The sequence below is a fragment of the Alteraurantiacibacter lauratis genome (genome assembly GCF_037154155.1).
Classification (GTDB): Bacteria; Pseudomonadota; Alphaproteobacteria; order Sphingomonadales; family Sphingomonadaceae; genus Alteraurantiacibacter; species Alteraurantiacibacter lauratis.
In genome coordinates this window covers 1-54,542 of the sequence record NZ_JBANRN010000013.1, presented here as the reverse complement: position 1 = coordinate 54,542, position 54,542 = coordinate 1, and the positions used below count along the sequence as shown (strand labels likewise).

Here is a 54,542-nt window from a genome sequence, read left to right as displayed (position 1 = left end):
AGCGCACGGCAGGATCAGGCCGTCTGCTGCAGCCCGGCAAGGACTGGATGAACGACCTGATCGCTCTCGCTGCGCGCCCCTTGGTATGGCTCCAACGGCTGTTTCCCAATCGCGGTGTCGGGCTGGTCGCAAGGGCACGCAAGCCGGGCTGACCGGGCAAGCTGAACCTGATGCACAAATCTCGGCCCCGATCCTTGGCGCAAACCGCCTTTCTGGTCCTCTCGATTGCGGCGGCTGGCTGGCTTGTTGCCAAAGAGGGGGCGGCGATTTTACGCGCACTGGAACGGGCCGACTTCCTTCTTCTGGGCTTTGCCTTGCTTGCCGCTTGCGCGAATCTGGTCCTGGCCGCTTGGTCATGGCGCTGTGTCGTACCGATCGGATCAGACAGGTTTCCGATATCCGCCGCTGCACGCCTTTTTCTGCTGTCGCAGCTGGGCAAATATCTCCCCGGCGGAATCTGGAACTTCGTTGCCGCTGCAGACCTTGCCCGCACGGCCGGGTTGCCGCGGGCGGCAATCGTCGGCAGTTTTTTGCTGGCATTGATAATCGGCCTCGGTTCAGGCGCGGTTCTGGCACTGCTGCTGATCCCGCAAGCGGCCGAGCAATTGGGATTGCCAACCTGGTGGATCGGGGCCGCATTTACTGCAAGCGTGCTTGGGCTGGCAATCTTCCACCGGATATGGCCGCTGCTCCGCGCTCGCTTGCCCATCGTTGACCGACGCAGCCTCCTTCTTGCGACAGCTCTCGCCACTGCCGGCTGGATATGCGCCGGGGCCATGATCTGGGCACTTGCCTTGGCATTTGGCGGTGAAGATTCAGGGCATGTGTCCCTCGCTCTTGCCATTGGTGCCTATGCGTTTGCATGGGTGGCGGGTTTTGTGGCGTTCGTCGCACCAGCCGGACTTGTCGTGCGCGAAGGCGCGTTGATTGCAGGCCTTGCCACAGCCATGCCGCTTGCCGAAGCGAGCGCCGTGGCGCTGATGGCCCGCGTTATTGTGACGCTGATTGATATCCTCGGCGCGGTTATCGCCGGCGCGGTGACCAGTCGTCCAGCAGAGCACCCAACTGGCGGATACCCCGATCAGGCGTGAGGCCGGCAAGAACTTTGGCAGGCAAGGGCTCTGGCTGGCCGGGTGAGGCCAGTTCCTGCGCCACCGCATTGGCCAGGGCTTGCGGATTACCGGGCGGCACGGTGATCACTGCCTGCGGATATGTTTGCGCGAGCGTGTCGACAGCGGGACTGGAGCGCGTGATGACCGGTTTGCCCATCGCCAATTGCTGGAACAGCTTGTTGGGGATTACGCGGCCCGCCTTGTCCGACATTCCGAAAACACCCAGGCAGAGCCGCGCCCGCGCGATGACGGCTGGAAGCCTTGCGTAATCGACCCATGGTATCCAGTCGATCCTTGCCTCGTCATTCGTCTCCAGCCAGTCCCGTAAATGGGCTTCCATCTGGCCGCGCCCGATGATGACCCACCGCGCGTTCAGCCTCGATGAGAGGTGCGCGGCGGACAGAATCGTCTCAAGCCCGTGTAGCGGGATCAATTGCCCGTAGAACAGCACGATCGGCGGGCCACCTGGTGGCCCGAGCAGATCAGCCGCATCCTCCTGCACCTGATCGGGCGCAAATTGCGGCTCTGCCCCCACTAGCACGGTGACCATCCGGTCGCGCGGCAGTCCGAACTCGGCGGCGAAATAATCGCCATGGCAATCGGTATCGACCAGAATCACGTCGGCCAAACGGAGCACTTGCCGCTCGAACAGCCAAATTGCGCGGGCGGCAATGGGAGTTTTGACCATGCCGCGATCCGCAACGATCATGTCATGAAGGGGCAGGAAAGCATCAAAAACCAGCGGACGTCGCATCATCCGCGCGAGCGGCGCAATCAGGAACATTTCCGCAAAGCCCGGATAGGGCAGCAGGATCGCCGCATTGCGAGGACTACGCCACAGCCGCCATAACGCACCCGGAAGGCCGAGCAGCAGCCGCACCACGACAATCGCCACGTTTGCCTTGGACGGAATATTGGTCTGCGCGACACCCTCCCAGCCGGGGATCAGGATATCCTCCGCGAGGCGCCCGCTCCGGCGCAAGGCCGCAAGCAAGAGGCGCACACGCGGCTTGCGCGTATCATAGGCACCGAAAACGACAATTGGACGCGGCATTGCCCGCTTGTGGCAAAGCCCGCAGCGCTTGTCAGCGGCCAATTCCGGCCCGCCCACAGCCCTGTCCCGGCGCACCAGATTTAGGAAAATAATAAGGTTTCCCATCTATTCACCCTTTTTCGAGACGAGGCCTTCGCAAGATTGCGGCGAAGTCCGGATGATGATGGCAACTCTCAGGGGCTGGGCATGAGCGCTTTTGGACGCAGGAATGGGACACTCGGACAGCAGGGCGCGCGCCCTGCCTTCGGCGTGGCCAAGCCGATGCGCAGTGGCGCGGTTGCCCCTCCTGTTTCTGCCCCGATCGGCGGTGAGCAATTCCCGCCCCTTCCGGGTGAAAGCCTTGATCCCGAAGTGCTTGGCGGCGCCAGCCTGCGCGACGACGCGATGAGCCGACTGGCCGATCGCGCCAATGCCGTGCATGCAGCGGACGAAGGGCCGCAAGGCTTTGAAGCATCGGTGCACAAGATCAAGGAACAGGTGCTGCCGCGCCTGCTCGAACGCGTTGATCCCGAAGCGGCAGCCACGCTTTCGAAGGAAGAGCTTTCCGAAGAATTTCGCCCCATCATCATGGAAGTGCTGGCGGAATTGAAGATCACCCTCAACCGGCGCGAGCAATTCGCGCTGGAAAAGGTGCTGATCGACGAACTGCTGGGCTTCGGCCCGTTGGAGGAGCTGCTCAACGATCCCGACATTTCCGACATCATGGTCAACGGTCCCGAACAGACCTATGTCGAAAAGAAGGGCAAGCTGCAGATCGCGCCGATCAAGTTCCGCGACGAAAGCCACCTGTTCCAGATTGCCCAGCGCATCGTGAACCAGGTGGGCCGCCGCGTCGACCAGACCACGCCGCTGGCCGACGCCCGCCTCAAGGACGGCAGCCGCGTCAACGTGATCGTGCCGCCGCTCTCATTGCGCGGCACCGCGATTTCGATTCGTAAGTTTTCCGAAAAGCCCATCACGCTCGACATGCTCAAGAACTTCGGTTCGATGAGCGAGAAGATGTGCACCGCGCTCAAGATCGCGGGCGCAAGCCGGATGAACATCGTCATTTCAGGCGGCACGGGTTCGGGCAAGACCACCATGCTCAACGCGCTGTCGAAGATGATCGATCCGGGTGAACGCGTGCTGACGATCGAGGACGCAGCCGAACTTCGCCTGCAACAGCCGCATTGGTTGCCGCTGGAAACGCGCCCGCCGAACCTCGAAGGGCAAGGCGCGATCACCATCGGCGACCTTGTGAAGAACGCCCTGCGCATGCGTCCGGACCGCATCATTCTGGGCGAAATTCGCGGCGCGGAATGTTTCGACCTGCTGGCCGCGATGAACACCGGCCATGACGGTTCGATGTGTACGCTGCACGCCAACAGCCCGCGCGAGTGCCTGGGCCGTATGGAAAACATGATCCTGATGGGCGACATCAAGATCCCCAAGGAAGCCATCAGCCGCCAGATCGCCGAGTCGGTCGACCTGATCGTTCAGGTGAAGCGCCTGCGGGATGGTTCGCGCCGCACCACCAACATCACCGAGGTGATCGGGATGGAAGGCGATGTGATCGTGACGCAGGAATTGTTCAAGTTCGAATATCTGGACGAGAGCGAGGACGGCAAGATCATCGGCGAATTCCGCAGCACGGGCCTGCGCCCCTACACGCTGGAAAAGGCGCGCCAGTTCGGTTTTGATCAGGCCTATCTGGAAGCCTGCCTGTAACGGGGGCCTCTACCCCCCTAACCAGCCCTTTATCGCCACCAGCAACAGGCCTGCACCAATCGTGGCGCTGGCAAGGAAGACCAGCGTCCACGGTACGCAACCTACGCGGTCGATGTCCTTGCGCCGTGCGCGCCGCCAATCGGCCAGCAGGGCGATGACCGCCAGCAGCAGGAACCCGCCTGCCCACAGGCCCACTTCGGTCGCCTCGCTGGCGAAAAGGATGAAGGCGGGCAGGTTAAGCATTGATCGCGCATATGTGCGCGGTTTTGCGGATCGGCAACTGCTTGAACAATGCCGCCCGCCCTCTATGGGGAAGGCATGACTTCTGCCCGCCATGACCGTCCGCTGCTGGCGCTTGCCATCAGGCTGGGGGGCGTGATGGGCCTTTCGATAATGGCGGCGCTGATCAAGCTGGCGTCCACGCGCGGCATCCATCTGGCCGAGATCATCTTCTGGCGGCAGTTCATTACCGTGCCCATCCTGCTTGTCTGGGCGTGGTTTGCCGGACAGGGCGTGGGCCGCGAGAGGCTGAGGCTGCTCGCCACCAAACGCCCGCGCGACCACGCCATGCGCGGCGTGTACGGCATGATCGGCATGGTCTTCAACTTCGGCGCTGTGATCCTGCTGCCGCTGGCCGAAGCGACGACGATCAACTTCTCGGCGCCGATCTGGGCGGTGATCCTGTCGATCGTGTTCCTGAAGGAAAAGGTCGGCATCTGGCGCTGGGGCGCGGTGTTGGCGGGATTTGCCGGCATTCTGGTGATCGCACAGCCGGGTGACGGGCATATCCCCCTTTTCGGCGCGGCAGTGGCGATGGCGGGCGCTTTCATGATCGCGCTCATCTCGATCCAGATCCGCGACCTGTCGCGCACCGAAAACCCCATGGCGATCGTGTTCTGGTTCGCGATGATGAGCTCGGTCTGCTCGCTGCCCTTCATGCTGTTCGTGGCAAAGGCGCACGCGCCGCTGGATTGGCTGATCCTGCTGGGCACCGGACTTGCGGGCACGTGGGGCCAGTTGATGATCACCGCGGCGCTTCGCTACGGCAAGGTGTCGAGCGTAATCGTGATGGATTATTCGGCGATTGTCTGGGCCACGTTGTTCGGCTGGCTGCTGTTCGCGGTGCTGCCGCCGATCACCACGCTGTTCGGCGCGCCATTGGTGATTGCGGCGGGCATCATCATCGCCTGGCGCGAACGGGTAGTTCGGCGCGCACCCTTTACCGATCAACGCGGCACCGCCGGAACCTGATGCCGGGCTGTCCGTTTAGCTGACCAGTATTGAGAAAGGGACCGAAACTATGGCACGCAAAATCGCATTGACCTTCGCCGCAGGGATTCTGGCGCTGACAGCCACTGCCTGCAATACGGTGCGGGGTGCTGGGGCCGATTTGCAATCGGCGGCAAATACTGTGGACGAAGCTATCTGACGGGCGGGCGCTTCAGCGCTTGCGGTAAACCAGCATGATGTTGTTGGCGGGCATGGCCACGCGCCGTGTCCGTCCAAAGCCGTTGCCGCTTGCCAGTTCGTCCATCCACGCGGTGGTGCGCAGACCCCATGCGGGATTGCGGCTCTTGAGGCTGGCATCGAAAGCGAGGTTGGATTCCGCCGTTTCCACGCCGTCCTCCAGCCATGGGCCGTAAAAGATCAGCGGCGCACCTTGAGGCAGGATGCGGCCCGCTTGCCGCAGCAAACCCTCGCTGGCGGCAAGCGGACTGATATGCACCATGTTGATGCACACTATGGCGTCAGCGGCTTGAACCGGCCATTCGGGCGATGCAGCATCCAGCGCCAGCGGCGGCGCTATATTGCGCAGGCCCGCCTCAGCGGTCCATGCGGCGATGGACGCACGCGCATCGGCATCGGGATCGCTCGGTTGCCAGAACAGATGCGGCAATCGCGCGGCGAAATGAATCACATGCTCGCCCGTTCCGCTGGCAATTTCCAGCACGGTGCCGCTGGCGGGCAGTTCGCCTGCCAGCACATCGGCGATAGGCTCGCGGTTGCGCGCGGCGGCGGGGGCTTCCTGCTTCACCGGCGGCCTCCGCTGCGTATGCCTGAACGCGGATTGGCGCGGCGCGCGGCGGGTTCGCGGATGACCAGCCAGATCAGAAGGCCCAGCGGCCCGGCAAGAAAGGTGAGCAGCAGCACCAGCGCCTGCCACAGCCGCGCAAAGCCCTTCGCATCGGCATCGCGGGCGATCCACATGCCTGCAAACAGATCGAGCGCCAGATAATGAATCCACCCCACAGTCACCCCCGCATCGCTGGCAAAGATGCTGCGCACGCCTTCAATGCTGGTGAAATCCGCGCCGCTCGCCCCGTCAACCGCGCCGGTTAGCAGCGCCAGCAGCAGCACGGCATAGGCAAGACACAGCAGCCCCACCCCGCCATAGAAAAGTGCTGCGCGCGAAATCTCGCCGCGCGGGGCGAGGATCAACGCCGCCCAACAGATGAGCGCCAGCAGGTTGGCCGCACCGAAAATCCACTCCCAGTTCATAGCTTCTCTGCCTTTTCGCGGCTCCATATCCCGGCCAGGATCGACCCGATCACCACGTGATAAACCGAGGAAATGGCACTGGGAACCGGGGCCAGCGCCGCCTGCATCGGATTGGTGAACTGCGCGGCGAAACTGGGCGCGCTCGCCAGGCTGGCGCCCAGCCCGCTGTTCTGCATCCCCACCTCGATGCTGATCGTGCGCGCATCAGCGCGGGCAAAACCCATCAGGCGCGGGAGCCACAGGCCGAGCGCAAAACCGGTGGCGTGCAACAGGAAGATCGCCAGCAGCAGCCGGCCGACATGCGCCTCGATCAACTCTTTCGAATTGCCGACAATCCCGCCCACGATCAACACGATGGCAAAGACCGACAGCAGCGGCGATACCACCGCGATCCTGCGCGTGACTGATGGCAGCAGGGTATTGAGTGCGACACCGGCCACCACCGGCACCAGCACGATGGCGACCATCTGGCGCAGCAGGCTCCACCGGTCGATCTGGATAAACACCCCGCCCAGCCAATCGGTCAGAATCGGGGTGAGCAAGATGGCCAGCAGCGTGGAACACATCGTCATGCTGACCGACAGGGCAAGGTTGGCGCGCGCCAGATAGGTCACGACATTGCTGGCCGTGCCGCCGGGGCAACAGGCCACCAGCACCAGACCGACAGCCAGCCCCTGTTCCAGCCCGAACAGCATCGCAAAGGACAGGCCCGCCAGCGGCATAACGGTGAATTGCAGCGCCATCCCCGCCGCGATACCTTTCGGCATTTTCACGACACGCGCGAAATCGGCAAGGCTCAGCGTCAAACCCATGCCCAGCATGATGAGGCCCAGCAGCACGCTGACCAGCCCCTGCCCTGCCACCGATGTCTGCGTGACCCAGGTGAAATGCGCAGGCGCCATCCATGCCCAGCCAACGCCCAGCACGGTCCAGATGGCAAACAGGCTTGTCGCCCGTTCGATCAGTTTTGCCATGTCCCCGGCCCCCTCCTGCCGGCTCTAGCCGCGTTGCCAGCGGGCGGAAAGGCGCAGGATTTCGTCGTGGTGGTGGACGAAGCGGCCCGGCGCCTTTTCGCGGGCGCATTGCAGCGCCGCCATCGCCACATCTGCCCCACGGATCGAACGGTATTTACGGCGTTCCCCGTGCATGGCCAGATCGGCCAGCGGGGCAAGCGCCGCGCCCAGCGCTTCCAGCGGACGGGCATCGTCCACCCTTTTGCCGCGCAGCAGACCGGGGCGGAAGATATCGAGCCGGGCAAAGTCGAGCTTCGCCAGCCCCGCCTCCATCTCGCCCTTCACGCGCAGATAGAACGCCTTGGCGCCCATATCCGCGCCGACCGAGGAGACAACCGCAAAGCCGCGCGCGCCAGCGGCTTTCGCCTGCGCCGCGCTTGCCAGCACCAGATCGCGGTCGATCGCGGCAAAGGCGGCCTTGTCACCACCCTGCTTGGCGATGGTGGTGCCCAGCGCACAGATCACGGCATCGGGCGCGATGGCGGCAATTTCCTGCCCCCAGCCTTCAACCGGGGCGAGATGCAGTTCCATCCGCGCCCCCTGCGGCAAGAGAACCTCGCGCCGCGCCAGCCCAACGAGCCGCACATCCCGGTGTCCCATCGCGGCGGAGAGCACCTGCTGTCCCACAAGGCCCGATACCCCCAGCACAAGGATGCGCGCAGGATCAGACATTGGTCACATCACACATTGGAAAGCCCTTCCGGCACCTCGCCAAATATGCGGCGGTAGCAATCCATGGCATAGCGATCCGTCATGCCAGCGAGAAAATCGGCAATGTGCCGCGCACGGCCGGGGGGATCTTCGGGCAGGCCTTCATGCCAGCCGGGGTTCATCAAGGCGGGGTTTTCATCAAACGCCGCGTAAAGCCGGGCGATCACCTGATTGGCGACACGCGCGGTGCGCAGCTGTTCGGGATGGTAATACAGCCGTTCGTAGAGGAACGCTTTCAGCCGCCGCTCCCGCGCTGCCCATTCGGGCGAGAAAGCTACCAGCGCGCGGCCTGCCTGCCGCACATCCTCCACCGAGGCAATGCCCTCCAGATTGGTCTGCGTGGTTTCGAGCAGGTCGTTGACCATCGCGCCAATCTGGTCGCGCACCAGTTCGCGCAAGAGCAGGCTGGCCGGTGCGCCGGGATGGCGGGCGCACACCGCATCCCATTGGTCGCGCAGGAAATCGAGTTCCATAAGGTCCTCGATCCTCAGAAACCCGGCGCGCACCCCGTCGTCGATGTCGTGATTATCATAGGCGATATCGTCCGCCAGCGCGGCCACTTGCGCCTCCAGCGAGGCGTGGCTGGCCAGATCGAGCGGAAAGGCCGCGTCCAGTTCCGCCAGCGCCCAGCCGGGGGAGACGACCGGGCCGTTATGCTTCGCCAGACCTTCCAACACTTCCCAGCTCAGGTTCAGGCCAGCCATGTCGCAATAGGGCCGTTCCAGCCGCATCAGCACGCGCAGGCAATGTTCGTTATGGTCCCACCCGCCATAAGGGGCGAGCGCGGCGGCCAGCGCATCTTCGCCCGAATGGCCGAAAGGCGGATGGCCGATATCATGCGCCAGGCACAGCGCCTCGGTCAGGTCCTCGTCCAGCCCCAGCGAGCGGGCGATGACCCGCCCGATCTGCGCCACCTCCAAACTGTGCGTCAGGCGGACGCGGTAATGGTCGCCATCGGGCGCGACAAAGACCTGCGCCTTGCCCGCCAGCCTGCGAAAGGCGATCGAATGGATGATCCGGTCACGGTCGCGCTGGAACGCGCTGCGGGGCCCGCGCGCACCTTCGGCCCCTTGCGCAAATTCGCGCCCGCGCGTGGCAGCAGGATCGGCGGCATAGGGGGCCTTGGCAAAAGGGCTGAACATGGCCGACGCGCTATAGCCCCATCCCCAGGCTGGCAACGGGAACAGGATGCGAACGCCCGCTTACACCGCGCCCAGCAACCAGCGCACCGCATGGGCGGCATGAATGCGCGTGCTCGAATAGATCGGCAGGACATTGGCATCCACATCCACCACCCGTTCAAGTTCGGTCGCGCCCAGCACGATCGCCTCGGCCCCCTGCTGCGCCTTGCTGGTGATGATGGTTCTCAGCGCCCGTTCGGCATCGCGCGTCACGCGCCCGGCCACCAGTTCCTCGTAAACGATCTTGTCGATCTCGGCCGTCACTTCCGGATCGGGCGGCAGCAGGTCGATGCCGTGGCCCACCAACCGGCGGCGGTAAAAGCTGCCAAAGGCGACATTGTGCGTGGCAACGACAGCCGCCTTGTTCACGCCCGCCAACGCCATATCCCGTCCCACACAATCGGCGATATGCAGCACGGGGATCGAGACGCTGGCCGCCACCGCATCATATACGCGGTGCATCGAATTGGCAGCGATCAGCAGCAGCCCTACCCCCGCCGTTTCCAGCCGCTGTGCCGATGCGGTGAGGCAATCGGCAGCACGCGCCCAGTCCGCGTCACTTTCCAGCCCGGCAAGGCCCGCAAAATCGAGATTTTCGATCAGCATCGGCGCGCTGGACGGGGCGCCGCGTTCCTTTTGCCAGGCGGCGTTGATCTGTTCGTAATAGGCGGCGGTGGCAATCCAGCTCATCCCGCCGATCAAACCCAATTTGCGCAAAACGTGATCCCTGTGTCAGGTTATCAGGCGTCGAGCGCCTTGTTGATGTCTTCGACCATCTTCTTGGCATCGGCCAGCAGCATCATGGTCTGATCCATATAGAACACATCGTTATCCACACCGGCATAGCCGACGCCGCCCATGCTGCGCTTGATGAAGAACACCTGCTTGGCCTTGTCCACATCGAACACGGGCATTCCGTAGATCGGGCTGGCCTTGTCGGTCTTCGCCGCCGGGTTCACCACATCGTTCGCGCCAATGATGAAAGCGACGTCGCACTGCGCAAATTCGCTGTTGATATCCTCCAGCTCGAACACTTCGTCATAGGGCACATTGGCCTCGGCCAGCAGCACATTCATGTGGCCCGGCATACGGCCCGCCACCGGGTGGATGGCGTATTTCACGCTGACGCCTTCCTTTTTCAGATGATCGGCCATCTCGCGAAGCGCATGCTGCGCCTGCGCCACGGCCATGCCGTATCCGGGGATGATGATGACGCTTTCGGCCTGTTTCAGCATGAAGGCGGCATCGTCCGCGCTGCCCTGCTTCCACGGGCGCTGCTCTTTCGCTGCTCCGCCCGCCGCGCTGGCGTCCGCGCCAAATCCGCCCGCAATCACGCTGATGAAGCTGCGATTCATCGCGCGGCACATGATGTAGGACAGGATCGCGCCGGACGAGCCGACCAACGCACCGGTCACGATCATTGCCGTATTGCCGAGGGTAAAACCCATCGCCGCCGCCGCCCAGCCGGAGTAGCTGTTGAGCATCGACACCACCACCGGCATATCCGCCCCGCCGATGGGGATGATGAGCAAAAAGCCGATGACGAAGGCGAGCACGGTGATCGTGGCGATGATCCAGATTGCCTGATCGGTCATGAACCAGCCGGTCAGCCCCAGTATCGCCGCCAGCGTGCCCAGATTGATCAGGTGCCGCGCAGGCAGCAGGATGGGCGCGCCGCTCATCTTGCCCGCCAGCTTCAGGAAGGCGATGACGCTGCCCGAAAAGGTGATCGCGCCGATGGCGATGCCAAGGCCCAGTTCGAGGCGGCTGACCGGGTTGATCGCGCCTGTCGGCAGAAGGATGCCGAACGCCTCCGGGTTGAGATAGGCCGCCCAGCCCACCAGCACGGCGGCAAGGCCGACAAGGCTGTGAAACGCCGCCACGAGCTGCGGCATATCCGTCATCTTGATGCGCCGGGCGATAACGAAACCGATCACACCGCCAATGCCGATGGCGACAAGGATTTCGGGCAGGCTGGCCAAGTCGTGCGTCACCAGCGTGGTCACCACCGCAATTAGCATCCCCGCCATGCCATAACGGTTGCCCGCGCGGCTGGTGGCGGGGTGCGACAGGCCTCGCAGTGCGAGGATGAACAGCACGCCTGCGATCAGATAGGCCAGGCCCACCCAGGGGTTCACGCCCGCACCATCCGCTCCGACAGCAAGGAAGGAGAGCATCACTTCTTCTCCTTCTTCTTGTACATCGCCAGCATCCGCTCGGTCACGGCAAAGCCGCCAAAGATATTGACGGATGCCATCACCACGGCCGCCAAGCCCAGCCATTTCGCCGTCGCACTGCCCGCCTCGGCACTCGCCACCAGCGCGCCCACGATGATGACGGAGGAGATCGCATTGGTCACCGCCATCAGCGGCGTGTGCAGCGCAGGCGTCACTGACCAAACGACGTAGTACCCCACGAAACAGGACAGCACGAAGATCGAGAGGATTGCAATGAAGTCCATTGGCTTACCGATACCTTTCCAATCGTGCCTTCGCAGCCGCAACTACATGGTCATCGAATCTGTCAGGGTACTTGGTCACGACATGCTCCCCTGTCAGGTCGAGCATCCCTCGATCACGCAACGTCTGAAAACCATCTGTTTCCTTAGGATCCAAAGCCCAATCGATCAGACATTGCTCGACACCTGTTTCTTTTACTTTTCGCCTCGTATAACTCGCTCTTTGCTTGCGGCCGTGCTTCTCTTCAAGAAGTTCTTCGTATGCCGCCAAGACTTCAAAAAAATCTCGATGGAGAGGATCATCCTGATTGATTCCTTCGAGCTGGCAACGGCGCTTGAAGGCAGCGTTATAGATCGCTTCATCACCCAGCCGCCTGGCGTTGACCATCAATCTTTTGAGGTCGTCGATGCGGTCATAGCTGGCGACGGGCTTTTTCACCCCTTGAGCCTCTCACTCACCACTATGCCGCCTTGCGTCAGGCGGATGGCGTTGCCGATTTCCTCGTCCAGCACCGGCCGCCCTGCTGCCTTGTCCCAGAAGGCGGAGAGGAAGTTGTAGTGGTTGCGGCTGAACAGCGCGCTCGCATCGGCGGGCAGGTGCGCGGGCGTGTTGGAATAGCCCATGATGAACACTCCGTGGCGCTCCACCACTTCGTCGGCCACGCTGCCTTCCACATTGCCGCCCTGCGCCACGGCGAGATCGAAAATCACGCTGCCGGGCCGCATGGTGGCGATTTGCGCGTCGGTTATCAGGCGCGGGGCGGGCCTGCCGGGGATCAGCGCGGTGGTGATGACGATATCCTGCTTGGCGATGTGGCTGGATACCAGTTCGGCCTGCGCCGCCTGATATTCGGGCGACATTTCCGTGGCATAGCCGCCCGCACCCTCGCCCTCGATCCCGGCCACGCTTTCAACGAAAACGGGCTTTGCGCCCAGCGACTGGATCTGTTCCTTCGTCGCGCTGCGCACATCGGTGGCGGACACCTGCGCGCCCAGCCGCCGTGCGGTGGCAATCGCCTGAAGCCCCGCCACGCCCACGCCCATCACGAACACCTTGGCGGCAGAGACCGTGCCTGCGGCCGTCATCATCATCGGAAAGGCGCGGCCATACTGGTTCGCCGCGGCCAGCACCGCCTTGTAACCGGCAAGGTTCGACTGGCTGGAGAGCACGTCCATGCTTTGTGCGCGGGTAATGCGCGGCATGAATTCCATCGCCAGCGCTTCAAGCCCGGCGGCGGCATAGGCATCCACCCGCGCCCGATCCCGGAACGGATCGAATGTGGCGGCCACCCATGCGCCCGGCTTTGCGCCGGCCAGCAAGGCTGGATCGGGCGCCTGCACGGCCAGCACGATATCCGCGCCCGCCACCGCTGCAGCGGCGTCACCCACCTGCGCCCCGGCGGCGCGGTAATCTTCGTCTGTTATGGAGGCAGAAAGCCCCGCGCCCGCCTCAACCGCCATTTCGGCCCCCAAAGCGATGAATTTCTTCACCGTTTCCGGGGTTGCAGCAGTGCGGGTTTCGCCAGCGGCCCGCTCTTTCAGAACGGCGATGCGGATCCCCCCCACCGCGCCGCTCAGCTGATGATCATGAGAACGATCAGCACCAGCACCGCAATCAGCGGGGTTGCCCATTTCAGCATCGAAATGAAGCTGTCATAGGTCTTCTCGTTCGGTTTGATGTCCTGCGAATTGGCCATGTGCCTGCGTGTCCCTGTCAGAATCTACGAAAATTGCGTGGCTCAAGCTCTATCGCCCCTGCTCTTCGCACTCAAGTGCCTGAAAGCGACCTAGGGGGACATAGCGGGTTGCAGCGCGCGCGATCGACGCCGAAACACCGAAAGCGGCTCCTTAATCGCCTCTTTACCCCCGCCTGCTAATCCCTGCTTTTCACGCCGGGGGTCCGGCCTCAAATCGCCAGGTGGGGACAAATGGCAGAAGCCGAACAGCGGCTGCTGATGCTGATCGATGACGAGCCGGCGCAAAGCCGCCTCATCACCGCGCTGGCCGCGCGCGAGGGCTGGCGCACGCTGGTGGTGGACGAGGCGGAAAAGGCCATCGCCACGCTGGGCACGCGGCAGGGGATGCAGCTGTCCGCCATTATCCTTGATCAATGGGTGCCGGGCGATGCCGCGTGCGAGCTGATCGCCGAACTGAAAGAACGCCGTCCGGCCCTGCCCATATTGATGCTGACGGCCAGCACATCGCCTTTGCTGGCGGTGGAAGCGATGCGCGCGGGCGCGACCGATTACCTCGTCAAACCCGTTGCACCCGAACGGCTGATGCAGGCGCTGCGCAACGCCACATCGCACGAAGCGCCGCGTTATGAACTCACCCCGCTGACCGAGAAAATGCCCGCCCGCCTCGATTTCGACGCGATGGTGGGCACCGCGCCCGGTTTCCGCGATGCGCTGGCCAAGGCGGCGAAGGCGGCGCGCGGCCATGGCAACATCCTGATCGAAGGGGAAAGCGGCACCGGCAAGGAAATGCTGGTGCGCGCCATGCACGCCGCCAGCCCGCGTGCGCGCGCGCCATACCGCGCGATCAATATTGGCGGCGTTCCCACATCAAGCCTCGAATCCGTGCTGTTCGGGCATGAAAAAGGCGCCTTTGCCGGCGCGTTCGACCGGCAGGTGGGCGCGCTGCAGCATTGCGACGGCGGCACGCTGGTTCTCGACGAGGTGGACCGCCTGCCGCCCGAATTGCAGGACCGGCTGGCCGAAGCCCTCACCAATGGCACCGTCCGACCCATCGGCGCGCGGCACAGTTTCAAGGTGGATGTGCGCATTATCTCGGCGAGCAATCTGCCGCTGGCCGACCTTGTGGCAGGCGGCCATTTCCGCGCCGATCTGCTCGATCATCTCAGCCGCACGATCATCACCCTGCCCCCTTTGCGCGAACGCAACGGCGATATTGCCGCACTCACCCGCCATTTCCTTGCCCGTATTGGCGAGCAGCCGGGCCTCAGGCAATTGGGCATTACCGACGGAGCGCTGAAACTGCTCGCCGCGTTCGACTGGCCGGGCAATTTGCGGCAATTGCAGGCGGTCCTGTTTCGCGCGGCGGTGTTCTGCGACGGCGACGCGCTGACCGCTGCCGATTTCCCGCAGCTTCAGCAAATGATCGGGGAGCTGGCCGAGGCTAACCAGCCGGTGATGGAAAGCGCGGGCGTGCAGATCTACACCGCCGACGGCAATCTGCGCCCGCTGGAGGAGATCGAGGCCGACGTCATCCGCCTCGCCATCGGCCATTACCGCGGCCGCATGACCGAAGTGGCCCGGCGGCTGGGCATCGGCCGTTCCACGCTCTACCGCAAGCTTACCGATCTGGGGATTGAAAGCGCGGCCTGAGGGGCGTAATCTCACCCCGTTGAAAGAGGAGTTCCTGCATTGGTCCAGTGACACCGCCCCGGCGGTTTTATCCTGCGTTCGCGGCCTGACGCCGCGCCTGACCAATTGCTTTCAAGGAACATCCCATGCCTGCCACCCAATGCCCGCGCCTGCGCGGCAAAACCGCCCTTGTCACTGGCGCTGCGCGCGGTATCGGCCTTGCCATAGCCGAGGCCTTTGCCCGCGAAGGTGCCGACGTCCTGCTGACCGATATTGCCGTGGCCGAAGGCGAAGCCGCCGCCGCGCGGATCGGCTGCCGTTTCCATAAACTCGATGTCCGGCTTGAAACCGATTGGGACGCCATCGCCCGCGTTCTCCCCTGCGCCGATATCGTGGTGAACAATGCCGGGATAACCGGCTTTGAATCCTCGCCCGGCCCGCACGATCCCGAAAACGCCAGCCTGGCCGATTGGCGCGCGGTTCATGCCACCAATCTGGACGGCACCTTCCTGGGCTGCCGCTATGCCATCCGGGCGATGAAAGAGGCAGGGCGCGGGTCGATCATCAATATCTCGTCGCGTTCAGGGCTGGTCGGCATACCGGGCGCGGCGGCCTATGCCAGTTCCAAGGCGGCGATCCGCAACCACACCAAATCGGTGGCGCTGTGGTGCGCGCAGAACGGCTGGGCGATCCGCTGCAATTCGATCCACCCCGCCGCGATCCTCACGCCGATGTGGGAGCCGCTGCTGGGCACCGGGCCAGAGCGGGAGGTAAACATGGCCGCCTTCGTGGCCGACACCCCGCTCAGGCGTTTCGGCACGGCAGAGGAAGTCGCGGCGCTCGCCGTGCTGCTGGCATCGGACGAGGTGACCTATATCACCGGTGCGGAACTGAATATCGACGGCGGATTGCTGGCCGGGTCTGCGGCTGCGCCGGGATAGAGTTAACCAGGGATTGGCAGCCTAGCTTAACGTTTCGTCTCATCAACTAAGCTTATGACTTCGAGGGAATTCGGATACCTAGGGCACGGGATTCAAGCTGACCCCGCGACCTCGTTGCAAGCTTTCCGAATATGGCGGAAGCCAACATCGTATAGGTGGCCATCGCTGTTACAGGATCGTCCTTAAAATCTTGCCGCAGATCGCTGACCCTCGAAGCCTTTTCGCTGTCATATTCGTTAAGTGCGTCCAAATGCTCTGGAAAATAGAGAGCAACATTCGCTCATAGGCGACCAAGATCGAATGGACTTTGCTGCTCAACTCCCTTTTCCCCATTCGCGATTCTCATCGCAGCAATTCCCGACAAGTTTGCCAAATGTTGAAGGCGGTCGATCTCGCCCAAAGTTTCTTCGAGCTTTCGTCGCAATATTGCTTCGTCTTCGCGAGCATTTGCCAAGGATTGGCGCGTCTTTTCGAGCCGATGCGCAATCAGCGGTGCCAACAGCGTTCTCAGAATGCCTAATGCCGCAATCCCAAACGCGGTCCAGTCCATTTACACCCCCTACCCCGGCAGCCCCGCAAAGTCGGTCAGCGCGGCATCGCGCATCCCGCGCCACACATTCCGTGCCTGCACCGTTTCGAACACGTCGTGCACGCGCAGCAGGTGGTATCCCGCATCCATCCCGCGCAGCGCCAGGGCCAGCGATCCGCCCAGACGCTGGTGCGCGCCCGCTTCGTTGCTCAGCGCGCCGATCATGCGTTTGCGGCTGGCGCCCAGCAGCAGCGGCTGGCCCAGCGCGTGGAACAGCGGCAGCGCGTTCATCAGCGCCAGATTATCGGCCAGCGTCTTGCCAAAGCCCACGCCGGGGTCGAGCACGATGTTCGTCCGCGCCACCCCTGCGGCCAGCGCCGCATCGCGCCTCTCGCGCAGCCAGTCGAACACGTCGAACACCACATTGGCGTAATCGCCATTGGCGTGCAGATCCTGCGCCGCCTCGTTACTCGGCCCCGGCGCGTGCATCAGGATCACCGGGCGGCCGGATGACGCGGCAAAGCCCATGCTGCGCGGATCGTGGCGCAGCGCGGATACATCGTTCAGGATATGCGCGCCGGCATCCAGCGCGGCCTGCATCACCGCCGGGCGGCGCGTGTCAATGCTGACCGCCGCGCCCATGCGGGTGCAGTATTCGATTGCGGGGACCACGCGCTTCAGCTCGTCCCCCTCCCACACGGCGGCCGCGCCGGGGCGGGTGCTTTCGCCGCCAATGTCGATGATGGCCGCGCCTGCCTCGTGCATGGCGGCGGCCTGCGCCTGCATGGCGGCGGGATCGTCCATGAACTGCCCGCCATCGGAAAAGCTGTCGGGCGTGACATTGAGCACGCCCATCACTTGCGGCTGATCAAGCCGGATCGTGCGCTGCCCGCATTGCAGCGGGGTGTGAACCTTGCCGAGGTCGGCCCATTGCGTCGCGCCTTCTGCGGCCAGATCGCCGCCGAGCCTTTCCAGCGTGGCGGGCATGGTCCGGGGCGTGGCGATCAGCCGCTGCGTCACGCGGTCGCCATCGCGCACGATCACCGCGAAGTGGCTCGCCCACACCATGCTGCCACCGAGGCGCAAGGCATCGCCCTCCACCGCCTGCGGGCCGGAGACGAAGGTGAGCGGCTGGATATAGAGGCGCTGGGTCATGGCCGAAGCGGTAGCTCAATTTGCCGGCAGCGCGAAAGCAGAGCAGATCAATCTTCCACCGCCAGCAGATAGGTCTGCCGTGCGGCGTCGATCGGTTTGAGGCCATCCGCTGCTTCGTAATGCCAGAAACTCCAGCCGTTGCAGCTGGGTGCGCCTTGCAATTCCTTGCCGACGCCGTGGATCGAGCCTGTCAGAGCCCCGCAGGCGATCGAGCCATCGGCACGCACTTCGGCGATCCAGCGGCGTTGCTTGTCCGTCAGCTTGGTGCCGGGGGGCAAAAGGCCCGCCTCCACCACCGCACCAAAGGCCACGCGCGGCGCGTCGCGCTTGCTCTGCATCGTGGTGATCGCGCTTTCGTCGAGCGGCAATTCCTTGGCGATGCGCGCCGTGGCGACCTTGCGATAGGCATCCTCGCGCTCGCAGCCGATCCACTCGCGCCCCAATCGCTTGGCGACAGCGCCGGTAGTGCCAGTGCCGAAGAAGGGATCGAGCACCACATCGCCCGCCTCGCTGGTCGCCAGCAGCACGCGGTAAAGCAGCGCCTCCGGCTTCTGTGTCGGATGCGCCTTGTGCCCGGCATCGTCCTTGAGCCGCTCACCGCCCGAACAGATCGGCAGCACCCAGTCGCTGCGCATCTGAAGCTCGTCATTCAGCGTTTTCATGGCGCGGTAGTTGAAATGGTATTTCGCCTTCTCGCCCATGCTCGCCCAGATCAGGGTTTCGTGCGCATTGGTGAATCGCGTGCCGCGGAAATTGGGCATGGGGTTGGTCTTGCGCCAGACAATGTCGTTGAGGATCCAGAACCCCAGATCCTGCATCAGCGCGCCCACGCGGAAGATGTTGTGATAGGAACCGATCACCCAAATCGCGCCATCGGGTTTGAGCACGCGGCGCGCCTCGGTCAGCCAGGCACGCGTGAAGCGGTCATAAGCGCCAAAGCTGTCGAACTGGTCCCAATGGTCGGTGACCGCGTCGACATGGCTGCCATCGGGCCGGTTCAGATCGCCGCCCAGTTGAAGGTTATAGGGCGGATCGGCAAAGATCAGGTCGATGCAATTGTCGGGCAGGCTGCGCATCGCTTCCACACAGTCGCCATCGAGGATGCGGCCCAGCGGCAGATCCTTCTTGTCGACCTTCACGGCCGCAGACTTCACCCTGGCGGCAGGTGCCGCCCGCAATTTTGTTACACTGCCCATAAACGCTTTGACCCCTGAGTTATCCACAGGGTGAGTCCTGCGAGTCCGCAGGTCAAGCGGCAATTTCAGATGAGCCATGCACGGGCCGCCGCGCTTCAGGAGGAACGAAAAGAGTCCGCCACAAGATGTTGAGTCCCTTTCCGGAAAGGAGACTCGATATGTGGCGGTGTGGCGGCAAGGACTCTGTTCAGCCGTTAAGTTCAGAAATCCATCGCGGCCTGCGCGACGGGCGCAAAGCTCATCCGGTGCAGCGGGCTGGGGCCATGGCGGCGCAGCGCCTCCATATGCTCCTTCGAGCCGTAACCCTTGTTTCGCTCCCACCCGTAATGCGGGTGGCGCTGCGCGGCCTGCACCATCCAACGGTCGCGGTATTCCTTCGCAAGGATGCTCGCCGCGCCGATGCACGCCTCCTTCCCGTCTCCGCCCACGATTGCGCGCGCCGGCCAGCGCCAGCCCGATGCGCGGCCCGCCGGGGTAAGGTTCCCGTCGATCAGCGTTTCAATATCCTCCAGCCCGGCCGCGGCGCACAGCCGCTCGACCGCGCGCGTCATCGCCAGCATGGTGGCGGCGAAGATATTGATCCGGTCAATCTCCGCCACATCCACAACCCCGATGCCAAAGGCGCAGGTGGCGCGAATTTCCGCCTCCAGCACGGCGCGGCGGGCGGGCGAAAGACGCTTGGAATCGCCCACCCCCTTTGGTCCCGGCTTGCACAGGACGACTGCAGCCGCCACAACAGGCCCAGCCAGCGGCCCCCTTCCCGCCTCGTCCACACCCGCAACCGGCAGGCCGGGCGCATAATGGGCCGCGAAATCGAACGCTGAAGATCCGGAGAGCATCATGCACAAATCCATGTCCCTCGCTCTATTCCCTGTGGCGCTGTTTGCCGCAAGCTGCGGCGCGCCTGCGATGGGGGATAGCGTGGCCGTTGCGCAGACCGTTGCGGGCCAGCCGGTGGAACTGGAAGCCGGATCGCCCTTTGCCGCCACCGCGCATATTGGCCTGACCGAAGGCTGGGCCATCGCGGTGGAGCCGGGCACCGGCAATCTGCTGATTACCGAAAAGGGCGGCACGGCCAAATATTACAACCCGGCCACAGGCACGGTGCTGCCGGTGAACGGCCTGCCCGAAGTGGGCTATGGCGGCCAAGGCGGGCTTGGCGATGTGGCCTTCGCCCCTGATTACGCGCAAAGCGGCACGATCTACCTATCCTGGGCGCAAAGCGCGGGCGGTGACGCGCGCCGCGCGGTCGCTGCGCGCGGGCAGCTTTCCTGCGATGGCGCCGCCTGCACCATTTCGGGCCTCACCGAAATCTGGCGGCAGGAACCGGCAACAAATGCTTTCGGCCATTTCAGCCACAAATTCGCCTTCTCACCCGATGGCCGCCATCTGTTCCTGTCCAGCGGCGACCGGATGCAGCCGGGGCTGCCGCAACAGCTCGACAACAATCTGGGCAAGGTGCTGCGCCTGAACCTCGATGGCACCCCCGCAGCGGGCAATCCCTTTGCCGCGCAAGGCTCACCCGCCGATCAGATCTGGTCCTATGGCCAGCGCAACCTGCTCGGCCTGCAATTCGATCTGGACGGCAATCTCTGGGATCTGGAGCATGGTCCACGCGGCGGGGACGAGCTGAACCTGGTAGAGCCGGGCAATAATTACGGCTGGCCCACGCGGTCTTACGGCATCAATTACAACGGCGACCCCATTCCCGACCACACGCCGGATGACGGCTTTGTGAAGCCGGCGATTTACTGGAACCCGGTGATCGCGCCGGGCGACATGCTGTTCTATCGCGGCGAAATGTTCCCCGCATGGCGCGGGCAGGCGCTGATCGCGGCGATGGGCAGCGTGACCAGCATCGTGCGCGTTTCGGTCGATGCGGCAAGCAATTCCGCGACCGAGGAGGCGCGCTACAAGTTCCCTGTGCGGCTGCGCGACATTGCCGAAGCCGCGGACGGATCGCTGTGGCTGGTGGAAGACGGCCCGCGCGGGCGGCTGCTGCACGTGACCGCAGCCGATTAATTTCCCCGGTAACAGCGGTAACATTTGCATGGGCGCGCAGCCCCCTTTATCGGCGCGCGCCCATGGACAAGCTTGCGCCTTCGCTGATTCCCCTCGACGCGGTGGACCCGGCCATGGTCGAGGAACTGCTCGACCGCGCCTTCGGGCCGGGGCGCAAGGCGCGCACCGCCTACAAGGTGCGCGGCGATGCGCCTTACCTCCCCGCGCTCAGCTTCGGGCTGGTGGATGAGGAGCAGATGCTGGTCGCCACCATTCAGGCATGGCCCGTGGCGCTGACCGATGTGCAGGGCCGCGCGCATCCGCTGATCATGGTGGGACCGGTGGCGGTTCTGCCCGAAAAGCAGGGCGAAGGTTTTGGCACCGCGCTGATGCTGGCGCAGGCGCAGGCCCTCGGCGAAATCGGCAGGCAGGTGGAGCCGCTGCCGCAGGTGCTGATTGGCGATGCGCCCTATTACGGCCGCTTTGGCTTTTCCGCCGATTACACCGGCGGCTGGACGTTGCCCGGCCCGTGGGAAAAGGACCGGCTGCTGCTGCGCTGTGCAAATCCGGCGATCCTGCCGCGCGAAGGCACGCTTGGCCCTTGGAAGGGGTGAGACTTCCTGCCATCTGAAGGGCCATGCCCGTCGCCATCCGCCTGTTTGCCGCATGATCGAGATATTCGACCGCCTGGCCGACCATTTCGAACGCGGCCACGCGCGCGAGAATGTGACCGTGCTGCCCGGCTTTGCCGTGCGCCTGCCGCCGGTGCTGACCCCTGCTGCCGTGCTGATCGGCATCACCGAACGCCCCGAACCCGGCGTTATCCTGACGCACCGCCGCGCCGATATGCGAAAACATGCGGGTCAAGTGGCCTTTCCCGGCGGCAAGCTCGATCCGGGCGAGGATGCCGTGGCCGCCGCCCTGCGCGAAGCGAACGAGGAGCTGGGCATCGACCCGGCCAATGTCCGCGTGATCGGCACCTCCGACCGTTTCGTCACCGGCACAGGCTATGAAGTAACCCCGGTGATCGCCACGCTGCCGCCCGATCTGCCCTTGGTGCCCAACCCCGATGAAGTGTCGTCGTGGTTCGAACCGCCGCTGGCCTTCGTGCTCGACCCGGCAAACCATGCGCGCAAGGAAGCGATGTTCGAAGGCGAGATGCACCCCTATATCGAGATCATGTGGGAAGGGCACCGGATCTGGGGCGTAACGGCGGCGATCATCGCCAATCTGGCGCAGCGGCTGAACGGGCTAGGGGACAAGGCATGAGCCGACTGCCCGCCGCCGAATGGACGCAGCGCAGGGATCTGGCGGCGCTCGTGGCCGCCTTGGGCGCGGACAATCTGCGCTGGGTGGGCGGCGCAGTGCGCGACACGCTGCTGGGCTATCCGGTCAAGGATATTGACGCGGCAACCACGCTGCGCCCCGAACAGGTGGTGGAGTTGTGCGCCGCCGCAGGCATCCGCACCGTTCCCACAGGCATTGCTCACGGCACCGTCACCGCGATCCTGCCCGGCGGCAATGTCGAAGTGACGACGCTCAGGCGCGATGTCTCCACCGATGGGCGGCGCGCCACGGTCGCCTTTGCCGATGACTGGCGCGACGATGCCGCGCGGCGCGATTTTACGATCAACGCGCTCTATGCCCACCCGGTGACGCGGGAAATTGCCGATTTTTTTGGCGGGCAAGACGATCTTTCCGCACGCCGGGTGCGTTTTATCGGCGATGCCCGCCAACGCATTGCCGAGGATCACTTGCGCATCCTTCGCTATTTCCGCTTTCAGGCGCGCTTCGGCGGGATGCTGGATGGCGAGGCGGAAGCCGCCTGCCGCGACCTTGCGGCCACGCTGAAGGGGTTGAGCCGGGAGCGGGTGGCGATGGAACTGCTCGGCCTGCTGGCCCTGCCCGATCCCGCGCCCACAGTGGAACGGATGCAGCGGCTGGGGGTGTTGCCGGTTGTGCTGCCGGAAGCCGATGCGTCAACCCTGCCCGCGCTGGTGGCACACGAACAGCGGCTTGGAATTGCCCCCAATCCCTTGCGCCGCATGGCTGCTTTGTTGCCAGCCGATCCGGCGCTGGCGGAAAAGGTGGCTGCGCGCCTGAAACTTTCCGCCGCGCAGAAAAAGCATCTGGCGCTGTGCGCGGGGCGCGAGGATGACGACGCGGCCGATCCGCGGGCACTCGCCTATCGCATCGGCATGGATGCGGCGCGTGACCGGGTGCTGCTGGCAGGCGGCGATCCGGTAGCGCTGGATGGCTGGGCCATTCCCGAACTGCCGCTGAAAGGCGGAGAAATCGTGGCACGCGGCGTAAGCGCCGGGCCGCAAGTCGCCCGCACCCTTCGCGCAGTGGAGGCCCGCTGGGTGGCCGAAGGCTTTCCGGATCGCGCACGGGTGGAGGAAATGCTGGCCGAGGAATTGCGAGCGAAGGAATTGCCCTGAGACGTAACAAGCTTGCTTGTTAACGAAACATCCCTATATGCCGCTGCAGACCAACGCGAAACCATCGCGTGATCCGTTTGCAAGCGTGAGCCTTTCCCAAGTCCAATCGGGAACAGGACCGGCACCGGACAAGTGGTCATCCCGCTGAAAGCTACCCGTGTCACGCTTGGGTCGCCGTTGAAGGCCCCAATCCGCACCCGGAATCCATCCGGCGCGTGCGGACATATGTGAACGAAAGAAAAGAGTTACATGTCCTATTTTACCGAACTCGGCCTTGCCGAGCCTATCCTGCGCGCGCTCGAAGCCAAGGGGTATAACGACCCCACGCCGATCCAGCGCCAGGCCATTCCCGCGCTTCTGGAAGGCCGCGATCTTCTGGGTATTGCGCAGACCGGCACCGGCAAGACCGCCGCCTTTTCGCTGCCCAGCCTGCACCGCCTTGCCGCCAATCCCAAGCCGCGCACCCCGCGCGGCTGCCGGATGCTGGTGCTCTCCCCCACCCGCGAACTCGCCGCACAGATTGCCGACAACATGGTCGGCTATGCCAAATATCTGAACCTGTCGGTGCAGACCGTGTTTGGCGGTGTGCCCGTGGGCAAGCAGATCAGCGCGCTGGGCCGCGGCACCGATATTCTGGTGGCAACGCCGGGCCGCCTGCTCGACCTTATCGAACAGCGCGCGCTGGTGCTCGACCATGTCGAAATCTTCGTGCTCGATGAAGCCGACCAGATGATGGACCTCGGTTTCATCAAGCCGCTGACCCGCATTGCCGGCCTGCTGCCGAAACAGCGCCAGAGCCTGTTTTTCAGCGCCACCATGCCGAATGAAATCGCCCAATTGGGCAAGCGTTTCATCAGCGACCCGGTCAAGGTGGAAGTCGCCCCGCAATCGACCACCGCCGAAAAGGTGGCGCAATATGTCACCCATGTCGACCAGAAGGAAAAGCAGGCGCTGCTGACCATTTCCCTGAAGAAGGGGCTGGAATCGGGCGATATTGAAAGCTGCCTCGTTTTCACCCGCACCAAGCACGGCGCGGACCGCGTGGTGAAGCACCTGATTGCCGCCGGGATCGAAGCCGCCGCCATTCACGGCAACAAAAGCCAGGCGCAGCGCACCCGTGCGCTGGACGGGTTCCGCGCCGGCCGCGTTCCCGTGCTGGTCGCCACCGATATTGCCGCGCGCGGGATCGATGTGCCCGGCGTGTCGGCGGTGTTCAATTTCGAACTGCCCAATGTGCCCGAACAATATGTTCACCGCATCGGCCGCACCGCGCGCGCCGGGCGCGGCGGCATGGCGATCAGTTACTGTGCAGGCGATGAAAAGACCTATCTGCGCGATATCGTGCGGCTGACCGGCGTGCAGCCGATTGCTGCCCCGCTGCCCGCCAATTTTCTCGAACAGGCCGCCCGCCTGCCCAAGCCGTCTGCCAAGCAGCTGGGCGCGGAACATTCGGAAGATAACCGCAATGGCGGCTCCAACCGCCGCAACCGCCAGGCCGAAGCCCGCAACCGTGGCCCGCGCCGCCATCCCGATGTCGCCGTGCGGCCCAAGGGTGCGCGTCCCGCGCCCGCCAACGCGGAAGGCACGGCCCGTTCAGGCGAAGCCCGGCCTGCCGGCAGGCAGAATGACGGTCGCAACCGCAACCGTAACCGCAGGCGCGGCGGCGGGCGGCCCCACGCCGCGCAAGCCTGATCCCCCGGCCAGCGCGCCGGTATAGTTTGGCACTGGCGCACGGAATTGGCGGGCTGTGGCTCGGCTCATGGAAGCTGGGCCACGGTCCGTCCCGTTCGGGGTTGCGATCACTTCAGCAATCCACAAGCTGGAAAGGCGAGGCGCACCTGCCTTGGTGGTTTCCGATCAGGCCCTGTGCCGCTTTCCCTGCGTTTTGCGGGTTGGGTGGCTGCGTGCCTGATGCGGGCGAGACTGGTAAAGAGGATAAAGCATTGAAGACCTATCAGACGATTTTCGCGGCGGCGGTCATGCTGGCTGCGCCTGTGACCGTGATGGCCCAGGATGTGGGCGCAACGGTAACCGGCAACGACGCCAACCCGATTGGCACGGTTGTTTCCAACGATGGGTCGACCGTGACGGTCGATACGGGCGCGCACCGCATCCCGCTGCCCGCCAATGCCTTTGCCATCACCGAAAGCGGCCCCTCGCTGAACATCACCAAGGCTGAACTCGATTCAATCTACGAACGCCAGCTGGCCGAAGCCGCCGCCGCGCGCGATGCCGCGCTGGTGGAAGGCGCCGCCGTGGTCACCGCCGACCAGCAGGCACTGGGCAGCGTGGACATGATCGATGGCGACAACATCGTGATCCGCGAAGGCGATTTCGTCGTGACCCTGCCGCGCGACATGCTGGCGGTGGACGGCGAAGGCAGGCTGATGGCGCTGGCCAGCATGGAAGCGATCCGGCAGGCGCTTCAGGCGGCGCAGGGCGGCTGAGCCGGATCGCGCAACTTCTGCGCCGATCCATTCCCTTGGACGGGACCAAGGCCGGGAGGGAGCGATCCTTCCCGGCCTTTGCTATTCAGAACCGGTTGTTTTTCGGGAAACCCGTGGGCGGCATCCGCCCGGCCGCGCCGCGTGCCACTTTCCACATATGGATCTCGGTCTCGGTGCGGGTTCGCCCACTTTCCCCGCCCATTTGCCAGCTCAGCCCATCGGCCAGCGTGAAGGTGGTGGCATCGGCCAATCCGCCATCGCGGTAACGTTGCAGCGTCACCCCCTGCCCGCGCGCCATTTCGGGCACTTCGTCCAGCGCAAAGACCACCAGCTTGCGGTTATCGCCCACCACCGCGACGTGATCGTGCGCCGGGGCAATGGCGCGAACAACGAGCAGCTTTGCGCCATCTTTCAGGTTCATGACTTGCCGACCCTTGCGCGTTTCGGCCAGCAGTTCCTCTGTCCGCGCGGCGAAACCCTTGCCGATGCTGGAGGCAAGCAGCAATTGCCGCCCCGGCTCGTGCACCACCACCGCCACAACATTTGCACCTGCATCAATATCGAGCGTGTTGCGCACCGGTTCGCCAAAACCGCGTGCGGATGGCAGCTTGTCCGCGCCGATGGTGAAAAAGCGGCCGTCATCGCATGCCAGCAATAGCTTGTCGGTGGTCTGGCAATGCACGGCAAAGGCGGCCTCGTCGCCTTCCTTGTATTTGAAATCGCCGCAGCCATCGGCGCCCAGATCGACATGGCCCTTGGCGGCACGGATCCAGCCTTTCTTGGACAGGATCACCGTTACCGGCTCCTTCTCGATCATCGCATCCATGCTGAATTCGACCGTGGGCGCGGCTTCGACGATGTCGGTGCGACGGCGGCCCAGCTCCGTGTCGGGCGCATATTCGGCGCGCAAGGCGGCCAGATCGCGCTTCAACCTTGTGCGCTGCCGCGCCGGGCTGGCGAGCAGCTTTTCCAGCTCGTCCTGTTCGGCCAGCAGCGCGTCCTTCTCGCGGCGCAGTTCCAACTCCTCCAGCTTGCGCAAGCTGCGCAGCCGCATGTTGAGGATCGCCTCGGCCTGCCGGTCGGTCAGGGCGAACTCTGCCATCATCACCGGCTTCGGTTCGTCCTCGGTGCGGATGATCTGGATCACCCGGTCAAGGTTGAGGAAAGCGATGATATAGCCTTCGACCAATTCCAGCCGCGCGGCAATCTTGTCCAGCCGGTGCTGGCTGCGGCGCTGCAGGATGTCGATCTGGCTGACCAGCCAGTTTTCCAGCAATTCCTTCAGCCCCATGACCATAGGGGTGCGTGTGGCATCCAGCACGTTGAGGTTGAGGCTGAAGCGCGTTTCCAGATCGGTCAGCTTGTAGAGCGATTCCTTGAGCAGTTCGGGATCGACATTGCGGCTGCGCGGTATCAGCACGATGCGGATCTGCTCATCGCTTTCGTCACGCACATCTTCGAGGATCGGCAGCTTCTTGTCTGCAATCGCCTGTGCGATCTGTTCGATCAGCTTGCCCTTGGCGACCTGATAGGGGATTTCGGAAATGACGAGCTGCCAGCCGCCGCCCTTGTGCCGCTCGATCCCCGCATTGCGATCGGCCTCGTCGCTCGCCTCGGCGGCATAGAATCGTCCGCGCACGCGAAAACTGCCGCGCCCGGTTTCATAGGCGTTGGCGATGCTGGCCGGCGAATCCACGATCAGGCCGCCCGTCGCAAAATCCGGCCCCTTGAACACGCCCATCAGTTCGGCATGGGTCACATCGCGGTTAAACAGCACGAGTTCGGCCGCGTCGATGATTTCCGCGACATTGTGGCTGGGGATGCTGGTGGCCATGCCCACGGCAATGCCGCTGGCCCCGTTGGCGAGAAGATTGGGGAAGATGCCGGGGAAAATCTCCGGCTCCTCATCCTCGCCATTATAGGTGGGGATGAAATCGACCGTGCCTTCGTCGAGCCCTTCCATCAGGCTCATCGCGGTCTTGGTCAGCCGGCATTCGGTATAACGGTAAGCGGCGGCGTTATCGCCATCGACATTGCCGAAATTGCCCTGGCCTTCGACGAGCGGATAGCGCAGCGTGAACGGCTGGGCGAGGCGCACCATCGCATCGTAAACGGCGACATCGCCGTGCGGGTGGAACTTGCCAATCACATCGCCCACCACGCGCGCCGATTTCTTGAATGCGCTGGACGGATCAAGCTTCAGCCCGCGCATTGCCCACAACAGGCGGCGGTGAACCGGCTTCAGCCCGTCGCGCAGATCAGGCAGGCTTCGCGCGGTGATGGTGGACAGGGCATAGACGAGATAGCGTTCAGAAAGCGCGGCATCGAAGGGGGCATCGACAATCGCGTCGAACGGGTCAGCGGCGTCATCAAGCGTGGGCATAGCAGCGGCCTAGCAGGGGCAAAGCGGGCCTGCCAGCGAGGATGGCGCGAGTATCAACAGCGAAAGGAGAATTACCGGCCCTGCATATCGTGCGCCTCGCGCGGGATGCGCACTTCCAGCCCTTCCAGTTCGGGCGTCAGAAGGATCTGGCAAGACAGGCGGCTGGTGGCGGAAAGATCGGCGGCAAGGTCGAGCATGTCTTCCTCGTCCTCGCTGGCGGGGGGCAGCTTGCCGAACCAGTCGCGACCGATAATGACATGGCAAGTGGAGCAGGCCATCTGCCCCTCGCACGTGCCTTCGAGCGGCATGGCGGCGGCCTGCGCCACTTCGAGCAGGCGCTCCCCCGGCTGGCCTTCGGCCTCGACCCGGTCCCCGTCGCGCGTGATGAAGATGATCTTGATGGCTGCTATCCCTGCTGCGATGCCGCGTCATTAATCGCTGCCGCCGCCGCTTCAAGCGATTCCATCGTGATATAGCGGCCAAAGCCAAGGCGGATGGAGGATTTGGCCTGGGCATCGGTCAGGCCTATGGCGCGCAAGACATGGCTGGGCCGGCCCGATCCGCTGGCGCAGGCGGACCCGGCGGAAAAGGCGATGTCGCGGCAATCGCTCATCAGGCGCGCCACATCGAGGCCATCGCGCCGGATATTGAGATTGCCGTGCCAGCGTGCATCCTGCGGTCCGTTCAGTTGCCAATCGGCAAAAAGCGCGCGGGCGCGCGCCCACAGTTTGGCGATATGGGCCGCATCCTCCGCCTGCCGTGCCAGCGCCAGTTTCGCCGCCGCGCCAAAGCCTGCGCATAGCGCGGGGCTGAGCGTGCCTGATCGGAGGCCCCCTTCCTGCCCCCCGCCGGTGATCTGCGCGTCCAGTTCCACCCCATCGGCCAGCCACAGCGCGCCGATGCCCTTGGGCCCATACAGCTTGTGCGCGGACACCACGATCATGTCGGCCGGGGCGACAGGGAGCTTGCCCGCCGCCTGCACCGCGTCCGACAGGAACAGCGCGCCCGCTGCCCTTGCCCGCTTGGCCCAATGTACACTGTCCTGCACCGCGCCGATTTCGTTGTTGACCTGCATCACGCAGACCATGGCGGAATCGGAAGGCAACGGCGTATCGGATTGCACGAAGCCCTGCGCATCCACCGGCAGGATATGTGCCCGGCCGAGCGCCTGCGCGGTATCAAGCACGGCGGCGTGTTCGATGGCAGAGACGGCTATCGCGCCCTTTCGCCGTGTTCCCCGCATTGCCAGATTGATCGCCTCGGTCGCGCTGCCGGTGAAGATCACGCGCCCGCCGGCAGGAAACAGCGCAGCGACGCGATCGCGCGCCCGTTCCACCGCTGCGGCCGCCGCGCGGCCCAGCCGGTGCGCCGAATGGGGGTTGCCGAAGCCGTCCCCCTCCGGTCCGCCCAGCCAGCGCAGCATTTCCTCGCGCGCTTCGGGGGCGAGCGGCGTGGTCGCCTGGTAATCGAGATAGATCATGCAAGGCTCGCCCAGGCTGCCACGAACGCCGCCAGATCGTCTGGCGTGGTATTCCACCCCAGGCTGACGCGGATCGTGCGCTGCGCCTGTTCGGGCGGCAGACCCATGGCGGTGAGCACCCGGCTGGGCTTGAGCGAGCCCGAAGAGCACGCACTGCCCGCCGACACCGCAAAGCCCATGGCATCCAGACGGATGACCAGAACCTGCGCCGACAATTGCGGATGTGTCAGCGCCAGAATGTGATCGGCCCGGTCGGCAATGGGCAAGAGGCTCGGTTCCAGTGCCGCAGCAAAGGCAAGCCGCTCTGCCGGGGTGGTTGCCCAATCGCTCACCTCCAAAGCGGCGGCAAAGCCCATCGCCGCAGGCAGGTTCTCCGTCCCCCGCCGGTATCCGCGTTCATGCCCGCCTGAAGGTTCCAGCAAGCTGTAATCACGCACCAGCAGCGCGCCGATTCCCACCGGCCCGCCCAGCTTGTGCGCGGATACCACAACCATGTCCGCCCCGGCCGGCAAGGCCGCCTTCCCCGCGCTTTGCGAGGCATCGGCCAGCCATAAACCGCCCGCGTCGTGGATCAGGGCCGCCAGCGCCGCCTCATCCTGCCGCGCGCCGGTTTCGGAATTGACCGTCTGGATGGCGACCAAGGGACGCTCGCGCTGCACCGCCTCGGCCAGCACATCTGCGTCAATCCGCCCATCGGGCAGCACCGCCAGCTGCTCGGAATCGGGTGCGGCGGCCAGAACCGCATCGTGCTCCGCCGCGCCGACCAGACGCGCGCCTGCCTTTGCCCTGCCCAAGGCAATCGCCAGCGCCTCGCTCGCGCCGCTGGTGAAGATCACCTCGCCCGACCACCCCAGCGCCGCCTTCACCCGCGCGCGCGCGTCCTCCAGCGCAGCCTTCGCCCGTCTCCCTTCGGCGTGGGGGCTGGAGGGATTGGCCCAGATGGCAAAGCCTTCCTCCATCGACGCGCGCGCCTGTGGGCGCAGCGGAGATGTGGCGGCATGATCAAGATAGATGCGGGCAGAAATGGCGGAACTCATCGAATAATTGCGAAACCGGGCACAGTTCCTATATAGCCGCGCACTTGCCCCGCGCCACCCGCGCGGTTCACATCCCATATTCAGGTCTGTTCAAACAATGCCTCACGTGATCTTCCCCGGCCCTGAAGGCCGCCTTGAAGGACGCTTTACCCCCGGTCCGCGCCCGCGTGCACCTGTGGCGATGATCCTGCATCCGCATTCGCTGGGTGGCGGCACAATGAATGACCGCATTGTGCAGATGATGTACAAGACTTTTGTCGATCGCGGCTTTGCGACGCTGCGCTTCAATTTCCGCGGTGTGGGCAAAAGCCAGGGCAGTTTCGACAACGGCATTGGCGAATTGTCCGATGCAGCATCCGCGCTCGACTGGGTGCAGCAGATCCACCCCGAAGCTTCGGTCACCTGGATCGCCGGCGTATCCTTTGGCGCGCTTATCGGGATGCAATTGCTGATGCGGCGCCCCGAAATCCGCGGCTTCATTTCGGTCGCACCGCCGGCCAACATGTATGATTTCAGCTTCCTTGCCCCCTGTCCGGCCAGCGGCATATTCATTCAAGGCATGGCGGATACCGTGGTGCAGCCCGCCAGCGTGCAGAAACTGGTCGACAAGCTGCGCACGCAGAAACACATCACCATCCACCATGACGAAATCCCGCGCGCCAACCACTTTTTCGAGAACGAGCTGGACGAGCTGAAAGCCTCGGTCGAGCGCTATCTGGATTTCCGCCTCGATCCCGCCTGCCCGATCAGCTGATCGGACACGGGCGCATCAATCCGCCTGCCTTTGCTCCCTCCCACCGCTTCCCGCCGCGCGTAATGTGTCGGCGGGCGGCGGCGCATTCCGCACTTGTAACAAATTGTCGCAAGGTGTAATGTTACATTATTACCTAGCCGCCACATCAGGATGGGGCAGGTTGGGAAAGGAGAATGGCATATGGCTTATCTCGACCATCCGCACACACACCGCCGTCTGGCAAGCGTGGCGGGCGTTGCCGCCGTCCACGCCGTGCTGGCGGTGGGGCTGGCGGCGGGCCTCACGATCACATACACGCTCGCCCCGCCCGAACCGCCGATCAAGGGCGAACCGGTAGTGGTGACACTGCCCCCGCCGCCCGAACCGGTAACCGAGCCCGATCCGGTGCAGAATACCGCAATCTCGACTCCGCCCGTCGCGCCCCCTGCACCGCTGCCGATTCAGCAGACCGCACCGGTCGACACGGTGATCGACTTCCCGCCCGAACGCGATGTGGCGCGCACGGCACAGCCGCCCGCCGACCCGCGGCCTACGCGGTCCGCCGATCCGCCCGCAGCTGCTTTCATTCCGCGCCCACCCGCCCCGGCGAATAGCCAGGGAAGCTGGATCACCAATGCCGATTACCCTTCGCTGGCGCTGCGGCGCGAACTGGAAGGCGATGTCGCTTACGAACTGGCGATCGATGCGCGCGGGCGGGTTAGCGATTGCCGCATCATCGCCAGCGGCGGGCACCGTCTGCTCGATACCGAAACCTGCCGCCTGATCGAACGGCGTGCGCGTTTCACCCCTGCCACCGACGACAAGGGGCAGAGCACGGTCGGCACATGGCGCGGCAGTGTGCGCTGGACGATTCCGGAACGCTAACAGGCTGTCAGGGCGTGGCGCTGCCCAGCGCGGCAGCGTCACCGCTCACGCCTTCAGCCGGCGCGCTTCCATCCGGAATGCTCCAGATCACGACATTGGCCAGCATCACCACCGCGAGGATCACCATCAGCATCGATTGGCGGTTCGGCCCCAGCCGCCGGTAAAGATACCACGCACCTGCCAGCATGGCGACGGCGCCCAGCATGACAATCGAGTAGACAAGATCGCTCATGCGGCGTTTCTAGCCGCGCCAGTCGCGCGGCACCAGATGGCGCGAAGGGCCGGTGCCCAACATGGTCAATTTCAGGTTAAGCGCAGTCCGATACCCCGTGTTCATCAGCTTCGGGCACTTCGATTTCACCACACGCTGAAGGGAAGCTGAAATGGATACCCTGTTCCTCTTGACTGCCGCCATCGGACTTGCCGCCCTGTTGATCGTGCCGCATTCGAAGGACCGGACCAAGCGGATGCTTCAGCGTGGCGGCGCGGCGGCGGCGTTCAGCATCGGCATTTTCGGTTCAGTCTTCTCCATGATGGTTGCCTGATTTTCGGCGTTTCCGGACAATATTCCGGCCGGTCTCCCCGGATTACAACCCTGCGCTCGGAAGGCGCAAAAACGACCCGGCAGGATTGCCCCCCTGCCGGGTCGTCCCGTTTCGACACGGACCAATCCTCCTCGCTATTTCTTGCCGAACAGCCCCTTGGCCATGCCCGCGATATCGTTCAGCGGATTGCCGTCGCCGTCCTTGTCCAGCATATCGAGCAGGCCCTTGGCCTGCGGATTGTCGTTCAGCATCGTCGCAAAACTGGTCAGCGAACCTTCGCCGCCAATATGCTGCACAATGCTGCTCAGCACGCCGGTATCGAGGCCCGTCTGTGCCGATGCAAGTTCCACCGTATCGCCCTGCATCTGGTGCGAACGGCCCAGCGCGGCAATCGCCTTTTCCGCCATGGCGGGGGAAATGCCCACCTTCTCGGCCAGATTCACCACATCGTCCGGCGCGCCGGTAAGACCCTTCAGCAGACTGTCAAAAACGCTCATCCCTGCACACTCCTCTTCTATCTCCGGGGCGTGAGTCGCACAGTCGGCTGAACCGGTCTTTGATGCAAGTCAGACTTGGGTGAGCGGGCGCAGATCGGGCGGCACAAAGGCACGGCGCGCCGCCACGCTGAACAGCAGGTCGCGCGAATAGAAGCGGAGCGGGTAGTCGCGCTGTCCGCGCGCGCCCGACAGCAGGCGATTGACACGCGCGACCAGCGATCCGCCGGATTCCTCGGCCAGATGCGCGCGCACGGCATGAATATAGAAATGCGTGATCGTAGCGTGGTAGCCATGCGCATCGTCGTTCACCCCGCCCACCGCCACATTGTAGCGGGCAATCGCGCCGGGCAGGTCCTGCTCCACATCAAAAGCGGGATATTCGTCCAGCAGGCACAGACACGCAGCCAGATGCGCCTCGTGCGTCCATTTGGCACGCGGCAAACTGGTGTCGAGCAGGTCCGCTGCCACGCGGCGCACCGCCGCATCATCGGCAAACAGGCGAACAGGGTATCGGGAAGCAGAGGTCATCGGATCGTTCCGGGCTTCTTGAGGTGAAGGCCCGGACCGATCCGAGCCCAATCAGGCGACCGGCGCCGGTGCCGCCTGGCGCACGCCTTCGTCGACATGGTCGGCAAATTGCCGGAAGTTGTCGACGAACAACTGCACCAGCTTTTGCGCGGTCACGTCATACTCGGCCGGATCAGCCCAGGTCGAACGCGGATCGAGGATCGCGCTGTCCACGCCGGGCACAGCCACGGGAACTTCGAAGCCGAAATTCTCGTCCTTGCGGAACTCGACATCGGCCATCTTGCCATCGAGCACAGCATTGAGCAGCGCGCGGGTCGCCTTGATCGGCATACGGCGGCCGGTGCCGTATTTGCCGCCGGTCCAACCGGTGTTGACCAGCCAGCATTCCGCGCCGCCCTTGCCGATGCGCTCTTTCAGCAGGTTGCCGTAAACGCTGGGGTGGCGCGGCATAAAGGCGGCGCCAAAGCAGGTGCTGAAGGTCGCCTCTGGCTCGGTCACGCCGATTTCGGTGCCTGCGACCTTGGCGGTATAGCCGCTGAGGAAGTAGTACATCGCCTGATCGGGCGTCAGCCGCGCGATCGGGGGCAGCACGCCGAACGCATCCGCCGTCAGCATGATCACATTCGACGGTGCCGGGCCGAGGTTCTTTTCGCTCGTGTTCGGGATGAACTCGATCGGATAGGCGCCGCGGGTGTTTTCCGTCTTGCTGCCATCGGTGAAGTCGAGTTCGCGGGTCACCGGATCCATTGTGACGTTTTCGAGGATCGTGCCGAACATCTTCGTGGTGGCGTAAATCTCCGGCTCGCCCTCTGCGGACAGGTTGATCATCTTGGCGTAGCAGCCGCCTTCGAAATTGAAGACCGCGGTGTCCGACCAGCCGTGCTCGTCATCGCCGATCAGCGTGCGGCTGGCATCAGCCGACAGCGTGGTCTTGCCCGTGCCCGACAGGCCGAAGAAGATCGCGCTCTTGCCATCTGCGCCGATATTGGCCGAACAGTGCATCGGCATCACGCCCTTCGCGGGAAGCAGGTAATTCAGCAGGCCGAACACGCCCTTCTTCATCTCGCCCGAATATTCGGTGTTGCCGATCAGGATCAGCTTTTCGGTGAAGCTGACCGCAATCACCGTATCGCTGCGGCAGCCGTGGCGTTCGGGATCGGCCTTGAAACTGGGCAGGTTGATGATGGTGTATTCGGGCACGAAATTCGCCAATTCGTCCGCCGTCGGGCGCACCAGCAGCGTGCGGATGAACAGGTTGTGCCACGCCATCTGGGTGATGACGCGCACGTTGAGGCGATATTCGGGCTGCGAGCCACCGAACAGGTCAGCGACGTAAAGCTCGTTCTGCTCTTGCAGTTCCTTGAGGAAATCCGCCTTCAGCGCCGCGAAATGCGCCTCGCTCATCGGCTGGTTGATCGCGCCCCAATTGATCGTGCTCTCGGTCTCGGCATCGCGGACGATATACTTGTCCTTGACGCTGCGGCCGGTGAAGCGGCCCGTATCGACCAGCAGCGCGCCGTGCTTGGTCAGCTGACCCTCGCCCCTTTTCAGCGCGTGTTCGACCAGCGCGGCAGTGCCCAGATTGGCGTAAATGGTGGCGGTGCTGGACACACCCAGATCGGCAAGCGAAACAGCAGTGGTATTGGGCACGAAAGGGTCTCCCCGTGAAAAAAGTTCCAATCTTCCGGACCGCGCTCTCCCACGGTTAGGGTAGGCCCTTAGTTGCGCAGCCACCTCGCGTCAATTTGCCGAAAGGCCACCAGTGATGGATTTTCCATCTCAGCACAATCGATCCAGTGCAATATGGCAATCGGTGCCCAAAAACCGGCTGGCGCCTGCCTTGTGGCGCCGCCTGCGAGCGGATAGGGTCGCTTGCGCAGGGGCTGCAGCAATTGTGCAGCAATTCGGATCGGACAGGCAGGCCAGATGAACACCTCTCATGAGAAAGCAGGCGAGCAGACGCGGTCGGCGGATACCCCGCGATCCATCGCGCTGGTGGATGATGACCGCAATATCCTCGCCACCCTGTCCATCGCGCTCCAGGCCGAAGGCTATCTGACCCGCCTCTACACCGATGGCGAGGCGGCGCTGGCCGCGCTGCGTTCCAATCCGCCCGATCTGGCGGTGTTCGACATCAAGATGCCGCGCATGGACGGCATGGAATTGCTGCGCCGCCTGCGCGAGACGAGCGACCTGCCGGTGATTTTCCTGACCAGCAAGGACGAGGAGCAGGACGAGGAAGCCGGCCTTGCCATGGGCGCGGATGATTATATCGCCAAGCCGTTCAGCCAGCGCCTGCTGCTCGCCCGCATCCGCGCGATTCTGCGCCGCGCGGGCCCTTCGCAGGCAAGCCAGCCAGACCTTGCCAGCGCGCCGCCGGGCGATGCCGCGATCATGGAACGCGGCCGCCTGCGGATGGACCCTGCGCGCCACCAGGTTACCTGGGACGGCAAGCCGGTGGGCCTGACCGTGACCGAGTTCCTGATCCTCGAAGCGCTCGCCACCCGGCCCGGCGTGATCAAGAGCCGCAACCAGTTGATGGATGCCGCCTATCCCGACGACGTGTTCGTGGATGACCGCACGGTGGACAGCCACATCAAGCGCCTGCGCCGCAAGTTCCGCGCGGTGGATGGCAACTTTGGCGCGATCGAGACACTGTATGGCGCAGGCTATTCCTTCGCCGATGGCTGACCGGCGCGAGCCTGCCCGATGACGCGCGAGGAGCTGAAGGCCGGGCGGCTGGAGCGGCTGGCCTTTCCGTTCGGCCAATCGCTGACCGCGCGCATCCTGGCGGTGAACCTGATCCCGCTGCTGGTGCTGGCGGGCGGGCTGTTCTTCCTCGATTCCTACCGCCGCCAATTGCTCGACGAACGCTACAAGCTGGCCCGGATCGAGGCGCAGATCACCGCCGAGGCGCTGGCGGGCGCCACCCGCGCGCGGCAGGAAGCGTTGCTGATCCAGATCGGCAAGGAACAGCGGATGCGCCTGCGCATGTACGATGCCGAAGGGCGGCTATGGGCCGACAGCTTCGTGCTGGCCGAACCCAGCTTCCGCTTCGACGATCCCGTCGCCGAGCCGTTTCTGGAGGATTTCGCCCGCTGGACCGACCGCGCGGTGAACTTCGCTGTGGGTGCGCCCGCCCCGCCCCGCTATGTCGAACCTGCCAGCCAGGATGCCGATGCCTGGCCCGAACTGGTGCGCGCGCGCGAACAGGTGCGCACGCAGATCGAACTGAGGCTGGCGCCTGACGACACCCCGGTCATCAACGCGGCAGCCCCGGTCGGCATCAACGGCGCCACGCTGCTGACCACGCGCAACGCCGCCGACATCACGCAATCGGTGCGCAATGCCCGCACGCAATTGCTCACCATCATTGCCTGGGCGCTGCTCGTCTCGATCATTCTCTCGCTCTACCTTGCCAGCACGATCATCCAGCCGCTGCGCCGGCTGGTGCGCGCGGCCATTCTGGTGCGTTCGGGACGCGAACGCGATGTCGAAGTGCCCCGAATGCCCGAACGCGGCGACGAGATCGGTGTGCTGGCGCGCGCCGTGTCCGACATGACCGCGACCTTGCGCCACCGGATCGATGCAGTGGAAAGCTTTGCCGCCGATGTGGCGCACGAGATCAAGAACCCGCTTGCGTCTCTGCGCAGCGCCATCGAAAGCCTGCCCAAGGTCAAGGACGAGGCTCTGCGCACCCAACTGATCGATATCGCCGCGCATGATGTGCAGCGCATCGACCGGCTGGTGACCGACATTTCCGAAGCCAGCCGCGTCGACGCCGAAATCAGCCGTGCCCGCTTTGAACCGGTGGATATGGCCGCGCTGTTCGCCAATCTGATCGCCGCGCGCGAGGACCGCTGCGCCAAGGCCGGGCGCACCATCCGCCTTGAGGCGGACAGGGGCAGCCACACGGTGATGGGCGTTCCGCTGCGGCTGGAGAGGATCGCCGAAAACCTGCTCGACAATGCGGTGTCCTTCTCTCCGCCGGGCGGCGAAGTTCTGGTGCAAGTCACCCGCCGGGGCGACCGGATTCTTGCCAGCGTTGCCGATCAAGGGCCAGGCATTGCACCCGACAAGCGCGAGCTGGTGTTCCGCCGTTTCCATTCCGACCGGCCGGAGGGCGAGAGCTTCGGCAACCATTCCGGTCTTGGCCTTGCCATTGCCCGCACCATTGCCGAGGCGCATGGCGGCACGCTGTTTGTCGATGATCCGCTGCCGGGACAAACCGGCGCGCGGCTGGTGCTGGACTTGCCCGCGGCATGAGCGCGATCGAAGTGCGGCAGGCGGGCTGCGTAGTGGTAAACGGCATTGCCGTGCTGATCGAAGGTGCATCGGGCACCGGCAAATCCGCGCTGGCGCTGGCGCTGATCGACCGGGGAGCGGCCCTTGTCGGGGATGACGGGGTGACGTTGCGCCTGCGCGATGGCCGCCTCTGGGCCAGCCCTCCGCCGCATACCGCCGGCCTGATCGAGATCCGCAATGTGGGTATTGCCCGCCTGCCGGTTGCCGAAGGGCCGGTGGGCCTGGTCCTGCGGCTGGACGCCGCCGCGCCACGCTATGTCGAGGAGCCTGAGGCCGACACGCTGCTGGGCGTATCCGTGCCATGCCTCAGCCTCTTTCCCGATGCCGCCGCGCTGCCGCTGCGCGCCGAATGGGCGGTGCGGCTTTACGCCCGGCGGGCCTAGATCGCGCACGGGCCACAAGGCCATCCCCACCATAGCCACTTCACTTTTTCGCGCGGCAAGGGCAGAGGCATGGGCGATGGCCAGCAAACCGCCACAGACTCGGCCCGACACGGATGGCAATTCCGGCACCAGTTCCGGCAGCGTCAGCACGCGGCAGCGCATCCTGCTGGTCACCGGGATGCTGGGTGCGGGCAAGACCACCGCGCTGCGCGAGCTGGAGGATCTGGGCTGGGAAGCAATCGACAATTTGCCGATCCAGCTGATTGAGAAGCTGCTCGATCCCGCGGCGCGCTCCTATCCCATGGCCTTCGGTTTCGATTGCCGCACGCGCGGGTTTGAACCGGGCGGCATCATCGAACTGGTCAAGCATCTGGCCGCGCGCCCCGATCTGGAACTGACCACTCTTTTCCTTGATTGCGCGGGGGCAGAGCTGGCACGCCGGTTTGACGAAACACGGCGGCGGCATTTCCTGGCGCAGGATATGCCCGTGCCGCAGGGCATCAAGGCGGAACGCGAACTGCTCAGCCCCCTGCGGCGCTGGGCCGATGTGCTGATCGACACCACCGATTTTACCGTCAACGACCTCAAGCAACGCATCCGCGAACAATTCGGCCAGAGCGCGCCCGCCGCACTGACGGTGATCGTCTCCAGCTTTGGCTATTCGCGCGGGATGCCGCCCGCAGCCGATCTGGTGTTTGATATGCGCTTTCTGGAAAACCCGCACTGGGCGCCGGGCCTCAAGGAACTGACTGGGCTGGATGCCCCGGTTGCCGACTATATCGCCGCCAACCCGGTCTTTGCCTCGGCCTTTGGCAAGATAAGCGACCTGGTGCTGGAACTGCTCCCGCATTATGCGGCGCAGGGCAAAACCTATGTCAACATCGCCTTTGGCTGCACCGGCGGGCGGCACCGCTCGGTCTATTCGGCGCAGGCAATGGCAGAAGTCTTGCGCGAGGCGGGCTTTTCGCCCACTGTGTTGCACCGCAATATGGGCTCGCGCGCGGCCGAGCTGGTCGAAGGGTCGCAGGCAATATGACGGGATTTGGCACCTGCGCCACCAAGAGGGTGACACCACCATGATTTTGCCGCGATCGGCAGATATCCGCGAAATGTGACAGCTTTATCTCCCATTTTCCCCACTACGAGTTGCACGCAAGCATGATTGGCATGATTCTGGTAACCCATGGCCGGCTGGCCGAGGAATTCGTCAACGCCATGGAACACGTGGTGGGCGCGCAGGCGGATGTCGCCACGGTCTGCATTGGCCCGAATGACGATATGGAGCAGCGGCGCGAGGAAATTGCGGCTGCGATCGATCTGGTGGATACCGGGCAAGGCGCGGTGATCCTGACCGATCTGTTTGGCGGGACGCCCTCCAACCTTGCCATCTCGCTGCTCGAACGCGGCCGCACCGAGGTGATCGCGGGGATCAACCTGCCCATGCTGATCCGGCTGGCGGGTGCGCGCAAGGAGCTCGATCTCCCTCACGCGGCCGCCGCCGCGCGCGATGCCGGGCGCAATTACATCACGCTGGCTTCCGAATTTCTCGGACAGGATGCATAAGGCAACCAGACGGCTCCACAGCCGCGCCTTTGGGGGAGGGTAATCTGGCAGTAGCAGCGAAAACCGTTGGCATAGTGAACAAGCGCGGCCTGCACGCCCGCGCCAGCGCCAAGTTCGTGGGCGCGGTGGCGCAAATGGACGGGGTGCGCGTGACCGTTGCGAAGGATGGGCACGAGGCGAACGGCAATTCGATACTGGGACTGATGATGCTTGGCGCAGCAATGGGCGATCAAGTGGAAATCCGCGTGGTCGGGGACGAGGCCGAGGCGCGCCTTGCCGAACTGGTTGCCCTCGTCGAAGACGGTTTTGGCGAAGATAGGTAACGCCGCGTGCGCCGCGAAATAACCGGTTTCTCCAACCCGACCGTCAAGTCGCTGCGCGCCCTGCGCGAGAAAAAGCACCGCAAGGCCGCGCGCCAGTTTCTGGCCGAGGGGTTGCGCCTGCTTACCGATGCACTGGAATGCGGCCATGTGCCGCAAGTGCTGGTGATGAGCAGCGCGCGCGACCCGCATCGCTTGCTGGAAACGCTGGAAGCCGCAGTGTTGGCCGCTGGCGGCGAGGTGATCGAAACGACGCCCGACATCCTTTCCAAGATCACCGGCAAGGACAATCCGCAGGCTGTCGCGGGCGTGTTTGCCGAATTCGATACCTCGATTGAGCGGCTTGATCGCGGTGCCGCGCCGATCTGGCTGGTGGCGCAGGCGCTGCGCGATCCGGGCAATCTGGGAACGATGCTGCGCACCGGGGATGCCGTAGGAGCAGGCGGGCTGATCCTGATCGACGATTGCGCCGATCCCTTCAGCGTGGAGGCGGTGCGCGCCAGCATGGGCGCAGTGTTCACGCAAGCAATCGCGCAGGCCAGTTGGGCGGATTTTCTTCCGTGGCTCCGCGCCGGTTCGGGGCAACTGGTGGCGGCGTCCTTACGCGATGCCATCCCCTATCGCGGCGCACCCTACGCTGCGCCGTGCTTCGTGCTGGTGGGCAACGAATCGCGCGGGCTGCCGGAGGAGTACGAAGCCGCCTGCGACTTGCGCGTGACCATGCCGATGAAGGGCCGCGCCGACAGCCTCAACGCCGCCGTGGCAGCGGCCGTGCTGGCATACGAGGTTCTGGCGCGGCTGGAGCCCTAGTCGCCTGCGATCAGCATGGTGATTTTCCAGCCATCGTCGCCGCGATTGGCGAGCAGGCGGTAATCGATCAGGCTGCGCAGATCGGACATGGCGACGAAGCCCTGTCGGCCGTCGGATGTGATAACCGAGGCAAAGGACGCGCCTTCACCTGGATATTCGCTCACCTCCACACCCTGCCAGCCGACATTCGCCAGCACTTCGGCATCATCCCACGCGCCGGCACGCAGGGGAATATCGCTGCCGATGGCGATATAGGTGGCATAGGGATCGCGCTCGCCGATATCGGCCGCGAAATAATGCGGCATGGTCAGCGAATTGCCATCCGTGCCGGCGGCGCAACCCAGCGGCAGGATCGCTTCCAGTTCTTCCCACAGGCCGTATTCCGGATCGGTCAGCCGCGCGCGGAGGGTGTCGAGCCCGCTCCCACCGCCGAAATCGAGGCCAATGGCCGGATCGGCCAGCGCCAGCAGCGCATAGGTGTCGCGGGCAATCACTGCCTGCGCCAAGGCGCGGCGGAACTCCGGCGCGCCTGCGAGGTTGAGGCAATCGTCCTTCGGCGCAAACTCTCCGGCGGGCGACAGGGCGGTATAGCGGGTCAGCAATTCCTCCGGCGTGCCGGCGGCGGCAGCGGTCTCCTGCGTTGCCATGGCAGAAGGCGGCGCATCCCCTTGGTCGCAAGCAGCCACCAGCAGCAGCAGCGGCAAGGCAAGGGAGAGACGGATGGGGGTTGTCATGGCATTCACTCCTTCGGCGGCAATGCCTGCCCAACGGCGGTGGCTTCATCCCGTTCCGGTGTATGGGACGCATCGGCATCGCCATAGCGGGGCAGCGATTCCACCAACGCGACCTCTTCGATCTCTCGGCTGATTTCCAACCCCTTGTCCGCCATGCGCCGCCCACTGGTGAGCACATTGCGTTCAAAGCTGCTGACGAACTTGTTGTAATTCGCCACCGCCGTTTCCAGCCCGCCGCCCACGCGCTTTAGATGTTCGGCGGCCACGCGCAGGCGGTCATACAGTTCGGCCCCCATGCGGCCGATTTCCTTGGCCTCCTTCGCCATCCTGTCCTGCCGCCAGACCTGCGCCACGGTGCGGGCAATGGCGACGAGGTTGGTGGGCGTGGCGAGCAAGACACCGTTCCGGAAGGCAAAATCCCACAGCTCCGGATCGGTTTCGAGCGCGGCGGCGACGAAATGTTCACCCGGCACGAACATCACCACATAATCGGGCGCTTCCTCGAACTGGTTCTGATAGCCCTTGCTGCCCAGCGTCTGCACATGATTGCGCATCGATTTGGCGTGCAGTTCCAGATGGCGGCGCCGTTCCGCATCGTCATCCGCCTCGAACGCGGCCTGATAGGCGTTGAGCGAGACCTTGGCGTCGATCACCAGCTTTTTCTGGCCCGGAACATGCACGATGGCATCGGGCCGCAGCCGCCCGCCATCGGTTTCCATGGAGTGTTCGAGAATGAAGTCGGTGTGCTGCGACAGGCCGCATTGTTCGAGCACATTCTGCAAGGCCCGTTCGCCCCAGCGGCCACGCGCCTTGGGCGCGTTGGTGAGCGAATTGCCCAGCCGCTGCGCCTCGCGCTTCACCTCCTCCTGCCCCTTGCGCATCTCCTCGATCACGCCCGCAAGCTGGCCAAAGGCATCGACGCGCTTTTCCTCCAGCGTGCGCACCTGCTCCTCGTAAGTCTTGAGCCGTTCGCCCACCGGGGCGAGCAGCGCCTTCAGCTTCTCCTCGCCCTTCTCCTCCGACTGGCGGAAGCGTTCATCGGCGCGTTTGAGGAAATCCTCCTGCGCGCGCGTAAGCACCGCATGGCCTGTGTTCTGGAACTCTTTCAGCAAATCCTCGCGCGCCTGGATGAGAAGCCGCTTCTGTTCCTCAAAATGCGCGGCATTGGCTTCCAGCGTGGCGAGCCGTGCAGCCAGCCCTTCCTTCTCGCCACGCGCCCGGTCCAGATCAGCGGCCAGCGCATCGGCGCGTGCCGCGCGCTCGCTCATCGTCGCCAGATCGACTACCAGCTTCTTCGCCTGCTCCTCCCGTTCAGCCGCGGCAGATTTGAGATCAGCCAGCGGACGGCTTGCGAAAAACCAGCCGAGCGCCGCGCCGATCAACAGGGCGACAAGCACGGCGGCGAGGAGTAACAAGGGATCCATAAACATCCGGCACTATGGGAACGAAAAGGGAACCTAACGCAGGCAGAGCGACCGCACAAGCGCGCTGGCCGCTTATCCCCACCCTGCCTATCGCGCGGCGGACGCACAATCCGCTTGAGAAACGCGCCCGCAAAATTGTATGGGGTGCTTACAAATTCAGATTCGCGAAATTTTCGCGGCTGTGAAATGGACTGGTGAAACTTGTGCGGGACGTCACATCCCGCCAGACACGAGAGGACGCCCCGATGCCCACCGATATCGAGATTGCCCGCCAAGCGACGCTGATCCCCATCACCGAAGTGGCGAAGAACGCCGGTGTGCCCGACGACGCGCTGATCCCCTATGGCAAGTACAAGGCCAAGGTCGACACCGCCGCCCTGCCCACCACGGCAAACGGCAAGCTGATCCTCGTCACCGCAATCAATCCCACCCCAGCGGGCGAAGGCAAGACCACCACGTCGGTCGGCCTGTCGGACGCGCTGCACCGCATCGGCAAGAAGGCGCTGCTGTGCCTGCGCGAACCCAGCCTCGGCCCCTGCTTCGGCGTGAAGGGCGGCGGCGCGGGCGGCGGCAAGAGCCAGGTGATGCCGATGGACGAGATCAACCTGCACTTCACCGGCGATTTCCACGCGATCACCAGCGCGCACAACCTGCTGTCGGCCATGATCGACAACCACATCTACTGGGGCAATTCGCTCGATCTCGACCTGCGCCGCGTCACCTGGCGCCGGGTGATCGACATGAACGACCGCGCGCTGCGCCAGATTGTCGGCCCGCTGGGCGGCGTGTCGAACGGCTTCCCGCGCGAAACTGGTTTCGACATCACCGTCGCGTCCGAAATCATGGCGATCCTGTGCCTCGCCGCTGACCTCGAAGACCTCGAAAAGCGGCTGGGCGACATCATCATCGGCTACCGCCGCGACAAGACCCCGGTCTTCTGCCGCGATGTGAAGGCCGAGCGCGCGATGGCCGTGCTGCTCAAGGACGCGATCCTGCCCAATCTGGTGCAGACGCTGGAAAACCGCCCCGCCTTCCTGCACGGCGGCCCCTTCGCGAACATTGCCCATGGCTGCAACAGCGTGATCGCCACAAAGACCGCGCTGCGCATGGCCGACTATGTCGTGACCGAGGCCGGTTTCGGTGCCGACCTTGGCGCGGAAAAGTTTATGGACATCAAGTGCCGTCTGGCGGGCCTGAAGCCCGATGCGGTGGTGCTGGTCGCCACGGTGCGCGCGCTCAAGATGAATGGCGGCGTGTCCAAGGCTGACCTGACCAAGGGCGAGAACGTGGAAGCCGTGCGCAAGGGTGCAGTGAACCTGAAGCGCCACATCGAAAACCTGAAGAAGTTCGGCATCACGCCGACCATCGCAATCAACCACTTCTATCTTGATACCGATGCCGAACTGGCCGTGATCAAGGAAATGGCCGAAAGCTTCGGCGCGGAAGCCGTGATCTGCAAGCACTGGGCCGAAGGCGGCGCGGGTGCGGAGGAGCTGGCGCGCATCGTGGCGGCCAAGGCCGATGCTGGCGCACCCGATTTCAACCAGCTCTATCCGTCCGAGATGAAGCTGGCCGACAAGATCGAGACCATCTGCACCGAAATCTACCGCGCGGGTTCGGTGACCATTCCCGCCGGCGTCCGCAGCCAGCTGAAGCAGTGGGAAGACATGGGCTATGGCCACCTGCCCATCTGCATGGCCAAGACGCAATATTCCTTCAGCACCGATCCCACCGCGCTGGGCGCGCCGGAAAACCACGACGTGGCGATTCGCGAAGTGCGCCTGTCAGCCGGTGCGGGCTTTGTGGTGGCGATTGCGGGCGAGATCATGACCATGCCGGGCCTGCCCAAGGTGCCGAGTGCGGAAGCAATCTACCTCGACGAAAACGGTCAGATCGAAGGGCTGTTCTAAGCCTTTACCGGATTGCCTGACAGCAAAGGGCCGCTCCAGCAATGGAGCGGCCCTTTCGTTTGCCGTGCAGGGAAAAGTCTCCCTTGTGGGGGAGAAGATTCAACCTCAGGCCGCCTGACGGGCCTTTTGCAGCTTCTTGAGCGCCATCGAGCGCTTGAGGCGGCTGAGATGGTCGATGAACAGCACGCCGTTCAGGTGATCCATCTCGTGCTGGATGCACACCGCCATCAGGCCGTCCATCGCCTCCTCATGCACATTGCCGTCAAGGTCTTGCCAGCGCACGCGGCATGTCGCGGGCCTGTCCACATCGGCATAGATATCGGGCACCGAGAGGCACCCTTCCTGATAGCTCTTGGTTTCGGCCGAAGGATCGAGGATTTCCGGGTTCACGAACACGCGCGGTTCGCGCTTGGTCGGTTGGTGATGATGGTGATGGCCATCATGATCACAGGGCTCCGGCTCGGCATCAGGGTCTTCCGGCTGGAGGTCGATCACCAGCAGGCGCAGCGGCACGCCCACCTGAATCGCGGCAAGGCCGATGCCATTGGCGGCATACATCGTCTCGAACATGTCATCGACTAGGACCTTGAGCTGTTCGTCAAACGTGTCGACGGGCTTGGAGACGGTTTTCAGGCGCGGATCGGGCGCTTCGAGGATTTCTAGGATGGCCATGACCATCATTTAGTAGCGGATGGGCGCGCTCGCAAGGCTCCCCCGCCCTGCCTAACCCACCGGCCGCCGCGCCCGCAGCGCCTGCGCCAGCGTCCCTTCGTCGAGGTAATCCAGCTCGCCACCCACCGGCAGGCCATGTGCCAGTTGGGTTATCCGCACGGGATAGACCTCCAGCCGCTCGGCAAGGTAATGCGCGGTCGTCTGCCCTTCCAGCGTGGCGTTCATCGCCAGCACCACCTCGTCCACGCCGCCTTGTGCAACGCGAGCCAGCAGCCGGTCGATGGTGAGGTCTTCGGGCCGCACGCCGTCCAGCGCCGACAGCCTTCCGCCCAGCACATGGTAGCGACCGGTGAACAGCTTTGCCCGGTCGAGCGCCCAGAGGTCTGCCACATCCTCCACGACGCAAAGCGAACGGGCATCGCGGCGCGGATCGGTGCAGATCGCGCAGGGGCTTTGCGTGTCAACATTGCCGCAAGTGGGACATTCGGCCAGCCGGTCACGCACGGCAACCAGCGCCTCGATCACCTGCAGCAGCGCGGTTTCGCGCCGCTTGACCAGCCACAGCACCGCGCGCCGGGCAGAGCGCGGGCCAAGGCCGGGCAATTTTGCCAGCGCTGATGCCAGCGTCTCGATCTCTTGCGATGCCATGGGCAGACAGATAGGGCGAGGCCCAAGGAAAGGCAAAGACCGCCCCATGCAAAAATTGCGCATCATCTATATGGGAACCCCCGATTTCGCGGTGCCCGCTTTGCGCGCGCTGGTCGCGGCGGGGCATGATGTCATCTGCGCCTATACCCAGCCCCCGCGCCCCGGCGGGCGGCGCGGCAAGGAATTGACGCCTACCCCGGTGCACAAGGCGGCAAAGGCGCTGGGCATTCCGGTGCGCCATCCCGCCAGCCTGAAAGGCGCGGCGGAGCAGGCCGAATTTGCCGCCCTTGATGCCGATATTGCGGTGGTGGCCGCCTATGGCCTGATCCTGCCGCAGGCGGTGCTCGATGCGCCGCGGCTGGGCTGCGTGAACATCCATGCCAGCTTGCTGCCCCGCTGGCGGGGCGCGGCCCCGGTGCAGCGCGCGATTCTGGCGGGTGATGCGGAAACGGGGGTTGGCATCATGCAGATGGAAGCTGGCCTCGATACCGGGCCGGTGCGGGCCGAAGCGCGCACGAGCGTGGATGGCAAGACTTGCGCAGAGTTGACCGCCGAATTGGCCGAAATGGGCGCCGCGCTGGTGGTGCAAGTGCTGGCGGATTTCGAAGGCTACCCGGCCCATCCCCAGCCAGCCGAGGGGGTTACCTATGCGCACAAGATAGAAAAAGCGGAAACCCGGCTCGATTTCCGCCATTCCGCCGCGCAGGTGGAACGGCAGGTGCGCGCGTTCCATCCCGCCGCCTGGTTCGAATGGCAGGGCGAGCGTTTCCGCGTTCTTGCCGCCGATATTGTAGAGGGGGCGGGCGAACCCGGCACCGTGATGGACGCAGCGCTCACCACCGCCTGCGGCACTGGCGCAATCCGGCCCACGATTGTGCAACGCGCCGGGCGGCCCGCCATGCCCACCGCCGACCTGCTGCGCGGCTTTCCCATTCCCGCCGGGACGCGCCTCCATTGACCCGCTTTGCCCTCACGCTCGAATTTGACGGCGGCCCGTTCATGGGCCTGCAACGGCAGGACCACGGCCCAAGCGTGCAGCAGGCGGTCGAGGAAGCGGCTTTCCGTGTGACGGGGGAGGATGTGCGGATGCATGCCGCCGGGCGCACCGACAGCGGGGTGCACGCGCTGGGCATGGTGGCGCATATCGATGTTGAAAAGCCGTTTGACCCTTTCCGCCTGATGGAAGCGCTCAATTACCATCTGAAGCCCGATCCGGTGGCGGTGCTGGCCTGCGAGGTGAAGCCGGACGACTGGCACGCGCGCTTTTCCTGCATTGGCCGGGCCTATGAATACCGCATCGTCAACCGCCGCGCGCCGCTGACGCTGGAGAAAGGCAAGGCGTGGGCTGTTACCCGCCCGCTCGATGCAAAGGCGATGCACCAGGCCGCGCAAAGCCTTGTCGGGCGGCACGATTTCACCACTTTCCGGTCCGTCCACTGCCAGTCGCAAAGCCCGGTAAAGACGCTCGACCGGCTCGATGTCAGCCGCGAGGGGGAGCAGGTGATCGTGCGGGCCGAGGCGCGCAGTTTCCTGCATCATCAGGTGCGCAGCATGGTCGGCACGCTGGTGCTGGTGGGGCTGGGTCAATGGCGCGTGGAGCAGGTGGCCGAGGCGCTCCACGCGCGGGATCGCACGGCCCTGGGCCTCAACGCCCCGCCCGATGGGCTGTATTTCGTACGCGCCGTTTATCCCGATTAGAGGCTAGGGCGGCGGCGGGGGCGACGCCGGCGGCGGCTGGCCGCTGGGGGTCACAGTCACCCCGTTGCCGTCCACCCGAATATCCAACCCCACGCCTTCCACGCTGGTCGAAACGGTGGCGCCCTGCCCGTCCACGCTGAGGCGCGTCTGCCCGTCCCCGGTCAGCGGAATATCCTCCAGCCCTTGCACATCGAGCGGCTGCACCGGCCCGCCGGGATCTTCCGATGCGGTGGGGCGCGGTGCGGGCCGGGTCCGTTCGCCCAGCGCACTGGCCATGAAATCGCGCCAAATGCGCGCGGGCAGGCCGCCGCCGGTCAGGCCGCGAATGGGGGAATTGTCGTCATTGCCGATCCACACGCCCACCACCAGCCGGTCCGCCCCCTCGCCCGCATAGCCCACGAACAGCGCGTCGCGGCTGTCCTGCGTGGTGCCGGTCTTGCCGAAATTGGCACTGCGCAGCATTGCTGCGCGGCCCGTGCCGCGGTTGATCGCCTGTCGCAGCATCGCCTCGATATCACCGTGCACGCGTGTGGAAAAACTGTCTGGACCGTCAAACAGCCAGTCCCACCAGCTTTGTTCCGGGCGCGCCAGCGCGTGCGGCTCCACCGGATAGGCATTGCCCGCAATCCCGGCATAGGCGGCCACCAGTTCCATCAGCGTCATTGTGGACGTGCCCAGCGCGAGACTGGGATCGCCCCGGTCGAGCGGAGATGTGACGCCCAGCGCGCGCGCCATGTCGATCACCGCATCATCGCCCACCTGCGCCTGCAGGCGAACGGCGGCGACATTCGAACTTTGCGCAAAGGCATCGGCCAGCGTAATCTGCTCGGAATAACGCCCATTGGCGTTGCGCGGGCGGTAGGAACCCTCCACAATCTCCGCATTGGAAATGACATCGTCAGGCCGCCAGCCTGCTTCCAGCGCGGCGAGATAGACAAACAGCTTGAAGGTCGATCCGACCTGCCGCCGCGCCTGCGTGGCGCGGTTGAATGGTGACTTGGCGTAATCGGTCCCGCCAATCATCGCCACCACCTCGCCATTGGGACGCATCGCCACCAGCGCCACCTGCGCCCCGCGCAAGGGTGCGCGCTGCACCGCCTGCCGGGCAATGTTCTGGAGCCGCGAATCGAGCGTCGTCGTCAGCGTCTGGCTGATATAACCCACCTCGCTGCGCGCCCGCGCCTCCGGCAGCGCCCAGTCGGCAAAATAGGTGCCGGTGGGCAGATTGTCGCGGCTGCGTCGCACATCGAGCCTTGGCACCGGCATGGCGTCAGCCTGTTCCTGCGTCAGATAGCCGGCCGCCACCATGGCCCCCCGCACCAGCGCCATGCGCCGCGCTGCCGCATCGGGATTGCGCGTGGGGGCAAGACGGCTGGGCGCCTGCAACAGCCCCGCCAGCATGGCTGCCTGTTCGGGCCGCAGGTTTTCGGGCTGGCGGTAGAAATAGTGCAAGGACGCGGCGCGCAGGCCATAGGTGTTGTCGCCGAAATAGGCGTTGGACAGATATCTTTCGAGAATCTCATCCTTGGTCAGCCATGCCTCCAGCCAGAAGGCGATCAGCATTTCGCGCGCCTTGCGCGTCAGCGTCTGTTCGGGAGTGAGGAAGGTGAACTTGGCCAGTTGCTGCGTGATCGTGGAACCGCCGCCCACCCCGGTCAGCGCCGCGCGCGCAATACCGCGCGGATCGACGCCCCAATGGCTGTAAAAGCGCCGGTCCTCGATGGCGAGGAAGGGCTGTATGACATGCGGGGGCAGCTTGGCCACCTCCACCGGTTCGTCCACAATCGCGCCGCTGCGCGCAATCGGTGTGCCGTCGCTGGCGAGCAGAGTGATCTGCGGCGGGGCGATGGGTTGCAGCGATTTTGACAGCGGCGCGGTGATCGCCAGATAGCCGACCAGCAGGATGAAGGCGAAAAGCACGCCCGCCACGCCGCGCACGATCCACCAGCGCAGGGGACGCCCGTGCCAGAACCGTCCGGTTTGCGGCGCAGCGGCGGATGTCGCAGCGCCTTCGGGCAAGGGCCATGCCGCGCCTGTCTCCTCGCCCGCATATTGCGGATGCCAGGGCGCGCTTTCCAATACGGAAGTTTCGGCAGCCACGGCTGATCTGTCCGCCTTCGCAGAGCGATCAGGCTGCCTGAAAATTGCGCGAAGCCACCTCATTCTGCACACTGTATTACCCCATCAATACAGCATTGGGTAGTCCCAATCGGCCACCCTGCGCCGCCATCCCACGTGCGATTGAAAAAGGCGTTTGCGCTTGCGCCCGCGCTGGCGTTTAATGCGGGCGACAACATGAGAGGGCACCGGCGAGACAGCCGGGCGGGGAGAGGATAATGCAAAAAAGGTTCGCCCTTGCGGCGGCTTTGGTTTCGAGTCTGTGGGCGATGGTGGCGTTTGCTCCTCCAGTCGAGGCCCACCATTCCTTCGCCATGTTCGACCGCACGCGCGTGGCCACGATCAGCGGCACGGTGCGCGAATTCCAGTGGACCAATCCGCACGCCTATATCCAACTGATCGTGCGCGACGCATCGGGGCACGAGGTGGAATACAGCCTCGAAATGGGCGCGCCCATGTATCTCTATGCGCGCGGCTGGCGTCCGCGCACGCTGCGCCCCGGATCGCAGATCAATGTGCAATACAACCCGCTGCGCAGCGGGGAGCCGGGCGGCGTGGTGCTGGAAGTGACCGATCAGGCGGGCAACCGCGTGGGGACCAACCAGTGAAGACCGCGGCGCTCGCGCTTGCCGCCGCCGCCGCGCTTGTCGCTCTGCCTGTAGCCGCGCAGGAGACCGCCGCTCCGGCCGACCGTGTGGCAGCCTTTGCCGCCTTGCCGTACTGGCCGGGTTACTGGGTGGCGGAAGATCAGGCCGGCACGACCATCACCGGTCTTGCTCCGCTGGCCACCGCGTCCACCGGCAGCTCGTTCTCGGTGCCGATCATGCCGCTGCGCGCCACCGACGCCCGGTGGAACGCGGAAGGGCGCCGGCGGTGGGACGAAGTGCGCCAGAGTGCCGGGGGACGCAAGGCGACCGGCTGGGGCTTTCCGATGATGATGGGCTCGGCCACGCCGCTGCGCTTCCTGATAACGCCCGAAGAAACGATCATCATCAATTTCTACAACGAGGCGCGCTACATCTACACCGATGGCCGGCCCATGCCGCCCGAAGAAGACCTGTGGCCGACCACCTATGGCACCTCGATCGGCCGTTGGGAGGGCGACACGCTGGTGATCGAAACGGTGATGGTAAGCACACCTTCGGACTTTTTCCACGGCTCCCCGCCGTTCAGCGAGAACGCGCGTTATGTGGAGCGCATTCGGCTGGACGGACCAGACCGGCTCACGCTGGAAATGACCGTCACCGATCCCGAAACGCTGGAAGAACCATGGACCGCGCACGCAGCCTGGGTGCGCGACCCCGGTTTTGACCGGCAGATCACGCTCGACTGGACGAACGACCGCACCGGCAATGAGGATGGCCTCAACACCATCGAACTCGCGCCGGTGCAATAGGGGGAAACTGGACATGCCGATCAAAGCCGCGATCATTCCGTTCGCCGCCGCCTGCCTTACGCTGGGTTCGCCTGCGCTGGCGCAGCACCTGGAACCGGGCGAAGTCGCCACCACCATACCCGCCATTCCCGGCGTAATGGCCGCCGGTGCACATTGGCAGACCATCTGGACCGGCCCGATGACCGCCGACGGCATGACCACCGCACCCGATGGCGCGATCCTGTTCGCGCAGGAACAGAGCAACGCCATCTGGCGGCTCTGGCCCGATGGGCGGGCCTTTGTCGAATATCCCTATGTGCTGGGTGCAGGGGCGGTTTCGGTCGATGCGCAGGGGCGCGTGCTGGCGGTGGAACGCGGCTGCACCGATCCCGGCCTTGGCGGCCTCACCTGCTCGCAGCCTTCACGCATCGTGCAACTGGGCGAGACGCGCAGGGTCATTGCCGACGCCTTTGCCGATGGCTCCTCGCTGGGGCGGCTGAACGATCTTCATGCCGATGGGCGTGGCGGTGCCTGGTTCACGCAAGGCGCGCTGTATCACGCCGCCGCCGATGGCACCGTCACCACGGTGGCAACCATGGATGCCTTTGCCAACGGCGTGGTCACCAGTCCCGATGGCCGAACGCTGTATGTGACGGACAGCCGCACCATCCGCGCCTTTGATATCGATTCGGACGGCCGCCCGTCGGGGGCGCGGGTCTTTGCCACGCTCTCGCGCGACACGCAGGGATTTGGCGGGGATGGCATGGCGGTGGACGCGACGGGCCGGCTTTATGTCACGGGCGACGCGGGCATCTATGTCTTTGCGCCCGATGGAACCGAGCTGGGCGTGATCCCCGCGCCGCGCCGCACGATCACGCTGGCCTTTGGCGGGCCGGATCGCCGCCAGCTCTATGTGGGGGCGATGGGCGCATCCACGCCTGCGGGCCTCGCCTGGGCAACGCCGCAAGGCGTGCGCAACGTGGCGATGACGATCTATCGGCTGGATATGGAAGCCAGCGGCCCGCGCTGAGACATCGGCGCTGAGACATCGGCACTGGGCGTCAGGCCAAGTCAGGCCGCCTTTGGCGCGATATTCAGCGTGCGGCGCAGATGGTCGAGCACGGCCTCGTGCAGCGGCTGCTCAAAGGCGATGCCGGCATGGGCATCTTCCACCCACACCACCTCGCCCGGCTGATAGGAAAGACCCGGCAGCTTGACGAGCACCCGGCTGCCCGGTTCCGCCACCGCGCGGCGGCGGTCCACCATGCAGCCGCCATGCGACAGGTCGAGCACTTCGAGTTCCTGTGCACCGCCCGTCGAAAAGCGGATCGTTGCCACCAGTTTTCCGGCAAGATCACCGATGCGGTTGCTGGTCATCGCACAACTCCCCAATGGCGGCCGCAGCAGGAGACTGCGCGCTGTTGAGCTGTTTTTAACCGCAAACGGAAAGCAAAGCCTTAAGAACAGGATTTACGTGAACTTAACCCTGACTTCGGCCTGCATCAGGCCTTGGCCACAACGCTTTCGGGCAATTCTACGCCGAATACGCGCTGATAATATTCCGCCACAAGCATTCGCTCCGCCTCGTCGCACTTGTTGAGGAAAGTGAGGCGGAAGGCAAAGCCCGGATCGTTGAAAATCTTTGTGTTCTCGGCCCAGCTGATCACGGTGCGCGGGCTCATCACGGTGGAAATATCGCCGTTGATGAAGCCTTGCCGCGTCAGATCGGCCACGCGGATCATGTCGGCCACCAGCTTGGGATCGAGATCGGTCTTGGCGCCCACGATCTCGCGCTCGGTTTCCTGCGGCAGATAGTTGAGCGTGGTGACGATGTTCCAGCGGTCCATCTGGCCCTGGTTGATCGCCTGCGTGCCGTGATACAGCCCGCTGGTATCGCCAAGGCCCACCGTGTTCGCGGTGGCGAACAGGCGGAACCACGGGTTCGGCCGGATCACGCGATTCTGGTCGAGCAGGGTCAGCTTGCCCGCCTGTTCCAGCACGCGCTGGATCACGAACATCACGTCCGGGCGGCCTGCATCGTATTCGTCAAACACCAGTGCCACCGGGTGCTGGAGCGCCCAGGGCAGCAGGCCTTCGCGAAACTCGGTCACCTGCAATCCGTCGCGCAGCACGATGGCATCGCGGCCCACCAGATCGATACGGCTGATATGCGCATCAAGATTGATGCGGATGCACGGCCATTTCAGACGCGCGGCCACCTGTTCAATATGCGTCGATTTGCCGGTGCCGTGATAGCCCTGCACCATGACGCGGCGGTTGTGGGCAAAGCCTGCCAGAATCGCCAGCGTGGTATCTGGATCGAAGACATAGGTTTCATCGAGATCAGGCACGCGGTCATCCGCCTGGCTGAAGGCGGGCACCTTCATGTCGATATCGACACCAAAGGTTTCGCGCACGTCGATTTCGGTATCCGGCGCGGCCATCAGCGTGCCGGATTGATCTGCTGTGGTGGTCATGTCGTTCATCTCAGCGGCGTGACTAGGGCGAGAGGATGCGGGCTGCAAGGGTAAAGGCAGCCCTCCTTTGCCAAGGCGCGGCACGCGGCAGCGGAAGTGACAACCGGGCAACACCATGTGATGAATACACTTTGCGTGATAGGCGCCGCTTGTTCGCCGTAGAAAACAGGATTAGGGTCGAGACTCAATCAGAGCCAGAAAGCCACGGCGGCGGCAAGGCATACGGCGGATAGGAAGTTTCTGGCG

At 64.4% G+C, this 54,542-nt stretch carries 61 protein-coding genes (1 of these 61 running past the window's edge); 29 read left to right on the top strand and 32 right to left on the bottom strand.

The window, feature by feature from the left end; translation table 11 throughout:
- Positions 1-152, top strand: the final stretch of a protein-coding gene (locus WFP39_RS12195) for a class I SAM-dependent methyltransferase (protein ID WP_336919957.1). The gene continues 667 nt to the left of window position 1, outside the view; 152 of the gene's 819 nt are visible here — the last part of the coding sequence; its start codon lies off the left edge, out of view; its stop codon occupies positions 150-152.
- Between the two features lie 42 nt (positions 153-194).
- Positions 195-1,091 carry a lysylphosphatidylglycerol synthase domain-containing protein gene (locus tag WFP39_RS12190; RefSeq protein ID WP_336919956.1) on the top strand — a complete coding sequence of 299 codons (897 nt, stop codon included), beginning with the start codon at positions 195-197 and terminating at the stop codon, positions 1,089-1,091.
- Here WFP39_RS12190 and WFP39_RS12185 read toward each other — a convergent pair.
- On the bottom strand, positions 1,024-2,166 hold the full coding sequence (locus WFP39_RS12185) for a glycosyltransferase (RefSeq protein WP_336919955.1): 1,143 nt from the start codon (positions 2,164-2,166) through the stop codon (positions 1,024-1,026). The two genes, WFP39_RS12190 and WFP39_RS12185, sit on opposite strands and share 68 nt — an antisense overlap.
- Before the next feature lie 186 nt (positions 2,167-2,352).
- Here WFP39_RS12185 and WFP39_RS12180 point away from each other — a divergent pair, with 186 nt between their 5' ends.
- On the top strand, positions 2,353-3,873 hold the full coding sequence (locus tag WFP39_RS12180) for a TadA family conjugal transfer-associated ATPase (RefSeq protein WP_336919954.1): 1,521 nt from the start codon (positions 2,353-2,355) through the stop codon (positions 3,871-3,873).
- A 9-nt stretch (positions 3,874-3,882) separates the two neighbouring features.
- Here the strand turns inward: WFP39_RS12180 and WFP39_RS12175 are convergent, their stop codons facing one another.
- A complete protein-coding gene (locus tag WFP39_RS12175; RefSeq protein ID WP_336919953.1) occupies positions 3,883-4,116 on the bottom strand; it encodes a hypothetical protein in 234 nt (77 codons plus the stop codon).
- Positions 4,117-4,191: 75 nt separating this feature from the next.
- Here WFP39_RS12175 and WFP39_RS12170 point away from each other — a divergent pair, with 75 nt between their 5' ends.
- Positions 4,192-5,124, top strand: coding sequence for a DMT family transporter (locus WFP39_RS12170; protein WP_336919952.1), 933 nt, complete (start codon positions 4,192-4,194; stop codon positions 5,122-5,124).
- 49 nt (positions 5,125-5,173) lie between these two features.
- Entirely contained in the window at positions 5,174-5,302 is a 129-nt protein-coding gene (locus WFP39_RS12165; RefSeq protein WP_336919950.1) for a hypothetical protein, read from the top strand.
- Positions 5,303-5,314: 12 nt separating this feature from the next.
- On the opposite strand, the gene WFP39_RS12160 is transcribed toward WFP39_RS12165, so the two are convergent.
- The 11 genes from WFP39_RS12160 to WFP39_RS12110 are packed head-to-tail and all read right to left on the bottom strand — an operon-like array spanning position 5,315 to position 13,432.
- Positions 5,315-5,908, bottom strand: coding sequence for a DUF938 domain-containing protein (locus WFP39_RS12160; protein WP_336919949.1), 594 nt, complete (start codon positions 5,906-5,908; stop codon positions 5,315-5,317).
- Positions 5,905-6,372, bottom strand: coding sequence for an ABA4-like family protein (locus WFP39_RS12155; RefSeq protein ID WP_336919947.1), 468 nt, complete (start codon positions 6,370-6,372; stop codon positions 5,905-5,907). The genes WFP39_RS12160 and WFP39_RS12155 overlap by 4 nt, the downstream gene beginning before the upstream one ends.
- Positions 6,369-7,346 (bottom strand): bile acid:sodium symporter family protein, encoded by a 978-nt coding sequence (locus WFP39_RS12150; protein WP_336919946.1) that lies wholly within the window; start codon positions 7,344-7,346, stop codon positions 6,369-6,371. Before WFP39_RS12150 ends, WFP39_RS12155 begins: the two co-directional genes overlap by 4 nt.
- Before the next feature lie 24 nt (positions 7,347-7,370).
- On the bottom strand, positions 7,371-8,057 hold the full coding sequence (locus WFP39_RS12145) for a Rossmann-fold NAD(P)-binding domain-containing protein (protein WP_336919945.1): 687 nt from the start codon (positions 8,055-8,057) through the stop codon (positions 7,371-7,373).
- Positions 8,058-8,065: 8 nt separating this feature from the next.
- A complete protein-coding gene (locus WFP39_RS12140) occupies positions 8,066-9,238 on the bottom strand; it encodes a deoxyguanosinetriphosphate triphosphohydrolase (RefSeq protein ID WP_336919943.1) in 1,173 nt (390 codons plus the stop codon).
- A 60-nt stretch (positions 9,239-9,298) separates the two neighbouring features.
- Positions 9,299-9,994: an aspartate/glutamate racemase family protein gene (locus WFP39_RS12135; protein ID WP_336919941.1), complete on the bottom strand. Its 696-nt coding sequence runs from the start codon at positions 9,992-9,994 to the stop codon at positions 9,299-9,301.
- Between the two features lie 23 nt (positions 9,995-10,017).
- Complete coding sequence (locus WFP39_RS12130; protein ID WP_336919940.1) at positions 10,018-11,454, bottom strand: NAD(P)(+) transhydrogenase (Re/Si-specific) subunit beta; 1,437 nt, start codon at positions 11,452-11,454, stop codon at positions 10,018-10,020.
- On the bottom strand, positions 11,454-11,738 hold the full coding sequence (locus WFP39_RS12125) for an NAD(P) transhydrogenase subunit alpha part 2 (protein ID WP_336919939.1): 285 nt from the start codon (positions 11,736-11,738) through the stop codon (positions 11,454-11,456). The genes WFP39_RS12130 and WFP39_RS12125 overlap by 1 nt, the downstream gene beginning before the upstream one ends.
- A 4-nt stretch (positions 11,739-11,742) precedes the next feature.
- Positions 11,743-12,174, bottom strand: a complete 432-nt coding sequence (locus WFP39_RS12120) for a hypothetical protein (protein ID WP_336919938.1) — start codon at positions 12,172-12,174, stop codon at positions 11,743-11,745.
- Complete coding sequence (locus WFP39_RS12115) at positions 12,171-13,292, bottom strand: NAD(P) transhydrogenase subunit alpha (RefSeq protein ID WP_336920019.1); 1,122 nt, start codon at positions 13,290-13,292, stop codon at positions 12,171-12,173. Before WFP39_RS12115 ends, WFP39_RS12120 begins: the two co-directional genes overlap by 4 nt.
- Positions 13,293-13,309: 17 nt before the next feature.
- Positions 13,310-13,432, bottom strand: a complete 123-nt coding sequence (locus tag WFP39_RS12110) for an aa3-type cytochrome c oxidase subunit IV (RefSeq protein WP_336919937.1) — start codon at positions 13,430-13,432, stop codon at positions 13,310-13,312.
- A 231-nt stretch (positions 13,433-13,663) separates the two neighbouring features.
- Between WFP39_RS12110 and WFP39_RS12105 the strand changes: the two genes are divergently transcribed.
- A complete protein-coding gene (locus tag WFP39_RS12105; RefSeq protein WP_336919935.1) occupies positions 13,664-15,082 on the top strand; it encodes a sigma-54-dependent transcriptional regulator in 1,419 nt (472 codons plus the stop codon).
- Between the two features lie 125 nt (positions 15,083-15,207).
- Complete coding sequence (locus tag WFP39_RS12100) at positions 15,208-16,002, top strand: SDR family oxidoreductase (RefSeq protein ID WP_336919933.1); 795 nt, start codon at positions 15,208-15,210, stop codon at positions 16,000-16,002.
- Between the two features lie 280 nt (positions 16,003-16,282).
- Here the strand turns inward: WFP39_RS12100 and WFP39_RS12095 are convergent, their stop codons facing one another.
- The 4 genes from WFP39_RS12095 to WFP39_RS12080 all read right to left on the bottom strand — a co-directional run bounded on the left by WFP39_RS12095 (position 16,283) and on the right by WFP39_RS12080 (position 19,724).
- On the bottom strand, positions 16,283-16,552 hold the full coding sequence (locus tag WFP39_RS12095) for a hypothetical protein (RefSeq protein ID WP_336919932.1): 270 nt from the start codon (positions 16,550-16,552) through the stop codon (positions 16,283-16,285).
- A gap of 9 nt (positions 16,553-16,561) precedes the next feature.
- Entirely contained in the window at positions 16,562-17,686 is a 1,125-nt protein-coding gene (gene folP, locus WFP39_RS12090) for a dihydropteroate synthase (RefSeq protein ID WP_336919931.1), read from the bottom strand.
- A gap of 47 nt (positions 17,687-17,733) precedes the next feature.
- On the bottom strand, positions 17,734-18,882 hold the full coding sequence (locus WFP39_RS12085) for a site-specific DNA-methyltransferase (RefSeq protein WP_336919929.1): 1,149 nt from the start codon (positions 18,880-18,882) through the stop codon (positions 17,734-17,736).
- A gap of 200 nt (positions 18,883-19,082) precedes the next feature.
- The gene (locus WFP39_RS12080; RefSeq protein ID WP_336919927.1) at positions 19,083-19,724 is read right to left on the bottom strand and encodes a ribonuclease HII; all 642 of its coding nucleotides are present in this window, start codon (positions 19,722-19,724) and stop codon (positions 19,083-19,085) included.
- 10 nt (positions 19,725-19,734) lie between these two features.
- Between WFP39_RS12080 and WFP39_RS12075 the strand changes: the two genes are divergently transcribed.
- The 6 genes from WFP39_RS12075 to WFP39_RS12050 all read left to right on the top strand — a co-directional run bounded on the left by WFP39_RS12075 (position 19,735) and on the right by WFP39_RS12050 (position 25,771).
- Positions 19,735-20,904: a PQQ-dependent sugar dehydrogenase gene (locus WFP39_RS12075; protein WP_336919926.1), complete on the top strand. Its 1,170-nt coding sequence runs from the start codon at positions 19,735-19,737 to the stop codon at positions 20,902-20,904.
- A gap of 62 nt (positions 20,905-20,966) precedes the next feature.
- Positions 20,967-21,497, top strand: coding sequence for a GNAT family N-acetyltransferase (locus WFP39_RS12070; RefSeq protein ID WP_336919925.1), 531 nt, complete (start codon positions 20,967-20,969; stop codon positions 21,495-21,497).
- A 52-nt stretch (positions 21,498-21,549) separates the two neighbouring features.
- Positions 21,550-22,152 (top strand): CoA pyrophosphatase, encoded by a 603-nt coding sequence (locus tag WFP39_RS12065; RefSeq protein WP_336919923.1) that lies wholly within the window; start codon positions 21,550-21,552, stop codon positions 22,150-22,152.
- A complete protein-coding gene (locus WFP39_RS12060; protein ID WP_336919921.1) occupies positions 22,149-23,324 on the top strand; it encodes a CCA tRNA nucleotidyltransferase in 1,176 nt (391 codons plus the stop codon). The genes WFP39_RS12065 and WFP39_RS12060 overlap by 4 nt, the downstream gene beginning before the upstream one ends.
- 249 nt (positions 23,325-23,573) lie before the next feature.
- Entirely contained in the window at positions 23,574-25,016 is a 1,443-nt protein-coding gene (locus WFP39_RS12055; protein ID WP_336919920.1) for a DEAD/DEAH box helicase, read from the top strand.
- 251 nt (positions 25,017-25,267) lie between these two features.
- Positions 25,268-25,771, top strand: coding sequence for a hypothetical protein (locus WFP39_RS12050; protein WP_336919918.1), 504 nt, complete (start codon positions 25,268-25,270; stop codon positions 25,769-25,771).
- 85 nt (positions 25,772-25,856) lie between these two features.
- Here WFP39_RS12050 and parC read toward each other — a convergent pair whose 3' ends face one another.
- The 4 genes from parC to WFP39_RS12030 form a co-directional block, all read right to left on the bottom strand.
- Positions 25,857-28,154 (bottom strand): DNA topoisomerase IV subunit A, encoded by a 2,298-nt coding sequence (gene parC, locus WFP39_RS12045; protein WP_336919916.1) that lies wholly within the window; start codon positions 28,152-28,154, stop codon positions 25,857-25,859.
- Positions 28,155-28,225: 71 nt separating this feature from the next.
- Entirely contained in the window at positions 28,226-28,555 is a 330-nt protein-coding gene (locus WFP39_RS12040; RefSeq protein ID WP_336920018.1) for a 2Fe-2S iron-sulfur cluster-binding protein, read from the bottom strand.
- A 5-nt stretch (positions 28,556-28,560) separates the two neighbouring features.
- The gene (locus WFP39_RS12035; protein WP_336919914.1) at positions 28,561-29,634 is read right to left on the bottom strand and encodes a cysteine desulfurase family protein; all 1,074 of its coding nucleotides are present in this window, start codon (positions 29,632-29,634) and stop codon (positions 28,561-28,563) included.
- A complete protein-coding gene (locus tag WFP39_RS12030) occupies positions 29,631-30,671 on the bottom strand; it encodes a cysteine desulfurase family protein (protein ID WP_336919913.1) in 1,041 nt (346 codons plus the stop codon). The genes WFP39_RS12035 and WFP39_RS12030 overlap by 4 nt, the downstream gene beginning before the upstream one ends.
- 97 nt (positions 30,672-30,768) lie before the next feature.
- Here WFP39_RS12030 and WFP39_RS12025 point away from each other — a divergent pair, with 97 nt between their 5' ends.
- Both WFP39_RS12025 and WFP39_RS12020 read left to right on the top strand, forming a co-directional pair.
- Complete coding sequence (locus WFP39_RS12025) at positions 30,769-31,425, top strand: alpha/beta hydrolase (protein WP_336919911.1); 657 nt, start codon at positions 30,769-30,771, stop codon at positions 31,423-31,425.
- 180 nt (positions 31,426-31,605) lie between these two features.
- Entirely contained in the window at positions 31,606-32,289 is a 684-nt protein-coding gene (locus WFP39_RS12020) for an energy transducer TonB (protein ID WP_336919909.1), read from the top strand.
- A 7-nt stretch (positions 32,290-32,296) separates the two neighbouring features.
- Here WFP39_RS12020 and WFP39_RS12015 read toward each other — a convergent pair whose 3' ends face one another.
- Complete coding sequence (locus WFP39_RS12015; protein ID WP_336919908.1) at positions 32,297-32,521, bottom strand: hypothetical protein; 225 nt, start codon at positions 32,519-32,521, stop codon at positions 32,297-32,299.
- A gap of 151 nt (positions 32,522-32,672) precedes the next feature.
- Here WFP39_RS12015 and WFP39_RS12010 point away from each other — a divergent pair, with 151 nt between their 5' ends.
- Positions 32,673-32,834, top strand: coding sequence for a hypothetical protein (locus tag WFP39_RS12010; RefSeq protein WP_336919906.1), 162 nt, complete (start codon positions 32,673-32,675; stop codon positions 32,832-32,834).
- A gap of 134 nt (positions 32,835-32,968) precedes the next feature.
- Here WFP39_RS12010 and WFP39_RS12005 read toward each other — a convergent pair whose 3' ends face one another.
- From WFP39_RS12005 to WFP39_RS11995, 3 genes are all read right to left on the bottom strand, one after another.
- On the bottom strand, positions 32,969-33,331 hold the full coding sequence (locus WFP39_RS12005; protein WP_336919905.1) for a hypothetical protein: 363 nt from the start codon (positions 33,329-33,331) through the stop codon (positions 32,969-32,971).
- 69 nt (positions 33,332-33,400) lie between these two features.
- Complete coding sequence (locus WFP39_RS12000) at positions 33,401-33,859, bottom strand: hypothetical protein (RefSeq protein WP_336919904.1); 459 nt, start codon at positions 33,857-33,859, stop codon at positions 33,401-33,403.
- A gap of 51 nt (positions 33,860-33,910) precedes the next feature.
- Positions 33,911-35,509 carry a phosphoenolpyruvate carboxykinase gene (locus tag WFP39_RS11995; RefSeq protein WP_336919903.1) on the bottom strand — a complete coding sequence of 533 codons (1,599 nt, stop codon included), beginning with the start codon at positions 35,507-35,509 and terminating at the stop codon, positions 33,911-33,913.
- Positions 35,510-35,785: 276 nt separating this feature from the next.
- Between WFP39_RS11995 and WFP39_RS11990 the strand changes: the two genes are divergently transcribed.
- From WFP39_RS11990 to WFP39_RS11960, 7 genes are all read left to right on the top strand, one after another.
- Positions 35,786-36,550 (top strand): response regulator transcription factor, encoded by a 765-nt coding sequence (locus tag WFP39_RS11990; protein WP_336919902.1) that lies wholly within the window; start codon positions 35,786-35,788, stop codon positions 36,548-36,550.
- 18 nt (positions 36,551-36,568) lie between these two features.
- Positions 36,569-38,125 (top strand): sensor histidine kinase, encoded by a 1,557-nt coding sequence (locus tag WFP39_RS11985; protein ID WP_336919900.1) that lies wholly within the window; start codon positions 36,569-36,571, stop codon positions 38,123-38,125.
- Positions 38,122-38,547: an HPr kinase/phosphorylase gene (locus tag WFP39_RS11980; protein ID WP_336919898.1), complete on the top strand. Its 426-nt coding sequence runs from the start codon at positions 38,122-38,124 to the stop codon at positions 38,545-38,547. The genes WFP39_RS11985 and WFP39_RS11980 overlap by 4 nt, the downstream gene beginning before the upstream one ends.
- 76 nt (positions 38,548-38,623) lie before the next feature.
- On the top strand, positions 38,624-39,583 hold the full coding sequence (gene rapZ, locus WFP39_RS11975) for an RNase adapter RapZ (RefSeq protein WP_336919896.1): 960 nt from the start codon (positions 38,624-38,626) through the stop codon (positions 39,581-39,583).
- Positions 39,584-39,705: 122 nt separating this feature from the next.
- Positions 39,706-40,110: a PTS sugar transporter subunit IIA gene (locus WFP39_RS11970; protein ID WP_336919895.1), complete on the top strand. Its 405-nt coding sequence runs from the start codon at positions 39,706-39,708 to the stop codon at positions 40,108-40,110.
- A 44-nt stretch (positions 40,111-40,154) separates the two neighbouring features.
- Positions 40,155-40,433, top strand: coding sequence for an HPr family phosphocarrier protein (locus WFP39_RS11965; protein WP_336920016.1), 279 nt, complete (start codon positions 40,155-40,157; stop codon positions 40,431-40,433).
- 6 nt (positions 40,434-40,439) lie between these two features.
- Complete coding sequence (locus WFP39_RS11960; protein ID WP_336919893.1) at positions 40,440-41,240, top strand: TrmH family RNA methyltransferase; 801 nt, start codon at positions 40,440-40,442, stop codon at positions 41,238-41,240.
- On the opposite strand, the gene WFP39_RS11955 is transcribed toward WFP39_RS11960, so the two are convergent.
- Positions 41,237-41,974, bottom strand: coding sequence for a hypothetical protein (locus WFP39_RS11955; protein WP_336919892.1), 738 nt, complete (start codon positions 41,972-41,974; stop codon positions 41,237-41,239). The two genes, WFP39_RS11960 and WFP39_RS11955, sit on opposite strands and share 4 nt — an antisense overlap.
- 5 nt (positions 41,975-41,979) lie before the next feature.
- Entirely contained in the window at positions 41,980-43,398 is a 1,419-nt protein-coding gene (locus WFP39_RS11950) for a DNA recombination protein RmuC (RefSeq protein ID WP_336920015.1), read from the bottom strand.
- Positions 43,399-43,643: 245 nt separating this feature from the next.
- Between WFP39_RS11950 and WFP39_RS11945 the strand changes: the two genes are divergently transcribed.
- The gene (locus WFP39_RS11945; protein WP_336919890.1) at positions 43,644-45,308 is read left to right on the top strand and encodes a formate--tetrahydrofolate ligase; all 1,665 of its coding nucleotides are present in this window, start codon (positions 43,644-43,646) and stop codon (positions 45,306-45,308) included.
- Between the two features lie 105 nt (positions 45,309-45,413).
- Here WFP39_RS11945 and def read toward each other — a convergent pair whose 3' ends face one another.
- Positions 45,414-45,980 carry a peptide deformylase gene (gene def, locus WFP39_RS11940; RefSeq protein ID WP_336919889.1) on the bottom strand — a complete coding sequence of 189 codons (567 nt, stop codon included), beginning with the start codon at positions 45,978-45,980 and terminating at the stop codon, positions 45,414-45,416.
- A 51-nt stretch (positions 45,981-46,031) separates the two neighbouring features.
- Positions 46,032-46,628 (bottom strand): recombination mediator RecR, encoded by a 597-nt coding sequence (gene recR, locus WFP39_RS11935; protein WP_336919888.1) that lies wholly within the window; start codon positions 46,626-46,628, stop codon positions 46,032-46,034.
- Positions 46,629-46,683: 55 nt separating this feature from the next.
- On the opposite strand from recR, the gene fmt reads away from it, so the two are divergent.
- A complete protein-coding gene (gene fmt / locus WFP39_RS11930) occupies positions 46,684-47,586 on the top strand; it encodes a methionyl-tRNA formyltransferase (protein WP_336920014.1) in 903 nt (300 codons plus the stop codon).
- The gene (gene truA, locus WFP39_RS11925) at positions 47,583-48,326 is read left to right on the top strand and encodes a tRNA pseudouridine(38-40) synthase TruA (protein ID WP_336919887.1); all 744 of its coding nucleotides are present in this window, start codon (positions 47,583-47,585) and stop codon (positions 48,324-48,326) included. Before fmt ends, truA begins: the two co-directional genes overlap by 4 nt.
- Positions 48,327-48,329: 3 nt before the next feature.
- Here the strand turns inward: truA and WFP39_RS11920 are convergent, their stop codons facing one another.
- Positions 48,330-50,489: a transglycosylase domain-containing protein gene (locus WFP39_RS11920; protein ID WP_377923265.1), complete on the bottom strand. Its 2,160-nt coding sequence runs from the start codon at positions 50,487-50,489 to the stop codon at positions 48,330-48,332.
- 173 nt (positions 50,490-50,662) lie between these two features.
- On the opposite strand from WFP39_RS11920, the gene WFP39_RS11915 reads away from it, so the two are divergent.
- Genes WFP39_RS11915 through WFP39_RS11905 form a run of 3 tightly spaced genes read left to right on the top strand, consistent with a single transcriptional unit; the run spans position 50,663 to position 52,849 of the window.
- Positions 50,663-51,052: a DUF6152 family protein gene (locus tag WFP39_RS11915; protein ID WP_336919885.1), complete on the top strand. Its 390-nt coding sequence runs from the start codon at positions 50,663-50,665 to the stop codon at positions 51,050-51,052.
- Complete coding sequence (locus WFP39_RS11910; RefSeq protein WP_336919884.1) at positions 51,049-51,840, top strand: hypothetical protein; 792 nt, start codon at positions 51,049-51,051, stop codon at positions 51,838-51,840. The genes WFP39_RS11915 and WFP39_RS11910 overlap by 4 nt, the downstream gene beginning before the upstream one ends.
- Positions 51,841-51,853: 13 nt before the next feature.
- Positions 51,854-52,849, top strand: coding sequence for an SMP-30/gluconolactonase/LRE family protein (locus WFP39_RS11905; protein WP_336919883.1), 996 nt, complete (start codon positions 51,854-51,856; stop codon positions 52,847-52,849).
- Between the two features lie 41 nt (positions 52,850-52,890).
- Here the strand turns inward: WFP39_RS11905 and WFP39_RS11900 are convergent, their stop codons facing one another.
- Both WFP39_RS11900 and cobS read right to left on the bottom strand, forming a co-directional pair.
- Complete coding sequence (locus WFP39_RS11900; protein ID WP_336919881.1) at positions 52,891-53,196, bottom strand: PilZ domain-containing protein; 306 nt, start codon at positions 53,194-53,196, stop codon at positions 52,891-52,893.
- Positions 53,197-53,321: 125 nt separating this feature from the next.
- A complete protein-coding gene (cobS, locus tag WFP39_RS11895) occupies positions 53,322-54,305 on the bottom strand; it encodes a cobaltochelatase subunit CobS (protein WP_336919880.1) in 984 nt (327 codons plus the stop codon).
- Between the last annotated feature and the right edge of the window lie 237 nt (positions 54,306-54,542).

What these genes read in the sequence shown, in the direction of transcription:
- WFP39_RS12185 (WP_336919955.1), bottom strand. Translation starts at nt 2,166, where the DNA reads ATGCCGCGTCCAATTGTCGTTTTCGGTGCCTATGATACGCGCAAGCCG.
- WFP39_RS12180 (WP_336919954.1), top strand. Translation starts at nt 2,353, where the DNA reads ATGAGCGCTTTTGGACGCAGGAATGGGACACTCGGACAGCAGGGCGCG.
- WFP39_RS12175 (WP_336919953.1), bottom strand. Translation starts at nt 4,116, where the DNA reads ATGCTTAACCTGCCCGCCTTCATCCTTTTCGCCAGCGAGGCGACCGAA.
- WFP39_RS12170 (WP_336919952.1), top strand. Translation starts at nt 4,192, where the DNA reads ATGACTTCTGCCCGCCATGACCGTCCGCTGCTGGCGCTTGCCATCAGG.
- WFP39_RS12165 (WP_336919950.1), top strand. Translation starts at nt 5,174, where the DNA reads ATGGCACGCAAAATCGCATTGACCTTCGCCGCAGGGATTCTGGCGCTG.
- WFP39_RS12155 (WP_336919947.1), bottom strand. Translation starts at nt 6,372, where the DNA reads ATGAACTGGGAGTGGATTTTCGGTGCGGCCAACCTGCTGGCGCTCATC.
- WFP39_RS12150 (WP_336919946.1), bottom strand. Translation starts at nt 7,346, where the DNA reads ATGGCAAAACTGATCGAACGGGCGACAAGCCTGTTTGCCATCTGGACC.
- WFP39_RS12145 (WP_336919945.1), bottom strand. Translation starts at nt 8,057, where the DNA reads ATGTCTGATCCTGCGCGCATCCTTGTGCTGGGGGTATCGGGCCTTGTG.
- WFP39_RS12140 (WP_336919943.1), bottom strand. Translation starts at nt 9,238, where the DNA reads ATGTTCAGCCCTTTTGCCAAGGCCCCCTATGCCGCCGATCCTGCTGCC.
- WFP39_RS12130 (WP_336919940.1), bottom strand. Translation starts at nt 11,454, where the DNA reads ATGCTCTCCTTCCTTGCTGTCGGAGCGGATGGTGCGGGCGTGAACCCC.
- WFP39_RS12125 (WP_336919939.1), bottom strand. Translation starts at nt 11,738, where the DNA reads ATGGACTTCATTGCAATCCTCTCGATCTTCGTGCTGTCCTGTTTCGTG.
- WFP39_RS12110 (WP_336919937.1), bottom strand. Translation starts at nt 13,432, where the DNA reads ATGGCCAATTCGCAGGACATCAAACCGAACGAGAAGACCTATGACAGC.
- WFP39_RS12105 (WP_336919935.1), top strand. Translation starts at nt 13,664, where the DNA reads ATGGCAGAAGCCGAACAGCGGCTGCTGATGCTGATCGATGACGAGCCG.
- WFP39_RS12100 (WP_336919933.1), top strand. Translation starts at nt 15,208, where the DNA reads ATGCCTGCCACCCAATGCCCGCGCCTGCGCGGCAAAACCGCCCTTGTC.
- WFP39_RS12095 (WP_336919932.1), bottom strand. Translation starts at nt 16,552, where the DNA reads ATGGACTGGACCGCGTTTGGGATTGCGGCATTAGGCATTCTGAGAACG.
- folP (WP_336919931.1), bottom strand. Translation starts at nt 17,686, where the DNA reads ATGACCCAGCGCCTCTATATCCAGCCGCTCACCTTCGTCTCCGGCCCG.
- WFP39_RS12085 (WP_336919929.1), bottom strand. Translation starts at nt 18,882, where the DNA reads ATGGGCAGTGTAACAAAATTGCGGGCGGCACCTGCCGCCAGGGTGAAG.
- WFP39_RS12080 (WP_336919927.1), bottom strand. Translation starts at nt 19,724, where the DNA reads ATGATGCTCTCCGGATCTTCAGCGTTCGATTTCGCGGCCCATTATGCG.
- WFP39_RS12075 (WP_336919926.1), top strand. Translation starts at nt 19,735, where the DNA reads ATGTCCCTCGCTCTATTCCCTGTGGCGCTGTTTGCCGCAAGCTGCGGC.
- WFP39_RS12070 (WP_336919925.1), top strand. Translation starts at nt 20,967, where the DNA reads ATGGACAAGCTTGCGCCTTCGCTGATTCCCCTCGACGCGGTGGACCCG.
- WFP39_RS12065 (WP_336919923.1), top strand. Translation starts at nt 21,550, where the DNA reads ATGATCGAGATATTCGACCGCCTGGCCGACCATTTCGAACGCGGCCAC.
- WFP39_RS12060 (WP_336919921.1), top strand. Translation starts at nt 22,149, where the DNA reads ATGAGCCGACTGCCCGCCGCCGAATGGACGCAGCGCAGGGATCTGGCG.
- WFP39_RS12055 (WP_336919920.1), top strand. Translation starts at nt 23,574, where the DNA reads ATGTCCTATTTTACCGAACTCGGCCTTGCCGAGCCTATCCTGCGCGCG.
- parC (WP_336919916.1), bottom strand. Translation starts at nt 28,154, where the DNA reads ATGCCCACGCTTGATGACGCCGCTGACCCGTTCGACGCGATTGTCGAT.
- WFP39_RS12035 (WP_336919914.1), bottom strand. Translation starts at nt 29,634, where the DNA reads ATGATCTATCTCGATTACCAGGCGACCACGCCGCTCGCCCCCGAAGCG.
- WFP39_RS12030 (WP_336919913.1), bottom strand. Translation starts at nt 30,671, where the DNA reads ATGAGTTCCGCCATTTCTGCCCGCATCTATCTTGATCATGCCGCCACA.
- WFP39_RS12025 (WP_336919911.1), top strand. Translation starts at nt 30,769, where the DNA reads ATGCCTCACGTGATCTTCCCCGGCCCTGAAGGCCGCCTTGAAGGACGC.
- WFP39_RS12020 (WP_336919909.1), top strand. Translation starts at nt 31,606, where the DNA reads ATGGCTTATCTCGACCATCCGCACACACACCGCCGTCTGGCAAGCGTG.
- WFP39_RS12015 (WP_336919908.1), bottom strand. Translation starts at nt 32,521, where the DNA reads ATGAGCGATCTTGTCTACTCGATTGTCATGCTGGGCGCCGTCGCCATG.
- WFP39_RS12010 (WP_336919906.1), top strand. Translation starts at nt 32,673, where the DNA reads ATGGATACCCTGTTCCTCTTGACTGCCGCCATCGGACTTGCCGCCCTG.
- WFP39_RS12005 (WP_336919905.1), bottom strand. Translation starts at nt 33,331, where the DNA reads ATGAGCGTTTTTGACAGTCTGCTGAAGGGTCTTACCGGCGCGCCGGAC.
- WFP39_RS12000 (WP_336919904.1), bottom strand. Translation starts at nt 33,859, where the DNA reads ATGACCTCTGCTTCCCGATACCCTGTTCGCCTGTTTGCCGATGATGCG.
- WFP39_RS11990 (WP_336919902.1), top strand. Translation starts at nt 35,786, where the DNA reads ATGAACACCTCTCATGAGAAAGCAGGCGAGCAGACGCGGTCGGCGGAT.
- WFP39_RS11985 (WP_336919900.1), top strand. Translation starts at nt 36,569, where the DNA reads ATGACGCGCGAGGAGCTGAAGGCCGGGCGGCTGGAGCGGCTGGCCTTT.
- WFP39_RS11980 (WP_336919898.1), top strand. Translation starts at nt 38,122, where the DNA reads ATGAGCGCGATCGAAGTGCGGCAGGCGGGCTGCGTAGTGGTAAACGGC.
- rapZ (WP_336919896.1), top strand. Translation starts at nt 38,624, where the DNA reads ATGGCCAGCAAACCGCCACAGACTCGGCCCGACACGGATGGCAATTCC.
- WFP39_RS11970 (WP_336919895.1), top strand. Translation starts at nt 39,706, where the DNA reads ATGATTGGCATGATTCTGGTAACCCATGGCCGGCTGGCCGAGGAATTC.
- WFP39_RS11955 (WP_336919892.1), bottom strand. Translation starts at nt 41,974, where the DNA reads ATGACAACCCCCATCCGTCTCTCCCTTGCCTTGCCGCTGCTGCTGCTG.
- WFP39_RS11950 (WP_336920015.1), bottom strand. Translation starts at nt 43,398, where the DNA reads ATGGATCCCTTGTTACTCCTCGCCGCCGTGCTTGTCGCCCTGTTGATC.
- WFP39_RS11945 (WP_336919890.1), top strand. Translation starts at nt 43,644, where the DNA reads ATGCCCACCGATATCGAGATTGCCCGCCAAGCGACGCTGATCCCCATC.
- def (WP_336919889.1), bottom strand. Translation starts at nt 45,980, where the DNA reads ATGGCCATCCTAGAAATCCTCGAAGCGCCCGATCCGCGCCTGAAAACC.
- recR (WP_336919888.1), bottom strand. Translation starts at nt 46,628, where the DNA reads ATGGCATCGCAAGAGATCGAGACGCTGGCATCAGCGCTGGCAAAATTG.
- WFP39_RS11920 (WP_377923265.1), bottom strand. Translation starts at nt 50,489, where the DNA reads ATGAGGTGGCTTCGCGCAATTTTCAGGCAGCCTGATCGCTCTGCGAAG.
- WFP39_RS11915 (WP_336919885.1), top strand. Translation starts at nt 50,663, where the DNA reads ATGCAAAAAAGGTTCGCCCTTGCGGCGGCTTTGGTTTCGAGTCTGTGG.
- WFP39_RS11905 (WP_336919883.1), top strand. Translation starts at nt 51,854, where the DNA reads ATGCCGATCAAAGCCGCGATCATTCCGTTCGCCGCCGCCTGCCTTACG.
- WFP39_RS11900 (WP_336919881.1), bottom strand. Translation starts at nt 53,196, where the DNA reads ATGACCAGCAACCGCATCGGTGATCTTGCCGGAAAACTGGTGGCAACG.
- cobS (WP_336919880.1), bottom strand. Translation starts at nt 54,305, where the DNA reads ATGAACGACATGACCACCACAGCAGATCAATCCGGCACGCTGATGGCC.